Source organism: Pseudomonas sp. UBA6699, from assembly GCF_002454615.1.
Lineage (GTDB): Bacteria > Pseudomonadota > Gammaproteobacteria > Pseudomonadales > Pseudomonadaceae > Aquipseudomonas > Aquipseudomonas juntendi.
Genome location: NZ_DKJF01000083.1, coordinates 1 through 55,691, shown reverse-complemented (window position 1 = coordinate 55,691; position 55,691 = coordinate 1). Strand labels below are relative to the sequence as shown.

Sequence of the window (55,691 nt, the reverse complement as noted above, 5' to 3'; positions counted from 1 at the left end):
ATAGAATCTCCCACAGGTACAATGCTCGCTTTAGGATTTTGTGCAGCCCCTGAATCTGGCTTAGTCAGGCTTCTTGTCGACCCACTTCGGCGCCACCGGCGCGACAAAGCGGTCCATCGCGCCCAGCAGTTCATCCGGCTGCTGCCCCAGCAACAACATATCCCGGTGCTGCGGGCGCACGAAACCCTCCTCGACGATATGGTCGAGGAACCCGCCAAGCTTGTCGTAGAAGCCGTTCACATCCAGCAGCCCCAGCGGCTTGGCGTGGTAGCCCAGTTGCCCCCAGGTCCAAACCTCGAACAGCTCTTCCAGCGTACCCAGGCCACCCGGCAAGGCGATGAACGCGTCGCTCAACTCGGCCATGCGAGCCTTGCGCGCATGCATGCCATCGACCACTTCCAGCCGCGTCAGGCCTTTGTGGCCGACCTCGGCGTCCAGCAGGCTCTGCGGAATGATCCCTACCACGTCGCCACCCGCTGCCATCGCGGCGTCGGCTACCACGCCCATCAAGCCAACTGCACCACCGCCATACACCAGCGTCCAGCCTCGGCGGGCAATCGCCTCGCCCAGCGCGACCGCCGCCTCACGGTAGGCGGGGTTGCTGCCAATGCTGGCACCACAAAACACACAAACGGAACGTACAGGCATTACTCACCTCCAGTCATTCAGGGTGACAGGGTACGGTGGCTGACCGTCGCCTCCAAGGCCGTGTTCATTCCGGGCGAGAAAACTCGCAGATGGCGCCGGTAGCGCCGTGGGCGTAGGCGGCGAGCAGGCTGTTCAGAAACTGGGAGATGGGCATTTGGTATTGCTCCTAAATGAGAGGTTGTCCCATCGTCCAATAAAAGGGCATGATGTGCTCTTAGATTGGTTGTATACAATCCATTGAACAATTCAACTGACTGGCCACTTGACACCCCCTTGACCCATATCAGCAGGGTGCTGAACGGTTTCAGGCAGTCTCGCAATTGATAAAACCCTGCCAAGGAGATTCATGATGTTTGCGAAAGCTGTAGCGGTATCCCTGCTGACCCTCGCCAGCGCCTCTGTCTTCGCCGCCGAGTGCTCGGTAACTGTCGACTCCACCGACCAGATGTCCTTCAACACCAAGGAAATCACCGTCGACAAAAGCTGCAAGGAATTCACGGTCAAACTGACCCACTCCGGCAACCTGCCGAAGAACGTCATGGGCCATAACCTGGTGATCAGCAAGACTGCCGACATGCAGGGCATTGCGACCGAAGGCATGAGCCAGGGCCTGGAAAAGGACTACATCAAGGCTGACAACGCCGCGATCATTGCCCATACCAAAATGATCGGCGCGCCGGAAAAAGAAACCGAAGTGAAGTTCGACCCTTCCAAGCTGGAAGCCGGTGGTGACTACAGCTTCTTCTGCACCTTCCCGGGCCACATCTCGATGATGAAAGGCAAGGTTGTCGTCAAGTAATCAGCTGACGCCGAGCCCTGTAGGGGCGGCTTTACCCGCGAATGCGGTGCCAGTTCCACCATCGCATTCGCGGGTAAACCCGCTCCTACAGGCATTGTTACAGCCTGATCAAGGGGCGAACGGCAATTCGCGCTTGTGCTGGGTCTTGCGGTAGGTGGCCACGATGATGTCGAACGCTGCCTGGTCGACCGGCTGCCCATGCAGGAACGCGTCGATCTGCTGGTAGGTCACCCCATGCGAGGCTTCGTCCGGTTTGCCCGGTGCCAGGTCTTCCAGGTCTGCAGTCGGCACCTTCTCCACCAGTGACTCCGGCGCGCCAAAACTGCGTGCAATGGCCCGCACCTGGTTTTTTACCAGGCCGCTCAGCGGCGCCAGGTCGCAGGCACCATCACCAAACTTGGTAAAGAAGCCCATCACCGCTTCGGCGGCGTGGTCGGTACCGATCACCAGCCCTGCGCGCGCGCCGGCGATGGTGTATTGGGCCACCATGCGCGTGCGTGCCTTGACGTTGCCTACCACGAAGTCCACCAGCGCCGGCGAGCCGCTTTTCAATTCCACCACTTCAGCCGCCAAGGCGCGCACTGCCGGGGCGATGTCCACGGTGTGCACTTCGTCGGCCCTGATCACGTCCAGGCAGGCCTGGGCGTCATGTTCATCATGCTGCACCTGGTACGGCAGGCGAACGGCGATGAAGGTATAAGCCTGGTCACCGGTTTCGGCGCGCAGTTCGTTGATGGCGCGCTGGGCGAGCAGGGCGGCGGTCAGCGAGTCGACCCCGCCGCTGATGCCCAGTACCAGGGTCTTGAGCCGGGCGTTGGCCAGGCAGTCCTTGATGAACGCCACGCGCCGGGCAACTTCTGCCTCTAGCGCGGCCGCGTCGGCGAACGGCGGCTGGACCTTCAGCGCCTGGGCAATTTCTTGCTGAACCGCTTGCATGGGTTACTCCTTGCTGGGGACTTTGAATACGTGACGCATGTAGGCAACGAAGTTGGCGTCGCGGCACTGGGTCTTGGCCGCTTCGTCGGAAATCTTGGCCACCGGTGCGCCGTTGCAGTCGGTCATTTTAAGCACGATGCTCATGGGGACCACACCCGGTATGTCGCAGGTCAGGTTGGTACCGATGCCAAAGCTGACGTTGATGCGCCCGCGCAGGGCCCGGAAGATTTCCAGGGAGCGGGTGAGGTTGAGGCTGTCGGAAAACACCAGGGTCTTGGTCATCGGGTCGATACCCAGTTTCTGGTAATGGGCGATCGCTTTCTCGGCCCAGGCTACCGGCTCGCCGGAGTCGTGGCGCAAGCCATCGAACAGCTTGGCGAAGTACAGGTCGAAATCGCCGAGGAAGGCATCCATGGTGATGCAGTCGGTCAGGGCGATACCGAGCAGGCCGCGGTACTCGCGCACCCAGCAGTCCAGCGCGGCGATCTGGCTATCGATCAGCCGCGGGCCCAATTGCTGGTGCGCCATGATCCACTCGTGAGCCATGGTGCCCAGCGGCTTGATATCCAGTTTCCATGCCAGGTCGACGTTGCTGGTGCCGACGAAACGGCCAGGGAAGTCGTCGCGCAGTACCCGGACCACTTCCTCCTGCACGCGGCTGGAAAAGCGCCGGCGGGTGCCAAAGTCGGCTACCTGCAGTTCGGCCAGTTCGTCGTCGCTGGCGTGGGCGCGCAGCCAGTCGAACTTGCGGTACAGCTGGTCGCGTGCCTCGGCCAGGCGCATATGTGGGTGCAGGTGGCGGTTGCGCACCTCGCTGATGATCGCCAGCAAAGGCACTTCGAACAGGATCACATGCAGCCAAGGGCCTTTGAGGCGCAGGAACAGCTGATCGTGCTCGATGCCGAGGTGCACATAGCGCAGGTTGAAGCGAAACAGCCGCAAAAACCGCAGGAAGTCGGGCTTGAGGAAACTGATGCGCTCCAGAAACCCCAGCTGGCCATCATCGAGCGTGAGGTCGTTGAGTACCTCCAGCTGGTGGCGGATTTCGCCTAGATACGGCCGCAAGTCCTCGCCGTTGCGGCAGCGGAATTCCCATTCGACATCGGCGTCCGGGTAGTTGTGCAGCACACCCTGCATCATGGTGAGTTTGTAGAAATCGGTGTCGAGCAGGTTGTGCACGATGCGCTCGGCGAATGCGCTCTCGCTCATCAAAGGGGCTCCGGAGGCGGCGAATGGGGGACATTGTGCCAGCCTTTTCGGCCTTGTTGTGTCTGCGCTGGCCTGTTCGCCGGTGAACCCGCGCCTGCAGGGCCGCGTATCTGCCAAATCCGCGTGTTTTTCGGTGCACCCGCCAGCCTTGAAACGGTGCTGCCTGTAGCAGTCACGCACCACGGGTGTGCAGTTCGGTGACGTCTGCTGTTACAGGCCGGTTGCACGTAAACACATGGCAGGGTTGCAATGATGGCACCCATTGGTTGCTCCTTGTCTGTACGGGTGGTGGCGCCCGGCGCGTGGCAGACGGTTGCACGCTCAATAAAGAAAAGGCCGTCGGTCGCCTGTGCGCGCCGGTGGTGGTGTGATTTTCCGTAAGACAAAACCGATGGCACGGCCCTTGCTCTGAGCATTGGGCTGAGAAGTTGTAGTGCCAACCAAAAAAACTCTAGGAGCACCACCTCATGTCGCAGACGTTTTACAAGAAAGGTTTCCTGGCGCTTGCCGTAGCCACGGCACTGGGTGTTTCTTCGTATGTCCAGGCCGACGTCAAGATCGGCGTAGCGGGGCCAATGACCGGGGCCAACGCAGCGTTTGGCGAGCAATACATGAAAGGTGCGCAAGCTGCGGCCGACAAGATCAACGCCGCGGGTGGCGTGAATGGCGAGAAAATCGTACTGGTCAAAGGCGATGACGCCTGCGAACCGAAACAGGCCGTTGCCGTAGCCAACCGCCTGGTCGACCAGGACCAGGTGATCGGGGTGGTCGGCCACTTCTGTTCGTCCAATACCATCCCGGCCTCCGAGGTGTATGACGAGGCCGGCGTGATCGCCATCACGCCCGGTTCGACCAACCCACAGGTCACCGAGCGCGGCCTGAGTGCCATGTTCCGCATGTGTGGCCGTGACGACCAGCAGGGCGTGGTCGCCGGCGACTACATTGTCGACGTGCTCAAGGGCAAGAAAGTCGCGGTGCTGCACGACAAGGACACCTACGGCCAAGGCCTGGCTGATGCCACCAAGGCACAGCTGGAAAAACGCGGCGTCAAGCCTGTGTTGTACGAAGGCCTGACCCGTGGCGAGAAAGACTTCAGCGCCGTGGTTACCAAGATCCGTGCTGCCGGTGCCGATGTGGTCTACTTCGGCGGCCTGCACCCGGAAGCCGGCCCGCTGGTGCGTCAACTGCGCGAACAGGGCCTGAAGGACGTCAAGTTCATGTCGGATGATGGCATCGTCACCGATGAGCTGGTGTCTACCGCCGGCGGCGCGCAGTACGTCGATGGCGTGTACATGACCTTCGGCGCCGACCCGCGCCTGCTGCCAGACAGCAAGGCCGTGGTCGAGGAGTTCCGCAAGGCGGGCACCGAACCGGAAGGCTATACCCTGTACGCCTACGCCTCGCTGCAGGCGCTCGCCGCCGCCTTCAACGGCGCCAAGTCGAACAAGGGCGAAGACGCTGCCAAGTGGCTCAAGGCCAACCCGGTGCAGACCGTCATGGGCGAAAAGAAGTGGGACAGCAAGGGCGACCTGACCGTGTCCGACTACGTGGTCTACCAGTGGGACAAGGACGGCAAGTACCACCAGCTGGACAAACAAAAATAATAACGGCCACCCGCCCGGGTTGCGCATGCGCCCGGGCCTGAGCCCCTGCGGTACCTGTCCTTATTCGGAGACCTGCACGGTCGTGCACTGCTGGGGCCGCATTGTCCGTGGCCTTGCGTGGTCGGCATGCGTGCAGTCTCGCTCAGTGAGATTGCGTTATGGATGGTATTTTCCTGCAGCAACTGGTCAACGGCCTGACCCTCGGGTCGGTCTATGGCCTGATCGCCATCGGCTACACAATGGTCTATGGCATTATCGGCATGATCAACTTCGCGCACGGCGAGGTGTATATGATTTCCGCCTACCTGGCGGCGATCAGCCTGGCATTGCTGGCCTATTTTGGCGTCGAGTCGTTTCCCCTGCTGATGCTGGGCACGCTGTTGTTCACCATCGTCGTCACGGGGGTGTACGGCTTCACCATCGAGCGCATCGCCTACAAGCCGCTGCGTAACTCTACCCGCCTGGCACCGCTGATCAGCGCCATCGGCATTTCGCTGATCCTGCAGAACTACGCACAGATCAGCCAGGGCGCTCGCCAACAAGGCGTGCCAACCCTGCTCGAAGGCGCCATGCGCATCGATGTCGGCACCGGCTTCGTGCAACTGACCTACACCAAGATCTTCATCCTGGTGGCGGCATTCCTGGGCATGGGCCTGCTGACCTATGTGATCAAGTACACCAAGCTCGGTCGCATGTGCCGCGCTACCCAGCAAGACCGCAAGATGGCCTCGATCCTGGGCATCAACACCGACCGGGTCATTTCCTACGTATTCGTCATTGGCGCAGTGATGGCCGCCCTGGCAGGTGTGCTGATCACCATGAACTACGGCACCTTCGACTTCTATGCCGGCTTCATCATCGGTATCAAGGCATTCACCGCTGCAGTGCTCGGTGGCATTGGCTCCTTGCCGGGCGCCATGCTCGGCGGAATCATCCTGGGGATCTCCGAATCGCTGTTCTCCGGCCTGATCAACTCCGACTACAAGGACGTGTTCAGCTTCTCGCTGCTGGTGATGATCCTTATCTTCCGCCCACAAGGCCTGCTGGGTCGCCCGCTCGTGGCTAAGGTGTGAACATGTCGATTGCCAAAATTGCTTCTGCTTCTGAAACCAAAGGTTTCGATATCAAACGCAGCCTGCTCGAAACCCTCGTCGCCGGCCTGCTGGCGCTGATCGTGTTCGGCCCGATCGTCGGCGTGGTGCTCGACGGTTATACCTTCAACGCCGAACCCCGCCGCGTGGCCTGGCTGGTAGGTGGCGTGATGCTCGGGCGTTTCCTGCTCAGCCTGTATGTGCAGACCGCTGCCGGCCGGCGCATGCTCGAAGGCTTCGACAGCGGTGGCTCGGGCGTGCATGTGCGGGCGCCGAACCATGTGTCGCGGCTGCGCTACATCATCCCGGCGCTGATCGTGATTGCCATCGTCTTCCCGATCTTCGCCAACAAGTACCTGCTGACCGTGGTCATCCTCGGCCTGATCTATGTGCTGCTGGGCCTGGGCCTGAACATCGTGGTCGGCCTGGCCGGCCTGCTCGACCTGGGGTACGTGGCCTTCTACGCCATTGGCGCCTACGGCCTTGCACTGGGTTACCAGTACCTTGGCCTGGGCTTCTGGAGTGTGCTGCCGCTGGCAGCCATTGCGGCGGCCCTTGCCGGGTGCATCCTGGGCTTCCCGGTGCTGCGCATGCACGGTGACTACCTGGCAATCGTGACGCTGGGCTTTGGCGAGATCATTCGCCTGGTGCTGAACAACTGGCTGTCGTTCACCGGCGGCCCCAACGGCATGCCGGCGCCGTCGCCGACCTTCCTTGGCCTGGAGTTCGGCCGCCGGGCCAAAGACGGTGGGGTGCCCATCCATGAGTTCTTCGGCTTTGCCTACAACCCCAACCTCAAGTTCGTGTTCATTTATGCGGTGCTGTTCATGGTCGTGCTGGCCGTGCTCTACATCAAGCACCGCTTGACCCGCATGCCGGTCGGCCGGGCCTGGGAAGCGCTGCGCGAAGACGAGATCGCCTGCCGTTCGATGGGTCTGAACCACGTGCTGGTCAAGCTCTCGGCCTTCACCCTGGGTGCTTCCACCGCGGGTTTGGCCGGCGTGTTCTTTGCCACTTACCAAGGCTTCGTCAACCCCTCGTCGTTCACCTTCTTCGAGTCGGCCTTGATTCTCGCCATCGTCGTGCTGGGTGGCATGGGCTCCACCGTGGGCGTCGTCATTGCGGCATTCGTGCTGACCGTGGCGCCCGAGTTGCTGCGCAGCTTCTCCGAGTACCGGGTGCTGCTCTTCGGTGTACTGATGGTGTTGATGATGATCTGGCGACCGCGGGGGCTGATCCGCATCAGCCGTACCGGTGTGACCCCGCGTAAAGGAGTGGCGCCATGAGCGACGAAATCATTCTGTCGGTCGACAACCTGATGATGCAGTTCGGCGGCATCAAGGCGCTCAGCGACGTGAGCCTGAAGGTCAGGCGCAACCAGATCTTCGCCCTGATCGGCCCCAACGGCGCCGGCAAGACCACGGTATTCAACTGCCTGACCGGTTTCTACAAGGCCAGTGGCGGGCGCATCGAACTGAACGTGCGCGGTAGCCACACCAATGTGATCCAGCTGCTGGGCGAGCGTTTCCAGGCGGTCGACTTCGTTTCGCCGGCACGCTTTGCCAGCCGCCTGTACTACAAGATGTTCGGCGGCACCCACCTGGTCAACCGCGCGGGCCTGGCGCGCACCTTCCAGAACATCCGCCTGTTCAAGGAAATGTCGGTGGTGGAGAACCTGCTGGTGGCCCAGCACATGTGGGTCAACCGCAACCTGCTGGCAGGGGTATTCAATACCAAGGCCTACCGCAAGGCCGAAAGCGATGCGCTGGACCACGCCTTCTACTGGCTGGAGGTGGTCGACCTGGTCGACTGCGCCAACCGCCTGGCCGGTGAGTTGTCGTATGGGCAGCAGCGCCGCCTGGAAATCGCCCGCGCCATGTGCACGCGACCGAAGATCATCTGCCTGGACGAACCGGCGGCGGGCTTGAACCCGCAGGAAACCGAGGCACTTAGCCAGATGATTCGTGTACTGCGTGACGAGCACGACATCACCGTGGTGCTGATCGAACACGACATGGGCATGGTCATGAGCATTTCCGACCATATCGTGGTATTGGACCACGGCAACGTGATTGCCGAGGGTGCGCCACAGGACATCCGCAACAACCCGACGGTGATCGCTGCCTACCTGGGTGCAGACGAAGAGGAACTGGTATGAGTGCACCCATTCTCGAGCTGAAGGACCTGGACGTGTTCTATGGGCCGATCCAGGCGCTGAAAAAGGTATCGATGCACATCAACGAAGGTGAGACGGTCAGCCTTATTGGCGCCAACGGGGCCGGCAAGTCGACCCTGCTGATGTCGATCTTCGGGCAGCCGCGGGCGGCTTCCGGGCAGATCGTCTACCGTGGCACCGACATTACCCGCAAGTCATCGCACTACATTGCTTCCAACGGCATCGCCCAGTCGCCGGAAGGGCGCCGGGTATTCCCCGACATGAGCGTCGAGGAAAACCTGATGATGGGGACCATCCCCATTGGCGACAAGCATGCCGACGAAGACATGCAGCGCATGTACGAACTCTTCCCGCGCCTAAAAGAGCGGCGTAACCAGCGGGCCATGACCATGTCCGGTGGCGAGCAGCAGATGCTGGCGATTGCCCGGGCGCTGATGAGCCGGCCAAAATTACTGTTGCTGGACGAGCCCTCACTGGGGTTGGCACCCATCGTGGTCAAGCAGATCTTCTCGACCCTGCGGGAACTGGCGAAGACCGGCATGACCATTTTCCTGGTGGAGCAGAACGCCAACCACGCCCTGAAACTATCGGACCGTGCCTACGTGATGGTCAACGGGCAAATTCGCATGACCGGGACTGGGCAAGAGTTGTTGGTCAACGAAGAAGTGCGCAGCGCTTACCTGGGTGGGCATTAGTTCCCCCTAGGGGCCGCGATCCATGCCCGGTCGCGGTCCCCTGTAGGAGCGGCCTTGTGTCGCGATGGGCTGCAATGCAGCCCCCTTCCCATGTGGACAACTCAACCTAACCGGGCGCTCAACCCGTTCACCCACAGCTACCCAACCCCGCTTCCCGCAAGCCAAATCTTTTCCACCGATAATGTGGAACCGCCTGTGGAAAACATGGTGGTATCCCCCTCCAACCCAACACCATCAAGCCCTACAGCCTCTTGATCATTTTTTGATCAGTGCACCCCTGTGGATTGTTTTCCTAGGCAAATCACGTCATTCCAACCACTGCCAGCACTGCGCAAATTCTGTGGATAACTCTGTGTAAAAGCCTTGGACACCCCGCTACAGGCGGCATGCTTGAAAGCCTTGCGCCACCACCGAAAAGAATGCCGCCGACCAGGACGGGCTGAAAGGGTTCCGCCGGACAGCGAAGTTGCCCCCAATCCGTGGGGAAAGCCCTGTGGATAACATGCGCATAGCTGGCGCGGAGGCTTCTGCCACAAGGGTTTGCCGCACATGAACAAAAAATGACCAGCTGCCTTTTCGGCTTGCCGCCAGCGTTGGCCACGGGCATGCTGCAAAGCTGCCATGACCACCCACTGCGAGGAACAGAGCATGTCATCCACCGTATTCATCACTGGCGCCACGTCGGGTTTCGGCGAGGCCACAGCCCGCCGTTTCGCCGAAGCCGGCTGGAAGCTGGTGCTAACCGGTCGTCGCAAGGAGCGCCTGGACGCCTTGTGCGCCGAGCTTTCTGCCAAGACCGAAGTACATGGCCTGGTACTCGATGTGCGTGACCGCAAAGCCGTGGAGCAGGCCATTGCCAGCCTGCCAGCCGGCTTCGACAAGCTGCAGGGCCTGGTCAACAACGCCGGCCTGGCGCTGGGCGTGGATGCGGCGCAGAACTGCAGCCTGGACGACTGGGAAACCATGGTCGACACCAACATCAAGGGCTTGATGTACACCACCCGCCTGCTGCTGCCACGGTTGATTGCCCATGGCCGTGGGGCGTCGATCCTCAACGTCGGTTCGGTGGCCGGCAACTATCCGTACCCGGGCAGCAACGTGTATGGCGGCACCAAGGCCTTTGTCGGGCAGTTCTCGCTGAGCCTGCGCTGCGACCTGCGTGGCACAGGTGTGCGCGTGAGCAACATCGAGCCGGGCCTGTGCGAAAGTGAATTTTCGCTGGTACGGTTTGGTGGTGACCAGGCCAAGTATGACGCCACCTACGCCGGCGCCGAGCCTATCCAGCCGCAGGACATTGCCGAGACCATCTTCTGGATCCTCAACCAGCCCGCGCACATCAACATCAACAGCCTTGAGCTGATGCCGGTGAGCCAGGACTGGGCCGGGTTCTCGATCGACCGGTCGGTCAAGGGCTGAGCCAGGGCCGCTCGGCGGCCACAGCCGCGAAGGCTTCAGCTCAGGCGCTGCAAGCCTTCCAGGCAAGTTGCCAGGTGGTAGGGCGTAGTCGAAGGCATGTCATGCCGGCTGACGGCACCCTCGCCATCCCGGCATTCGTACCAGCCAGCCTCGCGCAGGAACCGCGCTTCCAGCACCTGCAACTGTTCAGGCAACCTGGCTTCACCGCCAGCGCGCAGCACCAGCGCACGCAGGTACTCCGCCTGTGCCCAGATGCGCTGGGTGGCGTCCAGCACCTGGCCGTCCACGCCCAGCATGGCGAGCACTGCGCCACCCTGCACCCCTTGTTGTTCGGCGTAGCTGAACGCCCGGTCGATCGAGGCATGCAGCGGCGTATCTCGCAGCAGCGGGGAGGTGTGCAACAGGTAGAACCATTCGAACTGGTGGCCAGGCTCGTACCAGTTATCCACAGCCCCGCGCGGTTTCTCCAGCATCAGCCCATGGGCCGGTTCGACGAAATGCGCCTGGAGTGCTGCACACAGTTGCAGCAGTGACTGCCGGGTATGTTCGTCGTCGCGAACAGCCAGTACCTGCAGGAAGGCCTCGGCCAGGTGCATCTGTGGATTCTGCAGGGGCCCGCTGCCCAGGTCTGCCCAATCCTCGCCCAGGCTTGCTTCGTACAGGCCATCGTCCCTGGCGAACTGCTGGTCGATGATGTCGAGGCCGGCATTGAGTGTGGATTCCACCAGGCTTTCGCCGACCTTGCCCCAGTAATGCGCGCAGGCAAAGACGATGAAGGCGTGGGTATACAGGTCCTTGCGCCGGTCCAGCGGGTTGCCCTGGGCATCGATGCTGTAGAACCAGCCCCCGTGCTCCGCGTCGTGAAAGTGCTTCTGCAACGAGCGGAACAGCGCGGCTGCACGCTCGGCGGCGCCCGGTTGTTCGATGCGGCTGCTGAACAGGTACAACTGGCGGGCGCAGGCCATGGCCCGGTAGCGCTGTACCGGTAACGGCCGGTGCTGGGCGTCGAGGGCTTCGTAGGGCAGTGCCATGTCGGCATTCCAGCCAGGGCCTTGCCACATTGGCACGATGCGCTCGGCGAAGTGCTGGTTGAAACGGGCCAGTGCGGGCAGGGTAGGGCGGGGGTCGGACATGTCGGCGCTCGTGGCTGTCGGGCAGGGCGCCATGGTAGCAGAAGTGGGGTTTTCGGTAGCCGGTGGTGCGCTTGCCCGGCTGGCCGGGCGGGGTTGAGCGAAAGGCGATCAGCCCGGGTTGCCTAACCCTTGCCAATGCCGCGCCCCGACGAAGATGAAGCGCAACTGCTGAGTGATCTTTTCCTGTGGCGACAGGGCCTGTGGATAACCCGCTTCTGGGCTGTCGATCAGCTCGGGCAGGGTGGCGAACACCGTTTTCACCACCAGGTCGGCCATCACCGTCAGCGCCGCGCTGTCCAGGTGCTGCCAGCGTTTCATGCGCGCAAGGTCGGTGGCCAGGTCGTCGCTTATGTTCTGACGCAGGCGGGCAATGGCCTGGCGCACCGGCTGTGACCCACCATACTGTTCCCGCGCCAGGAACAGAAACAGTGCGCGGTGGGCGGCGACTACATCGAGAAAGATGCGCACCGAGGCGTCGGTGATGCCGCCCAGCTCGAATTCGTTGTGGCGGACCAGGCGAATGGTCTGGCGGAAGGTGGTATTGATCTCGGCCACCAGGGCCAGGCCCAGGGCGTCCATATCCGGGAAGTGCCGGTAGAAGCCGGTTGGCACGATGCCGGCTGTTTTCGCAACTTCGCGCAGGCTGATGCTGCCAAAGCCCCGGCCACTTTCCATGAGCTGGCAGGCGGCATCGAGCAGGGCCTGGCGAGTCTGTAGCTTCTGTTCGGCGCGCGGCAGCATGGTGCGGGCTTCTGTGACGGTGAGGCTGGGCACTCTAGTTAAAAAAACGAAGCCCGGTCAATGACCGGGCTGGGAGGGGAGCAAGCGGTGTGACACAGGTTGTTCTTTTCAGCCATGGCAATCAGCTCACGTGGCTGATTGCAACCAGGCGATCCGAACCACCTTCGGCCACGCGGCCGGACTGTTCGATGAGGCGATCCGAACCACCTTCGGCCACGCGGCCGGACTGTTCGATGAGGCGATCCGAACCACCTTCGGCCACGCGGCCAGATTGTTCGATCAGGCGATCCGAGCCACCTTCGGCCACGCGGCCGGACTGTTCGATGAGGCGGTCCGAACCACCTTCGGCCACGCGGCCGGATTGTTCGATCAGGCGGTCCGAGCCACCTTCGGCGACTGTTTTCAGCGGTTGGGCAATTTCGACAGCGCTCGAACGCGATTCCGCAGTGAGGTGTTGTTCTGCCGCTGGCAGGGCAAAGGCGTTGGCGGCCAGGATGGACAGGGTCAGGGTCAGCAGTTGGCGTTTCATGATTCGGTGCTCCTTTCGGGGGCTGGAAAGTGGGTACGAAGCCAATGCTACGCCGGGTAACGCCAGAGAGAAGTTCATACGGGTAATGGTAACAATCGACCATATTGATAGAGCTCGGCGAGCGCTCTGTTAAGCGCCTTGCAGGCTCGTTGATGGCAAAATGCCGAGGCTGTTGTGGGGTAACATGAGCGCGGCCGCGCCACGATTTGCTGAGCGAATGGCCAGGAAAAACTTCGCTAAGATGACGCTCCCGATAAAACCCCACGGGTTTTCATCAGTCCCAGATACTAAGTGCCCCGCCGCGCCTGTTTCGAGCCCCGCAAGGAGAATCACGCAATGACGCGTCCCGCCAGAATCCTCGTCTGGACCCTCGCCACCCTGCTCACGCTGCTGGCAATACTGGTAGTGGTGATCGCCACCTTCGACTGGAACCGCGTCAAGCCGTTGCTCAACGAGAAGGTGTCCGAGGCCTTGCATCGGCCGTTCGCAATCAACGGCAACCTCGCCGTGCATTGGCGTACCGAGCCAGAAGAAGGCGGTTGGCGTGCCTGGGTGCCATGGCCGCACTTCACCGCCGAAGACCTGACCCTGGGCAACCCGGAGTGGTTGCAGGAGCCGAAGATGGTGGACCTGGAGCGCGTAGAGTTCCGCCTGGCGCCACTTCCGCTGTTGGTACAGAAGATCAGCATTCCGCGCATCAACCTGACCAAGCCCACGGCCAGCCTGACCCGGTTGGCAGATGGCCGGGCCAACTGGACATTCGATGTCGGGCCGAAGGACGAAAACGAGGCACCGTCCAAATGGCAGTTGGACATTGGTGCCATCGGCTTTGACCAAGGCAATGTCAGCTTCGACGACCAGACCTTGAAAACCCGCATGAAGGTGCAGGTTGACCCATTGGGCAAGCCAATCCCCTTCAGCGAAATCGTTGGCAAGGCCAGCGCTGAAAAAGCCGGCGGAGCGCAGGATTACGCCTTTGCTTTCAAGGCCCAGGGCCGCTACAAGGGGCAGCCGGTGTCTGGCACCGGCAAGATCGGTGGCCTGCTGGCGCTGCAGGACGCCACCCAGCCGTTCCCGTTGCAGGCCGACGTGCGCATTGCCGATACGCACGTGGTGCTTGCCGGCACCCTGACCGACCCACGCAACCTGGGTGCCCTTGACCTGCGCCTGCGCCTGTCGGGCGCCAGCCTGGGCAACCTCTACCCCTTGACGGGGGTGACCTTGCCCGACACCCCGGCCTATTCCACGGACGGCCGGCTCAGCGCCAACCTGCATGCAGCCGAAGGTGCGCGTTTCAAGTACGAGGGTTTCAACGGCAAGATCGGCGACAGCGACATCCACGGCGACCTGGCCTTCGTCGCCAGCCAGCCACGGCCCAAGCTGACGGGCAAGCTGGTGTCCAACCAGCTGCTGTTCAAGGACCTGGCGCCGCTGATCGGCGCTGACTCCAATGCCGAGCAGAAGGCCCGTGGTGGGGCCAGCAAGCAACCGGCCGGCAAGGTGCTGCCGGTCGAAGAGTTCCGCACCGATCGCTGGGGCGCCATGGACGCCGACGTCACCTTTGCCGGCAAGCGCATCGTGCACAGTGCGCAACTGCCGTTCAACGACCTGGCGGCGCATGTGATTCTCGATGACGGGCTGCTACGCCTGGAGCCGCTGCGGTTTGGCGTGGCCGGTGGCAACCTGGCCTCCAACATTCGCCTGGATGGGCGCAGCGTGCCGCTGCAAGGGCGGGCACAGTTGACCGCCCGTGGCTTCAAGCTCAAGCAATTGTTCCCCGGTTTCGCGCCCATGCAGACCAGTTTTGGTGAGCTCAATGGCGATGCCGATATCAGTGGCCGTGGCAATTCCGTCGCTGCCCTGCTAGGCACGGCCAATGGCGACCTGCGCATGTTGGTCAACGATGGCGCCATCAGCCGCAGCCTGATGGAGATTGCGGGTTTGAACGTGGGCAACTATGTGGTCGGCAAGCTGTTTGGCGATGAGGACGTGCAGATCAACTGCGCGGCGGCCGATGTTGGCATCAAGGACGGCTTGGCCTCGACCCGGCTGTTCATCTTCGACACCGAGAACGCGATCATCTATATCAATGGCACGGCGAATTTTGCCAGTGAGCAGTTGGACCTGAAGATCACCCCTGAATCGAAAGGGCTGCGGCTGTTCTCGCTGCGTTCGCCGCTGTATGTACGCGGGCCATTTGCCAAACCCAATGCGGGTGTACAGGCGGTGCCACTGGCGTTGCGCGGTGCGGGCATGGTGGCGTTGGGGGTTGTGGCAGGGCCTGCAGCCGGTTTGCTGGCGCTGATTGCACCCAGCAGTGGCGATGATCCGAACCAGTGCACACCGCTGTTGCAGCAGATGAAGGCGGGCAAGGCACCCGCTGCGGTGAAAGGGCGTAAATAGCAGCCAGCTATGTTGCCGGCCATTACCACCCGCGGGCGCTGTTTGAGGTGCGGGTTTACCCGCGAATGCGGTGGCGGAGGCGACGGTGAATGGCCAGGAGAGAGCCGCCGGTAGGCCCGGCCTCTTCGCGGGTGAACCCGCCCTGACAAGGGGCACTAAGCACCTAATGCCAGTCAGTTAAGTAATTTGGGGCCGCTTTGCGACCCTTCGCGGGCACGCCCGCTCCTACAGGTAATCGCGCATGTCTTGATTTCAGCGCCAAACCTGTGGGAGCGGGCGTGCCCGCGAAGGGCTGCAAAGCAGCCCCAGTAACGCTTAACTGACTGGCATTCCGCTAAGCGCCCCCTGGTCCTTACAAGCCTTGCAGCAAGTCGGACATGTCGTCTGCGTGCTCTTCTTCCTGCGCCAGGATGTCTTCGAAGATGCGGCGGGTGGTAGGGTCTTTGTCGCCGATGTACTGGATGATTTCGCGGTAGCTGTCGATTGCGATGCGCTCAGCGACCAGGTCTTCCAGCACCATCTCCTTCAGGGAGTTACCGGCCACATACTGAGCATGCGAGTTCTTGGTCAGGTTGTCGGGGTTGAAATCCGGCTCGCCGCCCAACTGCACGATGCGCTCAGCCAGCTTGTCAGCGTGCTCGGCTTCCTGGTTGGCATGCTCAAGGAATTCGCTCGCGGCAACGCTTGCCTTGATACCGCTGGCCATGAAGTAGTGGCGCTTGTAACGCAGCACACACACCAGCTCGGTCGCCAGGGACTCGTTCAGCAGGCGCAGGATCTGTTCGCGGTCGGCGTGGTAACCCTCGGTCACGGCGCCTTGCTCAACATGCTGGCGGGCACGTTCGCGCAGGGTTTTTACATCGGTCAGTTCTGTAGCACTCATATTCATCTCCGAAAGCATCAGGGTGGTCGTGGCATGCAGGGTGAGACTTACGCGCCGTGAACGGCCTCGCTGTCTTCTTCGCGTTGTTTACAGGTTTTGAAGCCCTTGGCATCAACATGGCCGGTGGCGTCGAAACGCACGTAATACGGTTGTTGCTTGCCATCGTGGTTAAGAATGTAGTCGTTGCAGGTGCCCCCGTGCGGCAGGTCGATCACATTCGATGGGCTACCGCCAATGGCGATAACCTTCTGCATGGTCATGCCGTGCTCCACCTGCTTGACCAGCGGTTCGTCACGGTAGGTGACGTAGTCGACCGGGTTTTCCGGGCGGCTGCCGCAGGCGGCCAGGGTGGCGCTTGCCAGAAGGATTGCCAGGGTCTGCTTGTACATGGTCCCGCTCCTTGCAAAGGGTCTGTGTGGTTTTGAACAACAGCGCGCGCCAGGAGTTCGATTGCGATGCCCACGAAAGCCGCTGTAGGGTTGGCCAAACCTCCACGCAAAGGGTCAGGGGCAATGCAGCAGGATTTGGCTACGCAATACCCCTTGGTACTGGTGCCAGGGATGCTCGGGTTCGTCCGGGCGGGGTTCTATCCCTACTGGTTCGGTATTGTCCCGGCCTTGCGCAAAGGGGGCGCGCGGGTGTTCCCGGTACAGGTTTCGCCGCTGCACAGCAGTGAGGTGCGCGGCGAGCAACTGCTGACCATCATCGAAGACATCTGCAGGCGCACAGGCGCCGCCAGGGTCAACCTCATCGGCCACAGCCAAGGCGCCCTGAGTGCGCGTTATGCAGCCGCCAGGCGGCCAGCCAGGGTGGCATCGGTCACCTCGGTGGCCGGGCCCAACCATGGCTCGGAGCTGGCCGACCACCTGCAACGCACAGCGCCGGGGGATTCGCCCCAGGGGCGTATGCTGAGGGCGGTGCTGCATGCCCTTGCCGTGGTGCTGGGGTGGCTGGAAACCGGTTGGCGGCGCGACCCGTTGCCGGTGGATGTGCATGCCTCGCATCAGTCGCTGACCAGCGCCGGGGTGGCACTGTTCAACCAGGCTTACCCACAGGGCTTGCCGGCCACCTGGGGCGGGGAAGGTGCCCATGAAGTCAACGGAGTGCGCTATTACTCATGGTCCGGCACCTTGCAGCCCGGGCTGACCGACCGGGGGCGCAACCGCTTCGATGGCAGCAACCGTTTCTGCCGCCTGTTCGCCCGCAGCTTCGTCAGGGAAAAGGGCCAGTGCGACGGTATGGTGGGGCGCTTCAGCTCGCACTTGGGGCAGGTGATCGGTGACGATTACCCGCTCGACCACCTGGATATCGTCAACCAGCAGTTCGGCGCCGTAGGGCGGGGTGCCGAGCCGGTGCGGCTGTTCACCGAACACGCCGCGCGGCTCAAGGCGGCAGGCCTTTAACGGCGGATGTGGGGGGGCTGGGGGCTGAAATTCTTGGCTACACTCTCACCTCGACACCCGTGCATCGGGCACGGAGCCCAGGAGACCACTCCATGAAAGTGCTGCACATTCCGTTACTGGCCCTGGCGTTGATGTTCAGCGCCCAAGGCTTCGCTGCCAACACCGCGCAGCAGGAAAAAATGAAAGCCTGCAATGCCGACGCCACCGCCAAGGCCCTCAAGGGTGATGAGCGCAAGGCCTTCATGAGCACCTGCCTGAAGAAGAGCGCCCCGCAAACCCAGCAGGAAAAGATGAAAACCTGCAACGCCGACGCCACCACCAAAGCCCTGAAGGGGGACGAGCGCAAAGCGTTCATGAGTGACTGCCTGAAGAAGAAGTGACCTGCGCCTATGCCTGCGCCGTCAAGGCTGGCAGACTGCGGGCATTCCCGCTGTCTGCCTTCGAGGCTGTATGACCTTTACCCCGCGTCAGATTACCTTGGCCAGCCTGATCATCGTCATGGCCGGCCTGCTGCTGGCTTTGCCGCTGAAGTTATTGCCCAGCCTGCTGGCCGGCTTGCTGGTGTTCGAACTGGTCAACATGCTGACCCCGCGCCTGCAACCCTTGCTGGCCGGGCAACGCGCGCGCTGGCTGGCGGTGGCGCTGCTGGGCACGCTGGTGGTGCTCAGCCTGAGCCTGCTGATTGCCGGCGCGTTCAGCTTCCTGCTGCACGAGGCGGAAAACCCCGGTGCCTCGTTGGACAAGTTCATGGCCCTGGTCGAACAGGCCCGCAGCCAGCTGCCGCCGTTCATCGAAGCCTACCTGCCCGCCAGTGCTGCCGAATTCAAGGTCGCCATCGGCGACTGGATCAAAAGCCACCTCAGCGACCTGCAACTGGTCGGCAAGGGCATGGCGCACATGTTCGTCACGCTGCTGATCGGCATGATCCTCGGCGCCATCATTGCCTTGCAGCGCATTCCCGATGTGTCCCGCCGCAAGCCGTTGGCGGCGGCACTGTTCGAGCGCCTGGCCCTGCTGGTACAGGCGTTTCGCAACATCGTCTTCGCCCAGATCAAGATTTCGCTGCTCAACACGGCCTTTACCGGCATTTTCCTGGCAGTGGTGATGCCGCTGTTCGGGGTGCACCTGCCGCTGACCAAGACGCTGATCGTACTGACCTTCCTGCTGGGGCTGCTGCCGGTGATCGGCAACCTGATGTCCAACACCCTGATCACCATCGTCGGCTTGTCGCTGTCGATCTGGGTGGCGGCGGCGGCGCTGGGCTACCTGATCGTCATCCACAAGGTCGAGTACTTCCTCAACGCCCGTATTGTGGGTGGGCAGATCAGCGCCAAGGCGTGGGAGCTGCTGCTGGCGATGTTGGTGTTCGAGGCGGCGTTCGGGCTCCCTGGGGTGGTGGCGGGGCCGATCTACTATGCCTATCTGAAAAGTGAGCTGAAGCGGGCCGAGCTGGTTTGAAGCGGCAAGCGGCTAGCGGCAAGCTACGAGCGGCAAGCTACAAGTTGCAAGTTGCAAGCTGAGCACCTATAGATGCACTAACACCTCTCAGCTTGTAGCTTGTAGCTTGTAGCTTATCCGTACCGCTTGCGCGCTTCGATCGCCAGCCCACTACCAATACTGCCAAAGATATTGCCCTCCACATGCCGCGCATTGGGCAACATCGCCGACACGCTGTTGCGCAATGCCGGAATCCCGCTGGAACCACCGGTGAAGAACACCGTGTCGACCTGGCCTTCGCTCACCCCGGCCTTGGCCAGCAGCTCGCTCACGCTGCCGCGCACACGCTCCAGCAACCCCTCAATGGCCTCTTCGAACAGCACCCGGGTCAGTTCGGCAGACAGTTCAGGCTCGACCCGGTGCAGGTCGATGCGGCGGCTGTCGCGCTCGGTCAGTTCGATCTTGCTGGCTTCCACTTCCATCGCCAGCCAGTGCCCGGCACGCTGCTCGATCAGCTTGAACAGCCGGTCGATGCCGAAGCTGTCCTCGATGTCGTAGCGCATGCTGCCCAGCGCCAGCTGCGACTTCTGCGAGTACAGCGCGTTGATGGTGTGCCAGGTGGCCAGGTTGAGGTGGTAGCTGGTCGGCATCAGGGCGCCGCTTTTCATGCGGCTGCCGTAGCCGAACAGCGGCATCACGCCCTGCAGGCTCAGCTGCTTGTCGAAGTCGGTACCGCCGATGTGCACGCCGCCCGTGGCCAGGATGTCGCCCTGGCGCTCGGCCAGCAGGTGGCGCTCTGGCGACAGGCGGATCAAGGTGAAGTCCGAGGTACCCCCGCCAATGTCGACAATCAGTACCAGCTCTTCGCGGCTGATGGTCGACTCGTAGTCGAACGCGGCGGCAATCGGTTCGTACTGGAACGACACGTCCTTGAAGCCGAGCTTGCGTGCCACCTCGGCCAGGGTGTCCTCGGCCTCCTGGTCGGCGGCCGGGTCTTCGTCGACGAAGAATACCGGGCGCCCCAGCACGACCTGGTCGAACTCGCGGCCCGCGGCCGCCTCGGCACGCTTTTTCAGCTCGCCGATGAACATGCCCAGCAGGTCCTTGAACGGCAAGGCACTGCCCAGCACGCTGGTGTCGTGCTTGATCAGCTTGGAGCCCAGCAGGCTTTTCAGCGAGCGCATCAGGCGGCCTTCGTAGCCTTCCAGGTACTCGTGCAGTGCCAGGCGGCCATAGACCGGGCGCCGCTCTTCAATGTTGAAGAACACCACCGAGGGCAAGGTGATCTTGCCATCTTCCAGGGCGATCAGCGACTCGACCCCAGGGCGGTGCCAGCCAACCGTGGAGTTGGAGGTGCCAAAGTCGATGCCCAGGGCACGGGCCGGGGTTACGTCAGACATGGGAAAAGGCTTCCGGAGGCAAAACGGCCGCGCAGTTTATGCCAGTTGGCTACAGAATCAAGACCAGTCGTCTGCGATGGAGCAAAGCCAAGGCGGTCTTGAAAGGCTATGCTTGACCCCTATCTTCAGTAGCATCTTCAGTTGCAACACGCACTTTCACATTGGTGATCCACAGATGGACTTCAAAGACTATTACAAGATACTTGGCGTAGAGCCCACGGCGGACGAGAAGGCGATCAAGGCCGCGTACCGCAAGCTGGCACGCAAGTACCACCCCGATGTCAGCAAGGAACGCGACGCCGAGGAAAAATTCAAAGAGGCCAATGAGGCCTACGAGGTGCTGGGCGACGCGCAGAAACGCGCCGAGTTCGATGAGATCCGCAAGTATGGCGGCCAGCACGGCCGGCCATTCCAGGCGCCACCGGGCTGGGAAAACCGTGGTGGCGGTGGCGGCTTCGAGGGCGGCGATTTCTCCGACTTCTTCAGCTCGATATTCGGCAACCGTGGTGGCAACCCCTTCGGTGGTGGCCGGCAGCAGCAACGCAGTGCCGGCAGGCGGGGGCAGGACGTGGAACTTGAATTGGCCGTATTCCTTGAAGAAACCCTGAGCAAGGAGTCCAAGCAGATCAGCTTCCAGGTGCCGCAAACCAATGCCATGGGCCAGCGCACCGGTTTCACCACCAAAACCCTGAACGTGAAGATTCCGGCCGGGGTCACCGATGGCGAGCGTATCCGCCTCAAGGGCCAGGGCGCGCCGGGCAGTGGCGGCGGGGCCAATGGCGACCTGTTCCTGACCATTCGCATGGCACCGCACCCACTGTTCGATGTTGAAGGCCATGACCTGATCATCACCGTGCCGCTGGCGCCATGGGAGGCTGCGCTGGGCACCAAGGTTGCGGTACCCACCCTGGACGGCAAAATCAACCTCACCATCCGCCCGGACAGCCAGAGCGGCCAGCGCCTGCGTGTACCGGGCAAAGGCCTGGCGAGCAAGAACGGTGAGCGCGGTAACCTGTATGCACAGCTGAAGGTGGTGATGCCGCCGGCATCCGACGAGTCTGCCCGCGAACTGTGGGCGAAGCTCGCCGAGAAAGCGGCGTTCAACCCGAGGACACAATGGAGTAAGTGATCATGAGCAGCACCCTGATCGTTCAACTGGACATGCGTACCCTGTGTCAGGAAGCCGATGTCACGGCGGACTGCGTGATCGAAATCGTCGAACACGGCATTGTCGAGCCTTCTGGCCGAACGCCAGAGGACTGGCTGTTTGACGATCAGGCGCCGTTGTTGGCCAAGCGCGCGGCCAAGCTGCACCGGGAACTGGAGCTGGAGTGGGAAGGGGTGGCGCTGGCGCTGGAGCTGTTGCAGGAAGTGCAGCAGCTGCGCAGCGAGAACAGCATGTTGAAGCAGCGGCTGGGCAGGTTTACCCAGATGTAGGCTTGCGCGCCGGCCTTTGTGGGAGTGGCCTTGTGTCGCGAAAGGGCCCTCCACAAGCGGCCGCATTTCAGCCTGGTTCAGCTCCCGGGTTCAGTACCCGCTGCATGAAGGTCAAATCCAGCCAGCGGCCGAACTTCACGCCAACCTGGGGCATCTGCCCGGTCACCACGAAACCCAGCCGCTCATGCAGGCGGACCGACGCCGCATTGCCACTTTCGATGGCCGCGACCATCACATGCTTGCCGCAGCCTTGTGCACGCTCGATCAGCGCCGCCATCAACACCGCCCCCAGCCCCTTGCCCCGCTGGTCGCCGCGGATGTACACCGAGTGCTCCACGGTCAGGCGGAAACCCTCGAACGGCCGCCAGTCGCCAAATGAGGCATAGCCCAGCACGCCCGTGTCATCCACAGCCACCAGGATCGGATAGCCCTGCTGCGCACGTGCTTCGAACCAGGCCTGGCGGTTGGCCAGGTCTACCGGGGTTTCGTTCCAGATCGCCGTGGTAGTGCGCACGGCGTCGTTGTAGATATCGAGGATGCCCGGCACGTCGGCGGGCAGGGCATCGCGCAGCTGGTAACTCATGACAGGGTCTCGCAAGTACGGTGCTTGCAGGTTAAATGGTTACCAGGCCGCGCACACCCTCGGCTTGCATGTTTTCGCCGCGCCCGCGCTGCACGATCTCGCCACGGGCCATGACCAGGTACTGGTCGGCCAGCTCTTCGGCAAAATCGTAGAACTGCTCCACCAGCAGGATCGCCATGTCCCCCCGTGCGGCCAGGCGACGGATGACGGCGCCGATTTCCTTGATGACCGACGGCTGGATGCCTTCGGTCGGTTCGTCGAGGATCAGCAGGCGCGGCCGGCTGGCCAGGGCGCGGCCAATGGCCAGCTGTTGCTGCTGCCCGCCAGACAGGTCGCCGCCCCGGCGCTGCTTCATTTGCTCAAGCACCGGGAACAGCTCGTAGATGAAGGCTGGCACTTCGCGGGCCTCCCGCGCGGGGAAACGCGACAGGCCCATCAGCAGGTTCTCCTCGACGGTCAGGCGCGGGAAAATCTCACGGCCCTGGGGCACGTAGGCGATGCCTGCGTGCACGCGTTGCTGGGGTTTGAGCGCGGTAATCGGTTTGCCTTCCCATTCGATGCTGCCATCCCGGGCGGGCACCAGGCCCATCAGGCAGCGCAGCAGGGTAGTCTTGCCGACCCCGTTGCGGCCCAGCAGGCAGGTCACTTCGCCGACTTTGGCTTCGAAGGAGAGGCCGCGCAGAATGTGGCTGCCGCCGTAGTACTGGTGCAAGGTGTCGATCTTGAGCATTGGGGTGTTCCTGAAAGTGTTGCTGTGCCTTGGGCGGCCTCTTCGCGGGTGAACCCGCTCCTACAGGCAGGGCACAAGTTCTGAAATCCGCGCGGTCCCTGTGGGCGCGGGTTCACCCGCGAAGAGGCCGGAACAGGTGTGAATATCTAGCGGCCCAGGTACACCTCGACCACCCGCTCATCCGCCTGCACCTGCTCCAGCGACCCTTCTGCCAGCACACTGCCCTGGTGCAGCACGGTCACGTGGTCGGCGATGCTGCCGACGAACCCCATGTCGTGCTCGACCACCATCAGCGAATGCTTGCCGGCCAAGCCCTTGAACAGCTCGGCGGTGAACTCGGTCTCGGCATCGGTCATGCCCGCCACGGGTTCATCCAGCAACAGCAACTGCGGCTCTTGTACCAGCAGCATGCCGATTTCGAGGAACTGCTTCTGCCCGTGCGACAGCAGGCCCGCCTGGCGCTGGGCCAGCGGCAGCAGGCGCAAGGTGGTCAGTACCTCTTCGATGCGCTGGCGCTGCTCGCCGCTCAGGCGCGCAGCCAGGCTGGCCCATACCGATTTGTCGGTCTTCAGCGCCAGCTCCAGGTTCTCGTACACCGTCAGCGCCTCGAACACCGTGGGTTTCTGGAACTTGCGGCCAATGCCGGCTTGGGCGATCTGGTACTCGCCCAGGCGGGTCAGGTCGAGGGTGTCGCCAAAGTAGGCCGTGCCGCTGTCTGGGCGGGTCTTGCCGGTGATCACGTCCATCAGGGTAGTCTTGCCGGCGCCATTGGGGCCGATGATGCAGCGCAACTCACCCACCCCGATGTACAGGTTGAGCGCGTTCAGCGCCTTGAAACCGTCAAAGCTGACACTGATGTCTTCCAGGCTCAGCACCGTGCCGTGGCGGGTATCCAGGCCCGCCTTGCGGGTGTGGCCCAGGCCAATGGCGTCGCGGCCGGCGCCGAGCGGGTCGAATACCGGTTCAAGCATGAATTCGGGATGCACCGGGGGCACGCCTCTCATGGCTGGCTCCTTTTTTTCAACAGGCCGACCACGCCCTTGGGCAGGTACAGGGTGACGAGAATGAACAGCGCACCGAGGAAAAACAGCCAGAACTCCGGGAAGGCCACGGTGAACCAGCTTTTCATGCCGTTGACCAAGCCGGCGCCGAGCAACGGCCCGATCAGCGTGCCACGGCCACCAAGGGCTACCCACACGGCGGCTTCGATGGAGTTGGTCGGTGACATCTCGCTGGGGTTGATGATGCCCACCTGGGGCACGTACAGCGCCCCGGCCAGGCCGCACAGCACGGCGCTGAGCACCCATACCAGCAGCTTGAAACCGCGCGGGTCGTAGCCGCAGAACATCAGCCGGTTCTCGGCGTCGCGCACTGCGGTCAACAGGCGGCCAAACTTGCTGCGGGTCAGCCGCCAGCACAGGTACAGGCTGGCCAGCAGCAGGCCGACCGTCAGCAGGAACAACACGGCGCGGGTACCTTGCGCGGTGATGTCGAAGCCCAGAATGGTGCGGAAGTTGGTGAAGCCGTTGTTGCCGCCGAAGCCGGTTTCGTTGCGGAAGAACAACAGCATGCCGGCGAAGGTCAGGGCCTGGGTCATGATCGAGAAGTACACACCCTTGATCCGCGAGCGGAAGGCGAACCAACCGAACACCAGCGCCAGCAGCCCGGGGGCCAGCACCACCAGGCACAGGGCCCAGACAAAATGCTGGGTTCCGGCCCAGTACCATGGCAGCTCGGTCCACGACAGAAAAGCCATGAACCCGGGCAGGCCGTCCCCGGCCGCCTGGCGCATCAGGTACATGCCCATGGCATACCCGCCCAGGGCGAAGAACAGGCCGTGGCCCAGTGACAGCAGGCCGGCGTAGCCCCAGACCAGGTCCAGGGCCAGGGCGACGATGGCGTAGCAGAGAATCTTGCCGACCAAGGTCAGGGTATAGGCCGACACTTGCAAGGCGTGGTCCGCCGGGAGCAGCGACAACAGCGGCAGGGCGACCAGCAGCAGGGTGACGACGGCGCCGATGGCCAGCGACAGGCGCGGCCCGGCCTTTTGCGTAGCGGTGACTAGCAGTGGCTGGTTCATCAGTCGATTACCCGTCCCTTGAGGGCGAACAGGCCTTGCGGGCGCTTCTGGATGAACAGAATGATCAACGCAAGGATGAGGATCTTGCCGAGTACGGCGCCGATCTGGGGTTCCAGCAGCTTGTTGGCAATGCCAAGGCCGAACGCCGCCCACAGGCTACCGGCCAGTTGCCCGACCCCGCCGAGCACCACCACCAGGAACGAGTCGATGATGTAGCTCTGGCCCAGGTCCGGGCCGACGTTGCCCACCTGGCTCAGGGCTACGCCGCCCAGCCCGGCAATGCCCGAGCCAAGGCCGAAGGCCAGCATGTCGACGCGCCCGGTAGACACACCGCAGCATGCCGCCATGTTGCGGTTCTGGGTCACCGCCCGCACGTTCAGGCCCAGCCGCGTGCGGTTGAGCAGCAGCCAGGTCAGCAGCACCACCGCCAGGGCGAAGCCGATGATCACCAGGCGGTTGTAGGGCAGCACCAGGTTGGGCAGCAGCTGGATGCCGCCCGACAACCATGCCGGGTTGCTGACTTCGACGTTCTGCGCGCCGAACAGCAGGCGGATGGCCTGGATCAGGATCAGGCTGATCCCCCAGGTGGCCAGCAGGGTTTCCAGTGGGCGGCCGTACAGGTGGCGGATGACCGTGCGCTCCAGCGCCATGCCGACCCCGGCGCTGATAGCGAAGGCCACCGGCAGGGCGATCAGCGGATAGAACTCGATGGCACCCGGGGCATAACGCTGCACCAGCACCTGGACCATATAGGTGCTGTAGGCGCCGAGCATCAGCATCTCGCCATGGGCCATGTTGATCACGCCCAGCAGGCCGAAGGTGATCGCCAGGCCGAGCGCCGCCAGCAGCAGGATCGACCCCAGCGACAGGCCACTGAACGCCTGGCCGAGCAGCTCGCCGAACAGCAGCTTGCGCTGCACCTGGGCCAGGCTGGTTTCGGCAGCGGTGCGCACGCCCGGGTCGCTTTCCGCGTTGGGTTGCAGCAGCGCTTCAAGGCGGGTGCGGGCCAGCGGGTCGCCGGTTTCCCCCAGCAGGCGTACGGCGGCCAGGCGTACGGCGGGGTCGCTGGCGCCCAGTTGCAAATTGGCCAGGGCCAGGCCCAGGGCTGCGTGTACGGCAGCGTCCGGCTCGCTGGCGAAGCGCCGGTCGAGGAACGCCATTTGCGCCGGTTGTGCGCTTTTTTGCAGTTGCTGGGCGGCAGCCAGGCGGGTGTCGCTGTCGTCGCTGAGCAACTGGTGGCTGGCCAGGGCATTGTCGATCAAGCCGCGCAGGCGGTTGTTCAGGCGCAGCTTGCGGGTGTCGTCGGGTGCGATGCGGCCCTGGCGCAGGTTTTCCAACAGCGGCAGGCGTGCAGCATCGGGTTGCGCTGCCCAGTTTCCGAGCAGTTGGGCCTGCTCCGCGGGCTTGGCGGTGAGGAAGAATTCGCCCTCGCTGGCGTGGGTTGCCAAGGGCATTAGCAGCAGAAGTGTGAGCAGGAGTCTGAGCATGCGGGCAATCCTGGAAATCGGTGTTGGATTCTTCGCGCGTAAACCCGCTCCTACAGGGATTTCACCGGTCCAGAGGGCAGTGGGGATCCTGTGGGAGCGGGCAAGCCCGCGAATGGGCTGCAAAGCAGCCCCCCTGCACTCAGTTACCTTTCACGGCGTAATCTGGCCGCTTGTCATTGCCTGGAATGAACGGGCTCCATGGCTGCGCCCGCAGCGGCTGCTCGGTTTCCCAGACCACGCTGAACTGCCCGTCATCCTGGATCTCGCCGATCATCACCGGCTTGTGCAGGTGGTGGTTGGTCTTGTCCATGGTCAGGGTGAAGCCTGACGGTGCCTTGAAGGTCTGGCCGGCCAGGGCCTCGCGGACCTTGTCCACGTCGGTGGACTTGGCTTTCTCGACCGCCTGGGCCCACATGTGGATGCCCACGTAGGTGGCCTCCATCGGGTCGTTGGTTACCGCCTTGTCGGCACCGGGCAGGCCTTTGGCCTTGGCGTAGGCTTTCCAGTCGGCGACGAACTTCTGGTTGACCGGGTTATCCACCGACTCGAAGTAGTTCCACGCCGCCAGGTGGCCCACCAGCGGCTTGGTATCGATACCGCGCAGCTCTTCTTCGCCCACCGAGAACGCCACCACCGGCACGTCGGTGGCTTTCAGGCCCTGGTTGGCCAGTTCTTTGTAGAACGGCACGTTGGAGTCGCCGTTGACCGTGGAGATGACCGCCGTCTTGCCGCCTGCGGAGAACTTCTTGATGTTGGCGACGATGGTCTGGTAGTCGGCGTGGCCGAACGGCGTGTACACCTCTTCGATGTCCTTGTCGGCCACGCCCTTGCTGTGCAGGAAGGCCCGCAGGATCTTGTTGGTGGTGCGAGGGTAGACGTAGTCGGTGCCCAGCAGGAAGAAGCGCTTGGCGCTGCCGCCGTCTTCGCTCATCAGGTATTGCACCGCAGGGATGGCTTGCTGGTTGGGGGCGGCGCCGGTGTAGAACACGTTTGGCGACATCTCTTCACCCTCGTACTGCACGGGGTAGAACAGCAGGCCGTTGAGTTCCTCGAACACGGGCAGCACCGACTTGCGCGACACCGAGGTCCAGCAGCCGAACACCACCGCGACCTTGTCCTGGGTCAGCAGCTGGCGGCTCTTCTCGGCGAACAGCGGCCAGTTGGAGGCCGGGTCGACCACCACCGGTTCGAGCATCTTGCCGTTGACCCCGCCTTTGGCGTTGATTTGCTCGATGGTCATCAGCGCCATGTCCTTGAGCGACGTCTCGGAAATGGCCATGGTCCCCGACAGCGAATGCAGGATGCCGACCTTGATGGTCTCGGCGGCCTGGATACTCCAGCTCAGGCCCATTGCCGCAATCGATGCGCTGAGGGTAAAGGCCTTGATCAGACTGCGACGCTTCATGTGCTCTCTCCGCTGGTTTTTATGTGTTGGGCAAGCGGGAGGAGCTTTGCAAGGGGTGTGCCTAACGGCGAAACGGGCGGGATAGAGCAGTGGTGCGAGGTGTTGGGGCGTTGGCGCGGGCCAGCATGGTGCTTGTGGGGGTTGCGTGCACAGGATTGGGGCTGCAACGCAGCCCCCAAGCTCATTAACCGTTGCGCACTGTGGAACGCGGCTGACGGCGGCTGCGCACGCCCTGGTAAGTGGATGCCAGCAACAGGAACCAGATCGGCGTTACCACCAGCGCCGAGCGGGTGTCGGCCTCCAGGCTCAGCAACACCAGGATGAAGGCAAAGAACACCAGGCACACGTAGCACATGAAGCGCCCGCCCGGCATCTTGTACTTCGACGCCTGGTGCAGCGCCGCCCGTTGCTTGCGGTACTTCAGGTACGACAGCAGGATCAGCGTCCAGACGAACATGAACAGCACCGCCGATACCGTGGTCACCAGGGTGAATGCCTCGACCACGTTCGGCACCAGGTAAATCAGCACCGCCCCCAGCAGCAGGCAGGTGCAGGAAAAGTACAGGCCGTTGGCAGGTACCGAGCGGCTGGACAGTTTCTCGAACGCCCTGGGCGCATCACCTTCCTGCGACAGGCCGTACAGCATGCGGCTGGTGGAGAACACGCCGCTGTTGGCCGACGAGGCGGCCGACGTCAGCACCACGAAATTGATGATGCTCGCCGCGGCCGGCAGGCCGGCCAGCACGAACAGCTCGACGAACGGGCTCTTGCCCGGTACCACGTCGCGCCACGGGGTCACCGCCATGATCGCGATCAGTGCCAGCACATAGAACACGATGATGCGTACCGGGATCGAGTTGATCGCCCGCGGCAGGGTGCGCTCGGGGTTTTTCGCTTCGGCAGCGGTGGTGCCGACCAGCTCGATGCCGACGAAGGCGAACACGGCGATCTGGAAGCCGGCGAAGAAGCCCATCACCCCGTTGGGGAACATGCCGCCGTCATTCCACAGGTTGGCCAGCTGCGCCGTGCGCCCGCTGGGCGAGGTGAAGCCGGTGATGACCATGTACAGGCCGGTGGCGACCAGGCCGAGGATGGCGACGATCTTGACCAGGGCGAACCAGAACTCCAGCTCACCGAACATTTTCACCGTTACCAGGTTCAGCGACAGCAACAGCGCCACGCAAGTCAGCGCGGGTATCCACTGCGGCAGGTCGGGGAACCAGAACTGTGTATAGGCGGCGATGGCGACCACATCGGCGATGCCGGTGACCACCCAGCAGAACCAGTAGGTCCACCCGGTGAAGTAGCCAGCCCAGGGCCCGAGCAGGTCGGCGGAAAAATCGATGAAAGACTTGTAGTTGAGGTTCGACAGCAGCAGCTCGCCCATGGCGCGCATGACGAAGAACAGCATGAAGCCGATGATCATGTAGACGAAGATGATCGATGGGCCGGCCAGGCTGATGGTCTTGCCCGAGCCCATGAACAGGCCGGTGCCGATCGCGCCGCCGATGGCGATGAGCTGGATATGGCGGTTGGTCAGGTTGCGCTGCAGATGCGGTTCATCTGGCGCTGTGGGTGAGGTTTGCGTCATAGGCAGCATTCCCTTGTAAAGGTCAGTCTTCTTGTCAGAGGTAGCCGGCTAGGCTAACACGGGCGTCCCAATTCGGGGCGTGACAGATCGACTCTGCATTTGGGTAGCAGTGTGATGCCTGTGCCGCCCTCTCTACAAAGCCAACGCAGTTCGTTGTAGGAGCAACGGTCTTTCCCAAAATTTGACAAGCCTGCGCGATTCATTGTGGGAGCGGGCAAGCCCGCGAAGCAGGCGACGCGGTGTCTGGCACCGGCTGCGCCCGTGTTCGCGGGCACGCCCGCTCCCACAAGTGGAGCGGTGAATGGCAGCTTCTGCTCCTACTCGTGCTCTAGGCACCTACGGCATTCAGCTTGTCATTCACCGCTCATGCACAATTAGGCGCTGGCCAACACCCGGCGGCGCCTCACCACCAGGCTGTCCACCGCCCACATCACTACCATCGACACCCCCACCAGCGGGAACATCACCCCCAGCACCAGCATCACCGCCACCGCTGCCTTCCAGCGCGGCAGGTCATGGCGCAGCGGCGGTACGCCCAGGCCGCCCTCGGGCCGGCGTTTCCACCACATCACCAGCCCGCTCACCGAGCCCAGCAGGATCATCAGGCACACCAGCAGGATGATGACCTGGTTGACCACGCCAAACATCCTGCCTTCATGCAGCATCACCCCCAGTTCGGTGGCGCGGGCGACCGGGCTGTAGTCCTGCCAGCGCACGTCGGCCAACACCTTGCCGGTGTACTGGTCGACATGCAGGGTGGCGTCATTGCGCGGGTCATCGGCGAACACGGCGACGGTGAACACCCCATCGGCGGTGGTGGGCAGGGTAATGCTGTAGCCCGGCTCGACCTGCCGCGCGGTGGCGATGTCTTCGACCTGCTGCAGGCTTACCTGCGGCGCTGCCGGTTTGGCCGACATCATGTGGTGCCCGGCGTGTTCGGCATGCGCGCCAGACTGCGGCATGGGCGTATTTTCCATGGCCCACGGCACGGTCTGGCGGTGCGCGTCGTTCAGTTCGCCTGCCTGCTGGTCCGACTTGGGCACGTTGGTCCACATGGCCGCCGGGAAGCGGTTCCACAGCTCGGCGTACTGCTTGCCCCACAGGCCGGTCCAGGTCATGCCGCTGAGCAGCATCAACAGCAGCAAGGCCGAACCCCAGAACCCGGTTACCGCATGCAGGTCGCGCCACAGCAGGCGGCCACGTGCCGACAGCCGGGGCCACACTACCCCTGCGCCGGTGCGCCCGCGCGGCCACCACAGGTACAGGCCCGAGACCACCAGCACGATGCCCCAGCCGGCAGCCAGTTCCACCAGACGGTCACCGACGGTGCCGACCATCAGTTCGCCATGCAGGGCACGGGCGATGGCCTGCAGGTTCAGCTTGCCGTCCTGTTCGCCGAGGACCTTGCCGCTGTAAGGGTCAACGAAGACGTTCAATTCCCGCCCGCCGTCATGCACCACGAACTGCGCGCTGCGCTCGGCATTCAACGGTGGCAGGTATTGGCCCACGTGGCCCTTGGGGTAGGCCTGGTGCACCTCGGCCAGCAGCGTATCGGCGGCCTGGCGATGATGGCCGGCTTCGACCACCATCAGATCGCGGTACAGCACTGGGTCGAGTTGCGGCTTGAACAGGTAGATGATCCCGGTGATGGCCAGCAGGATCATGAAGGGGGCCACGAACAGCCCCGCATAAAAGTGCCAACGCCAGGCCAGGTTATAGAAACTGATGCGTGTTCCTCTCATGGGAACCTCCTTTTGACCCGCAGATGGGCGCAACCGAAGCTGCGCCCGTGGTTAGTGTCAGAAGCTGAAATCGACCTTGGTCCAGAAGGTCCTGCCTGGCTCGTTGACCGGCTGTGGGTCGCTTGCCGGGTAGCCGAACCCGGCGTTGCCGGCCAGGTTCAGGTGCTCGGCGTATGCCTTGCCGAACAGGTTGTCGACCCCGGCGCTGAGCTTGAGGTTGGTGTTGACCTTGTAGGCGCCGTTGAGCGAGAACACGCCGAAGCCGGCGCTTTTTTCGTAGTCCTTGCCGACCACGTTGCCCTGGTTCTCGGCGATGCGGTTCTGCGCCGCCACCAGCCGCCACAGCGCACCGACGCTCCACACATCACGGCTGTAGGTCAGGCCCAGGCGGCTTTCCAGCGGGGGCATCTGTGGCAGCGCCTTGCCGTCACTGCTGTTCTTGCCCCACGCGTACGCCAGGCTGGCATCGGCCTTCCAGTGCTCGGTCAGCTGGTAGGCCGCGCCCAGTTCGCCACCCATGATACGCGCATCGACATTCTGGGCCTGCGAGGTGCTCATGCCCATCATGCCGGGGCGGTAGTCGAACAGGATGTAGTCACGGATCTGCCCAACATAACCCGAGGCCCAGGCTTCCAGGCGTTCGCTACGGTACTGGATGCCGAAGTCCAGCTGGGTGGTCTTCTCGGGCTTGATGCCGTCGAAAGCGTTGGCCGCACCGGGTGGTGCCAGCTTGGGCGAAAACAGCTCCCAGTAGTCGGGGAAGCGCTGGGCATGGCCCAGGCCAATGTAGGTGGTGGCTGGCAGGCCTGCCAGGTCATGTTCGTAGCGCACGAAGCCGCTGGGCAGGGTGGCCGCGCGGGTGTCGCCCTGGGTGGCGCTGCCTTGGCGGAAGTCGCGGGCCGAGGCGCGGTCCAGGCGGGCACCGCTGACCAGGCGGTCCTCACCCGTGGCGTACCAGGTCAGTTCGCTGAAGGCACCGTAGTTGTGGAAGTCGGCGTCCTTGGTCCAGGCCTGGCCCTTGTGCGCGTCCACGCCCATCCCGCCACGCTGGCGGTGCTCGTTGGTTTGCGCGTCGAGGCCGCTGATCAGTTGCACGTCGGCCCAGCGCCAGGTGGCCTTGATGCGTGCGCCCAGGGTTCGGCGGTCTACGTTGCTGACCATGGGCATGCCCATCATGCCGCTGCCCGAGGGCGTGCGCAGGCTGTAGTTGTCCATCACGTGGTCGGCGTAGTTGTAGTAGACCTGCGCTTCAAGCGTGTCCAGCACCTCGCCGAGGTTGGACTTTTCAAAGCGCAGGCCCAGGCTTTCGCGCTTGAACTGCGAGCCGTCCATGCCACGCCCGGCGTAGCGGGCTTCGCCATCGCCCTTGCCGGCAGTCAGCTCCAGCAGGGTGTCCTGGTCGGGCGTCCAGCCCAGGGCGACATCGCCGTTCCACTTGTCCCAGCGTGACGACACGGTGTCGTTGTTACCGTCGTGATAGTCGTCCGAGCGCGACTGGTTGCCGACGAACCGTGCATAGGCCTGGCTGTTCCCGGCAGCGGCATCCAGCACTTTGTCGAAACGGCCGTTGGAGCCGGCCAGCAGGCTGGCATTGACCCGGCTGCCGAGGCTGCCGAACTGCTCGGGTTCGCGTTCGAACAGTATCGTGCCCGCCGAACCGCCTGGCCCCCAGATCACGCTCTGCGGGCCCTTGATAACGGTCAGCCGGTCATAGGTTTCGGGGGAAATGTAGGAGGTCGGCGCGTCCATGCGGTTGGGGCAGGCGCCGAGCATCAGCCCGCCATTGGTGAGGATGTTCAGGCGCGAGCCGAACATGCCGCGCAGGACCGGGTCGCCGTTGGTACCGCCGGCGCGGATCGCCGAGAAACCGGGAATGGTTTTCAGGTAGTCGGCGCCATCGCTGGCCGGCACCGGCTGGCGTGGGTCTTTCGGGTTGGTGACCACGGTCAACGGCGAACTCGGTGCCACGGCGGTGACGACCGTCGGGCTCAGCTCGGCGGCCAGGGCTACCGGCGCAAGCAGCGAGCCGCACAGTGCGGCGATGGTCCCACGCAGGGACAAGGCAAAAACAGGGGTGCAGCCAGACATAATGATTCCAGTCGATCAGTCATGAGGTAGCACGAAGCCCGCTGGCTTCGTGCACAAAATGTCGGTTCAGGTGCTGATCGAGGAAGGCGGTGCACGGCTGCGCGCACCGGGGAATACAGCCTGCCGGGCATGGCCCTGGTGCGTGGGTGCAATCAGGTGGCTGGTGGGGACGACGCTGCCGGCGCTGAGTGGGCTGAGGGCCTGCGGCAGGGCCGGGCAGTTGAACAACAGGCTGCAGTAGCCGCACTTTTCCCACATCACATGCAGCTGGCCGTCGCTGCCGTGGCCGTGATGGCTGTCGCCAGCGTGCTGATGGGCAGCCGGCATGGGCATGTCCATCGGCATGGCCATGCCGGCGTGGTGGTTCATCGGCATCGCCTGGGAAATCAGCGGGCCGATGAAGATCATCCACATGGCGAACAGGCTCAGCCATCCGCCACCGGCGCGCCTGCGGTCAGGGCGGGTGGTACGGCGCATGCGGGGGGAGGGCAGGCTCATGGCCAGCGCCTGTCAGCTGCGGTCAGTGTGCGTGTTCGTGCGCTTGCGGCTGGTTCGCTGGCGCTTGCTTCTGCACGGCCACTTCGACGGTGACATCGCCGGCCTTCTCGAAGTGCAAGGTCAACGGGAAGCGCTTGCCGTCGACCAGCAGGCTGCGATCCTTGGGCTGCATCAGCATCACGTGGTAGGCACTGGGGGCGAAGGTCAGGTCCTTGCCGGCGGGCACCACCACGCTGGGTACCTGTTGCATTTTCATGGCGCCGTTGGCGCTCATGGCATGTTCGTGCAGTTGCGCATCATCGCTGATCGGGCTGTTGACGCTGAGCAGGCGGTCGTCGGCCTGGCCGTTGTTGTGCACCACGAAATACGCCGCCACGTTGGGCGCATTGGGTGGCAACTGCAGCGACCAGGGGTGGGCAATGTGCAGGTCACCCACGCTGTATTCGTGGGCATTGGCGAAAGCGCCAGGCAGCATCAGGGCGGCCAGGACGAGGGCGTGCTTGAGCATGGTGAATCTCCGTTCTGTTTCAGGTTCAGGCAGACAACGACGGAACTCAGGCCAGCGGAGAGGCACGGGGGTTTAACGCAGGCCAGAGCTGGCGCGGCGTGGGTTGGTAGTCAGCCGGTGGCGGCAACAGCCCGGCGAACAGTGTCGGCGGGTTGTGCAATTGCGGCGGGTATGCGGGCAGGGCCAACAGCGGCGCGGCGCCAGAGCAGCACCAGCAGTTCATCAAGGCGGCGCTGTCGTCGCTTTGCGGGCCCAGGTCGATCTTGGCCAGTGCCTGGACATCGACCTTGGCCTTGTTGGCCATGCTGGAACAGAAGGCCCCCCACAGCAGCTGCTCGGCCGGGCCCTTGGGCGCGGCAGAGGACAGCGGCATGGCCAGCAGGTTGAACAGCACTGCAAGGCAGGCTATCCAGGCGATGTGCCGACGTGGGGGCATGGAGAGATCCGGTCAGGAATCGTGGTGGGTATTGTAAGGCGGAGTATAGGTAAATACGCGGGGTGCGGTGAAGTGACGCAGCGCGTGGTGCTATCAAGCCTTGCCACGCCCCATCAGCCCACGCACGGTTTCCTGCAGGTCCGCCGGCAACACCACCACCTTGGCATTGTTGCTTCCGGCCAGGTTTTCCATCGCCCCGACATAGCGCTCACCCAGCAGGTACATGGCCGGCACGGTTTCGTTGCCCACGGCTTCCTTGACCAACGAAATAGCCCGGGCCGAAGCCTCGGCCAGGCTGATTTGCGCCTCGGCGTCCAGCCTGGCGGCTTGCAGGCGCGCTTCGGCTTCCAGGATGGCCGCCTGCTTGGCGCCTTCGGCACGGGTCACATCGGCCTTGCGCTCCCGTTCGGCGGCAGCCTGGCGCTCCATGGCCAGTTGCATGTTTTCCGAGGGCTTGATGTCCTGGATTTCCACCGAGCGCACGGTCACGCCCCAGTCTTCGGTCTGCTCGGACATCGCCTCGCGCAGGCGAGCCTTGATCTGCTCGCGGCTGGACAGCGCTTCGTCCAGGTCCATCGCACCGACGATCGCGCGCAGCGAGGTCATGGTCAGGCTGGTGACGGCGAAGGAGAAGTTCTGTACGCCATACGAGGCTTTCTGCGGGTCCACCACCTTGGCGAAGCACAGGGCATTGGCGACGATCACCGCGTTGTCCTTGGTGATGATTTCCTGCTCCTGCACATCGAGGATGATGTCTTTGGTGGGCAGGCGGTAGGCGACCACGTCCATGTACGGGATGACGATGTTAAGGCCGGGCTTGAGGGTGCTGTGGTAGCGGCCCAGGCGCTCGACGATCCATTCCTCGCCCTGGGGCACGATGCGAACCCCCTTGAACACGGTGATCAGAACGAACAGCGCGATGGCGCCAACGACGATGAGGCTGGTCATGATGCAAAATTCCTTTTTTGTGCGGTTTCAGGCCCGGATGACGCGGGCAGTATTGCCCTCGATGGCGGTCAGGCGCACCCGCTCGCCGGCGGCGATTTCGCTGTCGGCGATGCAGGTCCATTCTTCATTGCCGAGGATCGGCTTCTGGAAGCGCACGCGGCCCTTGTGGAACTCCGACACCGCGGCGGTCAGCAGGCCCACTTCGCCGATCACGCTGTCGGCGGTCCAGCGCACATCCGGCTGCTTGCGCCGGAACAGCTTGAACCACAGCGCGGTGGTGGCCGATGACAGCACTACCCACAGCAGTACCTGCATGTCCAGGGCCAGGGTGGGCGCGGCCAGGGCAACCAGCGCGACCAGCACGGCACCGATGCCGAACCAGAGGATGAAGAATGTCGGCAGGACCAGTTCCAGCAGGATCAGCCCGATGCCGAACAGCAGCCAGATCCACCATTGCATTTCCATATGGGTTGCGCCTTCCAGGGGGAGGTGCTGAGTGTAAGGCAGCGGGGCGCTACTGGGCCACTTGCAGGGCGTACGGAAAAATCTGAAAAAGCTGTCAGTGCAGGCCCAGCGCGGCCAGCAGCGCCAACGGCGTGTCGAATGCACGATCCACCGCTGGCAACGCCGGGCGTTTCAGGACCAGCACCGGCACCCCCAGCTCACGCGCCACTTCCAGTTTGGGTTCGGTCGCCACGCTGCCGCTGTTCTTGCTGATCAACACGTCGATGCTGCGCCGCTGGAACAATGCCCGTTCATCCTCGAGAACAAACGGCCCGCGCGCACCGATCACCTCGCAGCGCTCATTGCCGGGGCAGGCCTCCAATGCCCGCAAGGTCCAGAACTGCTGTGGCGGAATTGCGTCCAGGTGCTGTAGCGGCTCACGCCCCAGCGTGAACAGCGGCCGGCGAAACGGCTGCAGTGCTGCGATCAAGTGCGCCCAGTCTGCCACTTCGCGCCAGTCATCCCCCTTTTGCGCCTGCCAGGCCGGGCGGCGCAGGGCCCAACAGGGGATGCCGGCGCTGCGTGCGGCCTGGGCGGCATTGCCGCTGATCTGTGCTGCATAGGGGTGGGTGGCGTCGATCAGCAGGGTAATGCCCGACTCGCGCAAGTAGCGCGCCAGGCCTTCGGCGCCACCGAAGCCACCGACCCGCACCTGGCATTGCAGGTCCTGCGGCACACGGCCGATACCGGCCAGGCTGTAGACATGCTGCGGGCCGAGGCGGCGGGCGATGGCCAGGGCCTCGGTGATGCCACCCAGCAGCAGGATACGAGCGGTCATGCCACGCCAGCCTTGCCGACAATGCCGCCCTGGCGGTCGATGGCGAACACTTCCACCTGCACTGCCGCCGGCACCACGCTGCGGGCAAAGGCCAGGGCATGGGCGCACACCGCATCACCCAGCGCGATACCGGCCGCATGCGCCAGTGCGAGAGCCTGCTGGCTGGTATTGGCGCCGATGATCGCGGCTTGCAGGGCTGTGTCAGCACCGATCGCGGCTGCCCAGCCGGCCAGCTGCGGCAGGTCGATGCTGGAATGGCGGCTGTGCAGGTCCATGTGCCCGGCAGCCAGCTTGCTGATCTTGCCAAAGCCGCCGCACAAGGTCAGGCGCGGCACCGGCACCTTGCGCAGGTGCTTGAGTACCGCGCCGACGAAGTCGCCCATTTCGATCAGGGCGATTTCCGGCAGGCCGTAGACACGGCGCATGGTGTCTTCACTGGCGTTGCCGGTGCAGGCGGCGATGTGGGTGTAGCCGTTGGTGTGAGCCACGTCGATGCCCTGGTGGATCGACGCTATATAGGCGGCGCAGGAGAATGGCCGCACGATACCGCTGGTGCCGAGGATCGACAGGCCGCCGAGGATGCCCAGGCGCGGATTCATGGTCTTCAGCGCCAACTGTTCACCACCCTGCACGTTGACCGTAACCTCGAAGCCGCCAGGGTGGCCACACTCATCGGCCAGGCGCTGCAGGTGCTCGCTGATCATGCGCCGGGGCACCGGGTTGATGGCAGGTTCACCGACAGCCAGCACCAGCCCCGGGCGGGTCACGGTGCCGACGCCGCTGCCAGCGACAAAACGCACCCCCGGTTCGCCCAGCAGGCGCACCCGGGTGTACAGCAGCGCACCATGAGTCACGTCGGGATCATCGCCGGCATCCTTGACGGTCCCGGCTTCGGCGTATTCGCCCACCAGGCGACAGAATTCCAGGCGCATCTGCACCATCTTGCCTTTGGGCAGGGTGATAGCCACGGCGTCGTCACGCTGCCCGGTGAGCAACAGCTTCGCTGCCGCCAGGCTGGTGGCGGTGGCGCAACTGCCGGTGGTCAGGCCGCTGCGCAGTGGGGCGGGCTGTTCGCGGGTTTCTTCACGCATCGACGGGTTTCTGCACTTCCAGCAGGGTGATCGGCAGCGCCTGGCGCCAGGTGTCGAACGCGCCCAGTGGCTGGGCATGGGCGACATGCACGCGGGTCAGTTCGCCGCCGTGCTGTTGGCGAAAATGCGCCAAGGCCAGTTCGCTTTGCAGGGTCACCGCATTGGCCACCAGGCGCCCGCCAGGGCGCAGGCTGGCCCAGCACAGGTCGAGCACCCCTTCGCGGGTGACGCCGCCGCCGATGAAAATGGCATCGGGCGGCTCCAGCCCATGCAACGCTGCCGGCGCCTTGCCGCGAACCAGCTGCAGGCCGGGAACACCCAGCGCATCGCGGTTATGTTCGATGAAGCCCTGGCGGCCTTCGTCGGCCTCGATGGCCAGGGCGCGGCAGGCCGGGTGGGCGCGCATCCATTCGATACCGATCGAGCCGCAGCCAGCACCCACGTCCCACAGCAGTTCGCCTGGCTGCGGTGCCAGGCGCGCCAGGGTCATGGCGCGGACATCGCGCTTGGTCAGCTGGCCGTCGTGGCGAAAGGCGCTGTCGGGCAGCCCGGCCAGGCGATGGTGACGGGGGGCGTGGGGCGTGGCCTGGCAATCGATGGCCACCAGGTTGAGCGCAGCGATATCGGTGTGCGGCCAGTCCTGGGCAGTGCCGACCAGCGTGCGTTCGGCTTCGCCACCGAGGTGCTCGAACACCTGCAGGCGGCTGGGCCCGAAGCCACGTTCGCAGAGCAGTGCAGCGATGGCCGCCGGGCTGTCGCCATCGTTGCTCAGCACCAGCAGGCGCAGGCCGCTGTACAGGTGGGCGTTGAGGGCAGCCAGCGGCCGCGCCACCAGTGACACCACGTGCAGGTCCTGCAGTGGCCAGCCCAGGCGGGCCGCTGCCAGGGCGCAGGAGGAGGGCATCGACAGCACGCGCATTTCGGCCGCGGGCACCAGGCGCGCCAGGCTGGCCCCGACGCCGTAGAACATGGGGTCGCCGCTGGCCAGCACGCACACCGGCTCGCCACGCAGGGCCAGTACCGGGTTCAGCGAGAATGGGCTGGGCCAGGGCAGTTGTTCAGCGCGCGTGCAGTGCGGCAGCAGGGCCAGCTGGCGGGGGCTGCCGACAATCTTCGTGGCACCCAGCAGGGCGCGCCGGGCTTGTTTGCCCAAGCCAGGGAAGCCGTCTTCGCCGATGCCTACTACTGTCAGCCAGGGTGTCATTCATACCTCTTAAAGATTCTGGGGCGCACAGCGCAACAGAATTTCTGCTCAAACCCGAATGATGCTCGACCACCGGCTTTTCATGCCGCCGGCCAAAGCAGGCATAATACCGCGCCTTCTACACTCAAGCGCACTTTCACAGATTGCCGGATACTCCATTGACCCAGGCCGATGCCCCCGCTGTTACCCCACGTCCCTCGGCTTGCCCGGGGTTGTGGCGCATCTTCAGTGCCCGCGATGGCGGTATCTGCCGGATCAAACTACCGGGCGGCCTGCTGCTGGCCGACCAGGCTGATGCGGTAGCCGCCGCTGCCGAGCGTTTCGCCGGCGGCGTGATCGAGGCCACCAACCGTGGCAACCTGCAGATCCGCGGCATTGGCAATGCACACCACGCCCTGGTCGAAACCTTGCTCGCGGCAGGCCTGGGCCCGCGCGATGCGGCCGGCGACGATGTACGCAACCTGATGCTCAGCCCGCTGGCCGGGCATGATCCGGCCATGCTGCTGGATGCACGGCCCCTGGCCGGGCAGATTCTCGACCTGCTCGAAAGCACCCCGCGCTTCCACCAGTTGTCGGCCAAGTTCGCCGTGCAGCTCGATGCCGGCGAAGCCCTGGCCATGCTCGAACACCCTCACGACCTGTGGTTGTCGGCCTTGCGCCTGGGCCAGCAAACCTGGCTGGCGTTCGGCCTGGCGGGTTGCCCGGCAGATGGCCAAGTGCTGGGTGCGGTGCCGCTGGCCGATGGCCTGGCCTTGGTGCGTGCCGTGCTCGACCGTTTCCTCGACCTGGCCAGCCCCGCGCATTCGCGCATGCGCCAGCTGCTGGAAGCTTGCCCGGCCGGCGAGTTTGTCGAAGGCCTGCCTCTGGATATCCGCCGCGACGCTGCCGTGCTCGGCTGGCGCCGGCACCAGCCTGCTCCCGTGTGGTTGGGCAAGCTGCCCCAGGCCCGCGGCCTGGCCCTTGGCGTTGCCCCGGCGCAGGGCCGCCTGACCCCGGCCATGCTGCGCGGCGTCGCCCAGGTCTGCCGTGAGCTGGGCGACGGCAGCCTGCGCCTGAGCCCATGGCAAAGCCTGGTGCTGACCAACCTGCCGGCGCAGCACATCGAGCAGGCCCAGGCCGGGTTGTCTGCCCTGGGCCTGCTTTGCCACGTGGATGAGCCGCTGGCACGTATCAGCGCCTGCACCGGCAGCAGCGGCTGCGCCAAGGCCCTGGGCGAGACCAAGGGCGATGCCGTGGCCCTGGCCGCGCTGCTCGGCCCTGGCGCCCCGGGCAGCGTGCACTTGTCTGGCTGCCCCCGTTCCTGCGCCGTGGCCCACGTTGCCCCGGCCACCCTGTTGGCCCGTTCACCGGGCCGTTATGACCTGTACCTGCGTGACGCGTGCCAGCCAGGCTTTGGCGCCCTGCGCGGCACCGACCTTACCTTGAATGAAGCAGGCGCCATGCTCGACCTGCCGACGGAGCACCTTGATGATTGACTACATCCGCGATGGTCAGGAGATCTATCGCAATTCCTTCCGGATCATCCGCGAGGAAGCCCGGCTCGAGCGGATCCCCGCAGACCTCGAAAAGCTCGCCGTGCGGGTGATCCACGCCTGTGGCATGGTCGAAGCCATCGATGGCCTGCAGTTCTCTGCAGGCGCTGGCCATGCCGGGCGCGAAGCGCTGCGCAACGGCGCACCGATCCTGTGCGATGCGCACATGGTCGCCGAGGGCATCACCCGGGCCCGCCTGCCAGCCGACAACCAGGTCATCTGCACCCTGCGTGACCCCAGCGTGCCTGGCCTGGCCAAAGAGGCCGGCAACACCCGCTCGGCCGTGGCCCTGGAGTTGTGGCGCCCGCACCTGGAGGGCAGCGTGGTGGTCATCGGCAACGCCCCCACCGCCCTGTTCTACCTGCTGGAAATGCTCGACGCCGGTGCGCCCAAGCCGGCGCTGGTCCTCGGCTTCCCGGTCGGCTTCGTCGGTGCTGCCGAGTCCAAGGCGATGCTCGCTGCCGACAGCCGCGGCGTGCCGTTCGTGATCATGCAAGGCCGCCTGGGCGGCAGCGCAATGGCCGCTGCCGCGGTCAACGCCCTGGCCACGGAGGTGGAATGATGGCGCCGCGTGGACGACTGCTGGGCCTGGGCGTAGGCCCCGGCGACCCCGAGCTGATCACCGTCAAGGCCCTGCGCCTGCTGCGCGAGGCCCCGGTGGTCGGCTACTTCGTGGCCAAGGGCAAGCGTGGCAATGCCTTCGGCATCATCGAGGCACACCTGCAGCCTGCCCAGACCCTGCTGCCGCTGGTCTACCCGGTGACCACCGAGGCCCTGCCGGCACCTTTGTCCTATGAACAGGTCATCAGCGACTTCTACGACGAAGCCAGCGTGCAAGTGGCCGCGCACCTGGATGCCGGTCGGGACGTGGCGGTGATCTGCGAAGGCGACCCGTTTTTCTACGGCTCGTACATGTACCTGCACGACCGCCTGGCACAGCGTTATGAGGCCGAGGTGATTCCTGGCGTGTGCTCCATGCTGGGGGGCGCTTCGGTGCTGGGCGCGCCCTTGGTGTACCGCAACCAGAGTTTGTCCGTGCTGTCGGGGGTGCTGCCGGCCGATGAGCTGAAGCGCCGGCTGGCCGACGCCGATGCGGCGGTGATCATGAAGCTTGGCCGCAACTTCCCCAAGGTCCGCGACGTTCTGGCCGAGCTTGGCCTGGACGGGCGCGCGCTGTACGTGGAACGGGCGACCATGGCCAATCAGAAAATCGTGCCGCTGGACCAGGTCGACCCGCTGTCGTCGCCGTACTTTTCGCTGATCATCGTGCCGGGGGAAAAATGGCAGGGCTGACCTTGAACCCGGCACCGGCCATCGTCATTCTCGGGCCGGGCAGCCTGTTGACGGCACAGCGCATCCAGCAGTGTTATCCACAGGCTTTGATCCATGGCCTGCAGGGCCGGGTGGAGGGCGCCGACTGCTACTACAGTGCCTTTGGCGACACCCTGCGGGCGCTGTACCAGCAAGCCACCCCGATCATTGCGCTGTGCGCAGCCGGTATCGTCATTCGCAGCCTGGCGCCCCTGCTCAGCGAGAAGGGCAGCGAACCGCCGGTGCTGGCCGTGGCTGAAGATGGCAGTGCGGTGGTGCCATTGCTCGGTGGCCTGGGCGGGGTGAACGTGATGGCACGGGAAATCGGCGCGGCGCTGGGTGTTGCCGCCGCCATCACGACCAGCGGCGAACTGCGTTTCGGCACCTGCCTGCTGAACCCGCCGCAAGGCTATGCCCTGGCCGATGTCGAGCAAGGCAAGCGCTTTGTTTCCGACCTGCTGGCTGGCGAGTCGGTGCGGGTCGAGGGGCATGCGCCCTGGCTGCAGCAGGCGCAATTGCCCGCCAGCGAGGTGGCCCGGCGCACCATTCATGTCGGGCACCTGGCGCGCCCGGTCAGCCGCGACGAGTTGCTGATCCACCCGCGCTCGGTGGTCGTGGGGGTTGCAGGCGGCGCGCTGCACACTATCCGTACTGCCTTGCAGCAGGCCGGCATCGCCGAGCCAGCTGTGGCCTGTGTGTTGGCGGGCGAGCACGCCATGGCCGACACCACCCTGCACGAAGCGGCGCAGGCTTTGGGGGTTGCCCTGCGCTTCGCGGCCCAGCCAGGCGATGTTGCCAGCATGCTGGCGGCGGCATTGCCCGGTGCCCAACTGATCGGGCAGGGCGACGTGGTCATCGCGGTGGCACCCGCCCCGGTCGAGGTGGAGCGGCTGGGCCGCCGCCGCGGCCGTTTGGCCGTTATCGGCCTGGGGCCGGGCGCTGCCGAGCTGATGGTGCCAGCGGTCAAGGCGGAATTGGCCCGGGCGCAGGACGTGCTTGGCTATGAAACCTATGTGCGCATGGCCGGGCCGTTCCGTAGCGACCAGGTGCTGCACTGCACCGACAACCGCGAAGAGATGCAACGCGCCAGGCATGCTTTCGACCTGGCGGCCCAAGGCCGTTCGGTGGTGGTGGTGTCGTCGGGCGACCCGGGGGTGTTCGCCATGGCGGCGGCAGTGCTCGAAGCGCTGCACGCGTCGACCGACCCGGCGTGGCACCGGGTCGACCTGGAGATCCTGCCGGGGGTATCCGCCTCGCTGGCGACCGCTGCCCAGGCAGGTGCACCGCTGGGCCATGACTTCTGCGTGATGTCGCTGTCGGACAACCTCAAACCCTGGTCCATCATCGAGAAGCGCCTGGACCTGGCCGCCCAGGCTGACCTGGTGTTGGCATTCTACAACCCGATTTCCCGCTCGAGGCCGCATCAGCTCGGCGTGGCGCTCGAGGTGGTTCGGCGGCACCGTGCTGGCAACACGCCTGTAGTCCTGGGGCGTGATATCGGTAGGCCAGGGCAGACGCTCAAGGTAGTCACATTGGCCGAGCTGCTGCCAGAAATGGTCGACATGCGCACCATGGTGCTGGTGGGCTCCTCCACAACCTGCGTGTTTCCTCGCCTCACGGGTGGGGTGTGGGCCTACACGCCACGTTGGTACCCTTCGGCCAGCTAGCTGCCGCGGAAACCCTTCAGCGCGCTGTCTTGCGAGCACGCTGGCTAAGGTGGCTGCCCCTGATTCAGGGGTAACCACCAAGGAGTTTCCCGATGTCTGAAACACAAGCCACTACCCGCGACGCCGCCGTCCTGGTCGAAGGCAACCTGCTTGCCTGTGGCGCGGGTATGTCCGTGCAAAGCCGCCATGACTGCAAGAATGCATACCACTTTGCCACCTTGGTGGCAGACAAAGCCTTCGATGCCGAAAAGCAGAGCAGGGAGTGGTATGACAAGCTCATCGATGTGATGCGTGACCTGGGCTTCACCATCCCCAAGCGCAGCTTCGAGCAGGAAACATCGGCTGAGCTGTCGGTCACCGTCGGCGCCATTGCTGTACGTGCTATAGCCGTTGCCGGCAACGCAATGTTGGGCGGCACCCCACTGGGCAGCCTGGCCAAAAAGGCCTTCGACAAGATGGCCACCGTCGAGAGCGACGCCAAAGTGCTCGACCACAAGCACAAGAACAAGACCCGGGGCATGGTCGGCCTGGCTGCGTGCATCGAGACCGAACAAGGTGATGTGGTCATGGTGATCAGTTGCATCCAGGCGTCTGCCCCGCAGCTGGACGACGACGTGCTGGGCATCCAGTGGAAGCTGAACAAGAGCCGCTACTACGCCGGTACGGCGGTGCTCACCCTCAACAACTTCGTCTACGACAAAGTGCGCGAAACCGTGGAAAACAAACTGGGCGTGCGCAGCGTCGAGAACGTTCTGCAGTACGACATCTGATTGCCTGGCGGCATTTCGCCGATGCCGCCTTTTCGACTCTCCTTGAAATGAGGCAACACACATGGATAAAGCATCCGAGCAACTGATGCTGATCGGTGGCACGGCGTTGGTTTACCCGCAGAGGGCGGGCGAAATACTGCGCCAGGCCGCTTTCGACTCGATACTGTACGCCCAGCTGGTGGCCAACAAGCACGCCGGGTCGCGTTTCGAGCAGTATGACGCCTGGTACGCGGCCAACCGCGAGGCATTTCGCCAATTGGGCTGGATCAAGCTGGCCAGCACCCACGACCTCAAACAGCTGGGGCAACCCGTTCGCAGCACCCAGCCCCAGCCGCTGGAAGCCTGGTTGAAAATGCGCGCGATCAGCCCCGAAGCCCTGCTGAGCACGGTGAGGGCAGGCCTGCGCCGCTCTGCCCAGGGTGTTGGCCATTTGCTGAAATTCAGCGCCCAGGAGCAGGGCCAGCGCTCCAGGCTGGTCGTGGAGGTGGGGCTGCTGAAGGCCGGGCCGACCCTCGATCTTTGCAGCATCACGCTGCAGGTCGACGAGCGTATTTCTGCCGTGCCCTTGGATGTGCTGCTGAGCGAGCAGGTACTCAGGGGCGAAGCCGAGTTCGATGGTATTTCCCTGGCACTGGATAACGGGCGCTTCGAGCACCAGCGCACTGCACTGCAGGCGCTGATGGAGGACAGGAATGCCCGGGGTGACTACCGCTTTGACCCTTATGCGCCAGTAGTGGGGGCAACACCATGACGAACGTTGCCCCTGCGGTAATCGGTGCCGGTATCGTGTCGTTCTTGCCAGGAATGGACGCAGCCCGGGCGAGCAAGGTGAAGCTGGCCCTGGCGATGGCCGAGCGGGCCACGCAAACAGCCTACAGGGAGGGCTTGATCGAGAACTGGTTCGACTACTACCGCAACCAGCTCAAGTTCATGGGCTGGGACTCGGTGTCTCCCGAGCAGGCGCATTGCCCCGACCCGCGCCGTGCCAAACAGACCGATCAGGTTCTGGAAACCATCGCTGACAAGGCGGGGGAGCGCTATGCAACGGCGACCGGGCTCTCCATCCGGAAACTGTTGAGGCAGCCCTCGGTGCTGCGTGAGCTGGAACGGTGTGCATACGAGCGCCAGCATTTCCAGCTACTGCCATGTGCGCCCGCCGGTGCCGGCCGGGTCGACATGGTGCTTTACCATGAGGTCGACCGCCACGCGGCATTCAAGGCTGGCTTCCTCAGCCACAAGCGTAGCCACCGGGTGGTGCGGGCGGAACTGGTGCGGTTCAATGTGCTGGCCTTCGAGAACAGCTTCTTGGGCAAAGTGCAGGAGCGGGTGGTGCAAGCCTCGTTGAACCGTATTCTCGAATACGGCCTTTAAGGTGCCAGGTAGCCCTTGATGCCGGTGAAGATGATCTGTGCAGCCAGAGCGCAGACGAACAGGCCCATCAGCCGGCTGACGATCTGCAGGCCCTGATCACCGAGCAGGCGCTCGATGCGGTGCGACAGGTACAGCACCACACCCACGGTGAAGCTGGCCAAGGCTATGCCGATGATTGCCAGCAACTTGTCGCCCCAGTGCGGTTGGCTGACGCCCATTACCAGCAGGGCGCCGATGGTACCGGGCCCGACGGTCAACGGGATGGTCAGCGGCACGATGGTGACGTCCTGTTGCACGTTGTCGGCCTGTACCGCGGACTTGCCTTGGGCCATGCCCAGCGCAGAAATGAACAGCACACTGCCCGCGCCGATCCGGAAGGCGTCGGCGGTGATGCCGAAAATACCGAAGATCGCCCGGCCGAACAGGTACAGCAGCACGCTGGCGATGAGCGCGGCAAAGGCTACCTTCCAGGCCAGTTGCTTGCGTTCTTTGCTGGAGTGGCCACGGGTCAGGCTGATGAAGCACGACAGCACGAAGAACGGGCTGTAGAGCACGAGCATTTTCAGGTAGACGCTGAACAACTCATGGAGCATGAGCGCGGGTCCTTGGCAAAGTTGGTTGGCGTGGGCTGGGGCTGTGGTGGGCCTGCGCCGGCAGGTCAGGAAATGTGCGCCGGGTCTGTCGCGGCTTCGCGCTGGCTGGCCCAGTACTGAATCAGTTCGCGCAGTTGCGACAACTCCACCGGCTTGGCCATGTGCCCGTCCATGCCGGCCAGCCGCGCGCGTTCCTTGTGCTCGGCAAGAATATGCGCCGTCAGCGCCACCACCGGGGTGCGCTGGCGCTTGTTGGCGGCTTCCCAGGCGCGCAGCTGCCGGGTGGCCGAGAAACCGTCCAGCACAGGCATTTCACAGTCCATCAAGACCAGGTCGTAATGCCTTTCTTTCATGGCCTGCAGGGCTTCCTCACCATTGCTGGCGGTGTCTGGTTGCAGGTTCAGCTTGCCGAGCATGCCGCGTATCACCTTGGTCGAAATGCTGTTGTCCTCGGCCACCAGTACGCGGAAATCTGCTGGCAAGTCCAATGCCTGCGGGACCCCAGGCGGGCTGGCGGGTAGCGCCTGCTCGCGGCCGCGCTGGGCCAGCTCCTCGGCCAGGGTGGTTTTCAGGGTATAACCGGCCACCGGCTTGGCGAGTATCCGTTTGACCCCGGCGTTACGCGCGATGACTTTGCTGGGCGCGTTGCTGATACCGGTGAGCATGACCACCAGAATGTCGTGGTTCAGGCTGGGGTCTTCCTTGATCTTGGCGGCCAGCTGCATGCCGGTCATGCCGGGCATGTTCTGGTCCAGCAGCACGGCGTCGAAGTAGTCGCGCAGGTGCGCCTTGGTGCGCAACAGGGCCAGGGCCTCCTTGCCTGACGGCACCGCGCTGACATTCATGCCCCAGGCACTGCACTGCTGCACCAGCACTTTGCGGCAGGTATCGTTGTCGTCCACTACCAGCACCCGGGCATCGCGCAGCGGGCCTTCGAGGTCGGCCAGGGGCTGTTCCAGGCGCGAAGGGTCCAGCGGCAGGGTCAGCCAGAGGGTATTGCCCATGCCGGTGCTGCTCTTGATGCCGAATTCACCTTGCATCAGGCCGATCAGTTGCTTGGCGATGACCAGCCCCAGGTGGCCGCCCAGCTTGCTGCTGGAGAGGAAATGGTGGCTGTGCAGTTCGGCCTGCAGCAGGGCCTCGCGGTCTGCGGCCGGCAGCGGCTCGCCACTGTCCTGCACGGCAATGCGCAGGCGTGGCACCTCACCACGCTGATCCAGGGCCACCACCAGCAGGATCTCGCCCTGGTCGGTGTTTTTCAGTGCGTTTTCCAGCAAGCTGGACAACGCCTGGCGCAGCCGCGTGGGGTCACCGCTGATGACCCGCGGCACCTGCGGCTGGGTAAAGCTGATCAGCTCGATGTTCTGCTGTTCGGCCTTGGCGCGGAATATGTTCAGGCAGTCCTCGATCAGCGCGTTGAGGTCGAACTGCACATCATCCAGCTCGATCTGCCGGGACTCGAGCTTGGAAATGTCGAGTATCTCGTTGATCAGGGTCAGCAGTTCGTTGCCCGCGCTGTGGATGGTCTGCACGTAGTCGCGCTGCTTGACCGACAACGGCGTGCCCAGCAACAGCTCGGTCATGCCCAGCACCCCGTTCATCGGGGTGCGGATTTCGTGGCTGATCTTGGCCAGGAACTCGGCTTTGGCGTTGATTTCTGCATCGCTGGCAGCCAGTGCCCGGCTGACGCTGAAGCGCTCTTCACTCATGCGCCGCAGGCGCTCGCTGACCGCCAGGTTGAGCAGCAGGCCGCTGGCCACGGCCAGGCCCAGCAAAATGCTCAGTAGCCATGGCGTGGAAGTGCGGGTAAAGCCGAGCAGGGCCGGCAACAGCACCAGGCCACCCAGGTTGAACAGGACCATTGCCAGGCAGAACAGCCGGGCGGGGGCATAGCCCTTGTACCACTGGTAGCTGCTGACCAGCAGCATGCTCACGGTGCCCAGCGCCATCAGGGCGTAGGTCATCAGGTTGAGGGGCAGGGTATCGACGAACAGCAGCACCAGGCCGCTGAGCCCGACCAGCAGCATTTCACCTTGCAGCAAACGGTTCAGCCGGGGGGAATTGCACGGCGAGAAGAAGTGCTGGGTGAAATACAGCCCGGCCAGCCCCGCCAGTACCAAGGTCAGGTAGGCCGCGGGCGTTTGTGCGCTGTGCCAGACATGCCACCACGGGCCGCTGAGGTTCAGCAAGATAAGGCCGCTGAGCAGCATCAGGCCGTGATACAGCGCCAGCACCAGGGAAGTGCTGGAGCGGCTGTAGAGGAAGCGGATCAGGTTGTGCAGGATCAGCATCACCAAACCGCCGAACAGCATGCCGAACAGCAGCGGCTGGCGCTGGTCGGCGGCGGCCTGGGCGGCGGGCTCCAGGCTGATGGCCGGGCGCAGCTGGTGTTCGGACACCAGGCGCAGGTAGATGTCCACCGGTTGCTTGCTGTTGGGCAGGGGGAGTACATGGTCGCTGCCGCGCAGGGTGGGGCTGGCATTGCCGGCCTGGCGCCCGTGGTGCAGCTGACGCAGAAGTTGGTCGCCTTCGAGGGCGTAGAGGTCCAGGCCAGACAGGTCCGGGGCGAAAACCCGCAGCAATTGTTCCTGGTCGCCCGGTTCCAGGCGGTAATGCAGCCACAGGGCTTGTTCTGCCGGTGCGGCATCCAGTTCGGCAAGGATCAGCGGGCTGAACTGGTTACGGTAGCGCTCGGAACGCACGTCGCTCAGTTGCAGGTTGGCCTGTTCATCGAGCAGCACCGACCAGCCCCCGCCATGATCGGCCGCAGCCGGGAACATGCAGAGCAAGGTCAGCAAGCTGACGATAAGAGCTGAGGCAATCCGAAGCCGACGCACTACGAAATCCCTTCTTGGCCGATGTGCCGGGTATCAACTATGCGCGGCGCACCAAGCCGAAGGCAAGGCCCATGGCGGGCCTTGTCGACGAGCCGGGCGCCGGGCGCACAGGGCACCGCGGCGTGCCGGTAGTGGTTACTGCTGGTGTTCACCGCGCTCACGGGCAATGGCCCGGTAGCCGATGTCGGTGCGGTAGAAGCTGCCGTTCCAGCTGACTTCCTTGGCCAGGCGGTAAGCCTGCTGCTGCGCGTCGGCAACGGTGCTGCCCATGGCGGTGGCACACAGCACGCGGCCGCCGTTGGTGACCACCTGGCCATCCTTGAGCGACGTACCGGCATGGAACACCTTGCCTTCGATCTGCGCTGCAGCGTCCAGGCCGTTGATCACGTCGCCCTTGGCGTAGTCGCCCGGGTAACCGCCAGCGGCCAGTACCACGCCCAGGCTCGGGCGTGGATCCCACTGGGCTTCGACCTTGTCCAGCGCCTTGGCGAAGGCCGCTTCTACCAGCAGCACCAGGCTCGACTCCAGGCGCAGCATGACTGGCTGGGTTTCCGGGTCACCGAAGCGGCAGTTGAATTCGATGACCTTGGGGTTGCCCGCCTTGTCGATCATCAGGCCGGCATACAGGAAGCCGGTGTAGACGTTGCCTTCCTCTGCCATGCCGCGCACGGTGGGCCAGATCACCTGGTCCATCACGCGCTGGTGCACGTCGGCGGTAACCACCGGGGCAGGGGAGTAGGCACCCATGCCGCCGGTGTTGGGGCCCGTGTCCTGGTCACCGACGCGTTTGTGATCCTGGCTGGTTGCCATTGGCAGTACGTTGTGGCCATCGACCATGACGATGAAGCTGGCTTCTTCGCCGTCGAGGAACTCCTCGATCACCACACGCGAACCGGCGTCACCGAAGGCGTTGCCAGCCAGCATGTCACGCACGGCGGCTTCGGCTTCTTCCAGGGTCATGGCGACGATCACGCCTTTGCCCGCGGCCAGGCCGTCGGCCTTGATCACGATCGGCGCGCCTTTTTCCTGCAGGTAGGCCAGCGCCGGCTCGATCTCGGTGAAGTTCTGGTAGTCGGCGGTCGGGATCTTGTGGCGTGCCAGGAAGTCCTTGGTGAAGGCCTTGGAGCCTTCCAGCTGGGCCGCGCCCTTGGTTGGGCCGAAGCAGTCCAGGCCGCGGCTGCGGAACAGGTCGACCACACCGATGACCAGCGGCGCTTCCGGGCCGACGATGGTCAGGTCGACGTTCTTCTCGGCGAAGTCGGCCAGTTGCTCCAGGGCGCACACATCGATGGCGACGTTTTCGCACTTGGCTTCGATGGCGGTGCCGGCGTTGCCTGGGGCAACGAAGACTTTTTCTACGCGTGGGTCCTGCGCGACTTTCCAGGCCAGGGCGTGCTCACGGCCGCCGCTGCCGATGATCAAAACTTTCATGTCAAAACCTCGATTCAGGTGACCCCGAGGCGGGCGGGGAACGCTGTGGGAGCGGGCGTGCCCGCGAATGCGGCGGTGAATTCACCATCGTATTCGCGGGCGCGCCCGCTCCCACAGGATCGCCGCTTGCCCGGGGGCCGCGTAATTAGTGGCGGAAGTGACGCATACCGGTGAATACCATCGCGATGCCCGCTTCGTCAGCCGCGGCGATGACTTCTGCATCACGCATCGAACCACCCGGCTGGATCACGGCGCTGATACCCACTTTGGCGGCATTGTCGATGCCGTCACGGAACGGGAAGAACGCATCCGAGGCCATGACCGCGCCCTGTACCTGCAGGCCGGCATGCTCGGCCTTGATGGCGGCGATGCGGGCAGAGTTGACGCGGCTCATCTGGCCGGCGCCCACGCCGATGGTCTGGCGCTGCTTGGCGTAGACAATGGCGTTGGACTTGACGAACTTGGCCACTTTCCAGGCGAATACCAGGTCGTGGATTTCCTGCTCGGTTGGCGCACGTTTGGTAACGATCTTCAGGTCATCGGCAGTGATCATGCCGATATCACGGCTTTGCACCAGCAGTCCGCCGTTGACACGCTTGAAGTCCCAGCCCGTAGCGCGCTCGGCTGGCCACTCGCCGCATTCCAGCAGGCGCACGTTCTGCTTGGCAGCCACTACGTCGCGCGCCGCCTGGGAAATTTTCGGGGCGATGATCACTTCGACGAACTGGCGCTCGACGATGGCCTTGGCGGTTTCGCCGTCCAGTTCACGGTTGAAGGCGATGATGCCGCCGAATGCCGACTCGGTGTCGGTGGCATAGGCCAGGTCGTAGGCCTTGCGGATGCCGCCTTCGTCTTCCGGCACCACGGCCACGCCACACGGGTTGGCGTGCTTGACGATGACGCAGGCCGGCTTGACGAAGCTCTTCACGCACTCCAGCGCGGCGTCGGTGTCGGCCACGTTGTTGAACGACAGTTCCTTGCCTTGCAGCTGCACGGCGGTGGAGATGCTGGCTTCGCCCTTCTTGGCTTCTACGTAGAACGCCGCGCTCTGGTGCGGGTTCTCGCCGTAGCGCATTTCCTGGGCCTTGACGAACTGGCTGTTGAAGGTGCGCGGGAATTCGCTGCGTGCAGCCGTCGACAAGGTCTGCTGGGCCTGGTCGATGGTGCCCATGTAGTTGGCGATCATGCCATCGTAGGCGGCGGTGTGCTCGAACGCCTTGAGCATCAGGTCGAAGCGCTGGGCGTAGGTCAGGCCACCGGCCTTGAGGCCTTCGACGATGCCGGCGTAGTCGCTGGCGTTGACCACGATGGCCACGTCCTTGTGGTTCTTGGCTGCCGAACGGACCATGGTCGGGCCGCCGATATCGATGTTTTCGATGGCGGTCGGCAGGTCACAGCCAGGCTTGGAAATGGTGGCTTCGAACGGGTACAGGTTGACTGCAACCAGATCGATCGGCTTGATGCCGTGCTCGCTCATGATGGCGTCGTCGGTACCGCGACGACCGAGGATGCCGCCGTGGATTTTCGGGTGCAGGGTCTTGACCCGGCCGTCCATCATTTCGGCAAAGCCGGTGTAGTCAGCCACTTCCACCGCGTCAACGCCGTTGTCCTTGAGCAGCTTGTAGGTGCCGCCGGTGGACAGGATCTCGACACCGAGCTGTTGCAGCTCACGGGCGAATTCGAGGATACCGGTCTTGTCGGAGACGCTGATCAGGGCGCGGCGGACTGGCAGGCGGGTAGTCTGGTCGGTCATTTCGGGTTCCAATAACGCGGTGGAGTCAGCAAAAAAGGCGCCTCTGTTCAGGGAGCCGCCTTTTCTGGTTGGGATTCTGTGTTACAGCAAGTCGTACTGCTTGAGCTTCTTGCGCAGCGTGCCTCGGTTCAGCCCGAGCATCTCGCTGGCCTTGGTCTGGTTGCCCTTCACGTAGTTCATGACGCTTTCGAGCAGGGGGGCCTCCACTTCGGAGAGCACCAGGTTGTAGACGTCCGTGACGGTCGCGCCTTCCAGATGGGCGAAGTAATTGTGCAGCGCCTTCTCGACGCTGTCGCGAAGGGTCTGGCCCTCTTCGCTCGGCGTGTTCAGGTGCTGTTTCAGGTTGGCGTTGTCGCTCACGGGCGTTGTTCCACTCACAAAATTCTCGGTCATCATCGTCATGCGGCCACCCCTTGTCCGTCCTCTGTCTCAAGGCTCTGTCGACGCTCGCTGAAAAACGCGCGAACGTTGGCGCACTGCGCTTGTGTGTCTTCCAAAGCGTTGAACCGGGAGCGAAACTCCTTGCCGCCGGGTCGTGTTGCCAGGTACCAGCCAACGTGCTTGCGGGCGATACGTACGCCCATCACATCGCCATAGAAGGCATGCAGCGCGGCCAGGTGTTGCAGCAGAATGTGTTCCACTTCGTCCAGCTGCGGCGCCGGCAGGTGTTCGCCGGTGCGCAGGTAATGCTCGATCTCGCGAAAGATCCATGGCCGCCCCTGGGCAGCCCGGCCAATCAGCAGGCCATCGACCCCGGTGGCATCCAGCACCGCCCGGGCCTTTTCGGGCGACGTGATGTCGCCGTTGGCAAAAACCGGGATCGACACCGCCTGCTTGATGGCAGCGATGGTGTCGTATTCGGCTTCGCCGGTGTACAGGTCGGCGCGTGTGCGGCCATGTACCGCCAGCGCCTGGATGCCGGCCTGCTCGGCAATTTTCGCCACGTTCAGGCCGTTTTTGTTCGCCCGGTCCCAGCCGGTGCGGATCTTCAGGGTCACCGGAACGTCCACGGCGCCGACCACGGCGTGGAGAATTTCGTGGACCAAGGCTTCATCCTTCAATAAAGCAGAGCCTGCAGCTTTGTTGCAGACTTTTTTTGCCGGGCAGCCCATGTTGATATCGATGATCTGGGCGCCTGCCTCGACATTGGCCCGTGCTGCCGCTGCCATCATCTGCGCATCACCGCCGGCGATCTGCACCGAGCGCGGCTCGGGATCACCCTCATGGATGCGGCGCAGGCTCGACTTGCGGCTGTTCCACAGGTTCATGTCGCTGCTGACCATTTCCGACACGACCATGCCTGCGCCCAAGCGCTGGCAAAGTGTACGGAAAGGCTGGTCCGTGACCCCGGCCATGGGCGCGAGGATCAGGTTGTTGCGTAGCGTGTATTGGCCGATGCGTACCGCCGACATAGGTGATCCCTGTTGTGGGGCCGAATCTTGGAGTTCGAAAAAGGGTTGGCATGATACCCGCTCTCGGTGACCGGATAAAGATGGAACTGGATAAAATCTGAACAACCGGGACTGGCGACAAGCGGCAAGTTGCAAGCCACAAGACAAGCAAGCCGACAGCCGGCCTGCTCCGTCTTGTAGCTTGTAGCTTGTAGCTTGTAGCTTGTGGCTTGTAGCTTGAAGCTTGCCGCTTATTCCGGCGAGCGGAAGCTCAGGCTGTAATTGACCGCCTTCGGGCCGGGGTCGAGAATGTCCAGAGCTATGTGGATCGGCGTCTGGCTGGGCATCTCGCCACGCCCCGCCAACTCACCCGACAGGTATTCGCTGGGCTTGAAGCGGCGGCTGGCGATCAACTGGCCATTGAGGTCGGCGAAGCGCAGTTCGAGTAACGGGAATGGCTGGGCAAATGGCGCACGGTTGTAGATGATCGCATCAACGATGAGCGCGCCTTTGAAATCCGGGTGGCTGCGTACCACCAGGTTGCTGCTCTTGATCCGGCCAATGTCGACACGGGTGGGCACCTGGCAGCCGACCAGCGGGCACAGCTGCAGGAACATGGGCCGGTACTGGTCCTGGCGGGCCATTTCGTCGAAGTGGAACCACACGTACTGGAAGGCCAGCAGGCCGGCGGCCAGCAAAGACAGCACGCCCCACAGGATCCGCTTGCCCCAGTTGGGCGCAGGCTTTTCCCAGCCCAGTTGCAGGGGGTCGTCGACCACGTCGACCAGCGGCTCCTTGCGCGGTGTGCGCTCGGGCTTGCCGGCAAGGCCGGGTTCCAGGCGTTCACCGGGCAGCGGTTCGCCAAGCTCGTCGTCACGCGCCGACAGCTGCAGTGGCAGCGGTTCATCGTCGCGCGCGCTCAGGCCTTTTTCCGGGATGTCGTCATCGTCAGTGTGCAGCGGTTCGCCGAGTGTTTCAGGCTCACCGGTTTCGCCAGTGCGCTGCACGGGCGGCTGGTCGTCGAAGTCCAGGTCGAAATTGCTGCCCAGTACGGGCTCGGTGCGCTCGCCAGGGGCAGGCTGCAGGTCTGGCGCCTGTGGCTCTGGCGTCAGCAGCACTGGCGCAGGCTGTGCCTGCAGTGGCGGCTCGAGGGGGTCATCGGTTGCCGTGCCGAACAGGTCGTCCACAGGCTCATCGGCATGCCCCTCATCGCGCCGCGCTTGCAACCCGTCATCCTGCCGGGCGGCGCGTGCCTGCGCCGGCCCCCCACGCCGCTCAAGGCGCTCCAGCTCTTTGTCGAGGTCAAGGGCATCGAGCGCCTCGGCGGTGACGGCCCAGTCATCCCCCGGCGCAGGGCTGTGCGCACTGCTGGCCGCCTCGGGCGGAGCAGGCGTTGCCGCCTCGGCGTCGGGCAGCGCTGGC

General features: G+C 63.9%; 53 protein-coding genes. 20 read left to right on the top strand and 33 right to left on the bottom strand.

What is annotated here, in order from left to right:
* Positions 1 to 60 precede the first annotated feature (60 nt).
* Positions 61 to 648 carry a TIGR00730 family Rossman fold protein gene (locus B3361_RS16615; RefSeq protein ID WP_054904953.1) on the bottom strand — a complete coding sequence of 196 codons (588 nt, stop codon included), beginning with the start codon at positions 646 to 648 and terminating at the stop codon, positions 61 to 63.
* 349 nt (positions 649 to 997) lie between these two features.
* Between B3361_RS16615 and azu the strand changes: the two genes are divergently transcribed.
* Positions 998 to 1,447 carry an azurin gene (gene azu, locus B3361_RS16610; RefSeq protein ID WP_029885725.1) on the top strand — a complete coding sequence of 150 codons (450 nt, stop codon included), beginning with the start codon at positions 998 to 1,000 and terminating at the stop codon, positions 1,445 to 1,447.
* A gap of 108 nt (positions 1,448 to 1,555) precedes the next feature.
* Here the strand turns inward: azu and nadE are convergent, their stop codons facing one another.
* Positions 1,556 to 2,383 carry an ammonia-dependent NAD(+) synthetase gene (gene nadE, locus B3361_RS16605; RefSeq protein WP_009683309.1) on the bottom strand — a complete coding sequence of 276 codons (828 nt, stop codon included), beginning with the start codon at positions 2,381 to 2,383 and terminating at the stop codon, positions 1,556 to 1,558.
* A gap of 3 nt (positions 2,384 to 2,386) precedes the next feature.
* On the bottom strand, positions 2,387 to 3,592 hold the full coding sequence (gene pncB, locus B3361_RS16600; protein ID WP_009683308.1) for a nicotinate phosphoribosyltransferase: 1,206 nt from the start codon (positions 3,590 to 3,592) through the stop codon (positions 2,387 to 2,389).
* A 467-nt stretch (positions 3,593 to 4,059) separates the two neighbouring features.
* Between pncB and B3361_RS16595 the strand changes: the two genes are divergently transcribed.
* The 6 genes from B3361_RS16595 (at position 4,060) to B3361_RS16570 (ending at position 10,574) form a co-directional block, all read left to right on the top strand.
* Positions 4,060 to 5,196 (top strand): branched-chain amino acid ABC transporter substrate-binding protein, encoded by a 1,137-nt coding sequence (locus B3361_RS16595; RefSeq protein WP_054904952.1) that lies wholly within the window; start codon positions 4,060 to 4,062, stop codon positions 5,194 to 5,196.
* A 158-nt stretch (positions 5,197 to 5,354) separates the two neighbouring features.
* On the top strand, positions 5,355 to 6,269 hold the full coding sequence (locus B3361_RS16590) for an ABC transporter permease subunit (RefSeq protein ID WP_009683306.1): 915 nt from the start codon (positions 5,355 to 5,357) through the stop codon (positions 6,267 to 6,269).
* Between the two features lie 2 nt (positions 6,270 to 6,271).
* The gene (gene livM / locus B3361_RS16585; RefSeq protein ID WP_054904951.1) at positions 6,272 to 7,573 is read left to right on the top strand and encodes a high-affinity branched-chain amino acid ABC transporter permease LivM; all 1,302 of its coding nucleotides are present in this window, start codon (positions 6,272 to 6,274) and stop codon (positions 7,571 to 7,573) included.
* Positions 7,570 to 8,445 carry an ATP-binding cassette domain-containing protein gene (locus B3361_RS16580; protein WP_054904950.1) on the top strand — a complete coding sequence of 292 codons (876 nt, stop codon included), beginning with the start codon at positions 7,570 to 7,572 and terminating at the stop codon, positions 8,443 to 8,445. Before livM ends, B3361_RS16580 begins: the two co-directional genes overlap by 4 nt.
* On the top strand, positions 8,442 to 9,158 hold the full coding sequence (locus B3361_RS16575) for an ABC transporter ATP-binding protein (protein WP_009683302.1): 717 nt from the start codon (positions 8,442 to 8,444) through the stop codon (positions 9,156 to 9,158). Before B3361_RS16580 ends, B3361_RS16575 begins: the two co-directional genes overlap by 4 nt.
* A gap of 648 nt (positions 9,159 to 9,806) precedes the next feature.
* Positions 9,807 to 10,574 (top strand): SDR family oxidoreductase, encoded by a 768-nt coding sequence (locus B3361_RS16570; RefSeq protein WP_054904949.1) that lies wholly within the window; start codon positions 9,807 to 9,809, stop codon positions 10,572 to 10,574.
* A gap of 35 nt (positions 10,575 to 10,609) precedes the next feature.
* On the opposite strand, the gene B3361_RS16565 is transcribed toward B3361_RS16570, so the two are convergent.
* From B3361_RS16565 to B3361_RS16555, 3 genes are all read right to left on the bottom strand, one after another.
* On the bottom strand, positions 10,610 to 11,707 hold the full coding sequence (locus tag B3361_RS16565; protein ID WP_029885719.1) for an AGE family epimerase/isomerase: 1,098 nt from the start codon (positions 11,705 to 11,707) through the stop codon (positions 10,610 to 10,612).
* Positions 11,708 to 11,815: 108 nt separating this feature from the next.
* A complete protein-coding gene (locus tag B3361_RS16560) occupies positions 11,816 to 12,448 on the bottom strand; it encodes a TetR family transcriptional regulator (protein ID WP_054904948.1) in 633 nt (210 codons plus the stop codon).
* A gap of 121 nt (positions 12,449 to 12,569) precedes the next feature.
* Positions 12,570 to 12,977, bottom strand: coding sequence for a hypothetical protein (locus tag B3361_RS16555; protein WP_054904947.1), 408 nt, complete (start codon positions 12,975 to 12,977; stop codon positions 12,570 to 12,572).
* Positions 12,978 to 13,313: 336 nt separating this feature from the next.
* Between B3361_RS16555 and B3361_RS16550 the strand changes: the two genes are divergently transcribed.
* Positions 13,314 to 15,380 (top strand): AsmA family protein, encoded by a 2,067-nt coding sequence (locus B3361_RS16550; RefSeq protein ID WP_154211063.1) that lies wholly within the window; start codon positions 13,314 to 13,316, stop codon positions 15,378 to 15,380.
* A gap of 352 nt (positions 15,381 to 15,732) precedes the next feature.
* On the opposite strand, the gene B3361_RS16545 is transcribed toward B3361_RS16550, so the two are convergent.
* Positions 15,733 to 16,263, bottom strand: a complete 531-nt coding sequence (locus B3361_RS16545; RefSeq protein WP_009683295.1) for a ferritin-like domain-containing protein — start codon at positions 16,261 to 16,263, stop codon at positions 15,733 to 15,735.
* A 47-nt stretch (positions 16,264 to 16,310) separates the two neighbouring features.
* Entirely contained in the window at positions 16,311 to 16,652 is a 342-nt protein-coding gene (gene osmE / locus B3361_RS16540; protein WP_009683294.1) for an osmotically-inducible lipoprotein OsmE, read from the bottom strand.
* A gap of 123 nt (positions 16,653 to 16,775) precedes the next feature.
* On the opposite strand from osmE, the gene B3361_RS16535 reads away from it, so the two are divergent.
* The 3 genes from B3361_RS16535 to B3361_RS16525 all read left to right on the top strand — a co-directional run bounded on the left by B3361_RS16535 (position 16,776) and on the right by B3361_RS16525 (position 19,124).
* Positions 16,776 to 17,666 carry an esterase/lipase family protein gene (locus tag B3361_RS16535; RefSeq protein ID WP_009683293.1) on the top strand — a complete coding sequence of 297 codons (891 nt, stop codon included), beginning with the start codon at positions 16,776 to 16,778 and terminating at the stop codon, positions 17,664 to 17,666.
* 92 nt (positions 17,667 to 17,758) lie between these two features.
* Positions 17,759 to 18,046 carry a PsiF family protein gene (locus B3361_RS16530; protein WP_054904945.1) on the top strand — a complete coding sequence of 96 codons (288 nt, stop codon included), beginning with the start codon at positions 17,759 to 17,761 and terminating at the stop codon, positions 18,044 to 18,046.
* Between the two features lie 70 nt (positions 18,047 to 18,116).
* Complete coding sequence (locus B3361_RS16525) at positions 18,117 to 19,124, top strand: AI-2E family transporter (protein WP_009683291.1); 1,008 nt, start codon at positions 18,117 to 18,119, stop codon at positions 19,122 to 19,124.
* 113 nt (positions 19,125 to 19,237) lie between these two features.
* Here B3361_RS16525 and B3361_RS16520 read toward each other — a convergent pair whose 3' ends face one another.
* Complete coding sequence (locus B3361_RS16520; protein ID WP_029885714.1) at positions 19,238 to 20,503, bottom strand: Hsp70 family protein; 1,266 nt, start codon at positions 20,501 to 20,503, stop codon at positions 19,238 to 19,240.
* Positions 20,504 to 20,678: 175 nt separating this feature from the next.
* Here B3361_RS16520 and cbpA point away from each other — a divergent pair, with 175 nt between their 5' ends.
* Positions 20,679 to 21,632 (top strand): curved DNA-binding protein, encoded by a 954-nt coding sequence (gene cbpA / locus B3361_RS16515; protein ID WP_054904944.1) that lies wholly within the window; start codon positions 20,679 to 20,681, stop codon positions 21,630 to 21,632.
* Between the two features lie 2 nt (positions 21,633 to 21,634).
* The gene (locus B3361_RS16510; RefSeq protein WP_009683288.1) at positions 21,635 to 21,940 is read left to right on the top strand and encodes a chaperone modulator CbpM; all 306 of its coding nucleotides are present in this window, start codon (positions 21,635 to 21,637) and stop codon (positions 21,938 to 21,940) included.
* 67 nt (positions 21,941 to 22,007) lie between these two features.
* Here the strand turns inward: B3361_RS16510 and B3361_RS16505 are convergent, their stop codons facing one another.
* From B3361_RS16505 to B3361_RS16425, 17 genes are all read right to left on the bottom strand, one after another.
* Positions 22,008 to 22,523 (bottom strand): GNAT family N-acetyltransferase, encoded by a 516-nt coding sequence (locus B3361_RS16505; protein ID WP_029885713.1) that lies wholly within the window; start codon positions 22,521 to 22,523, stop codon positions 22,008 to 22,010.
* A 31-nt stretch (positions 22,524 to 22,554) separates the two neighbouring features.
* A complete protein-coding gene (urtE, locus tag B3361_RS16500; protein ID WP_054904943.1) occupies positions 22,555 to 23,253 on the bottom strand; it encodes an urea ABC transporter ATP-binding subunit UrtE in 699 nt (232 codons plus the stop codon).
* A gap of 146 nt (positions 23,254 to 23,399) precedes the next feature.
* On the bottom strand, positions 23,400 to 24,257 hold the full coding sequence (urtD, locus tag B3361_RS16495; protein ID WP_029885711.1) for an urea ABC transporter ATP-binding protein UrtD: 858 nt from the start codon (positions 24,255 to 24,257) through the stop codon (positions 23,400 to 23,402).
* Positions 24,254 to 25,333 carry an urea ABC transporter permease subunit UrtC gene (urtC, locus tag B3361_RS16490; protein WP_054904942.1) on the bottom strand — a complete coding sequence of 360 codons (1,080 nt, stop codon included), beginning with the start codon at positions 25,331 to 25,333 and terminating at the stop codon, positions 24,254 to 24,256. Before urtC ends, urtD begins: the two co-directional genes overlap by 4 nt.
* Entirely contained in the window at positions 25,333 to 26,820 is a 1,488-nt protein-coding gene (gene urtB, locus B3361_RS16485; RefSeq protein WP_029885709.1) for an urea ABC transporter permease subunit UrtB, read from the bottom strand. The genes urtC and urtB overlap by 1 nt, the downstream gene beginning before the upstream one ends.
* Positions 26,821 to 26,959: 139 nt before the next feature.
* Positions 26,960 to 28,225: an urea ABC transporter substrate-binding protein gene (gene urtA / locus B3361_RS16480; protein ID WP_029885708.1), complete on the bottom strand. Its 1,266-nt coding sequence runs from the start codon at positions 28,223 to 28,225 to the stop codon at positions 26,960 to 26,962.
* 184 nt (positions 28,226 to 28,409) lie between these two features.
* Positions 28,410 to 29,816: a D-serine/D-alanine/glycine transporter gene (cycA, locus tag B3361_RS16475; protein WP_009683281.1), complete on the bottom strand. Its 1,407-nt coding sequence runs from the start codon at positions 29,814 to 29,816 to the stop codon at positions 28,410 to 28,412.
* Between the two features lie 374 nt (positions 29,817 to 30,190).
* On the bottom strand, positions 30,191 to 31,558 hold the full coding sequence (locus tag B3361_RS16470; RefSeq protein ID WP_054904941.1) for a PepSY-associated TM helix domain-containing protein: 1,368 nt from the start codon (positions 31,556 to 31,558) through the stop codon (positions 30,191 to 30,193).
* 57 nt (positions 31,559 to 31,615) lie between these two features.
* A complete protein-coding gene (locus B3361_RS16465; protein WP_154211066.1) occupies positions 31,616 to 33,646 on the bottom strand; it encodes a TonB-dependent copper receptor in 2,031 nt (676 codons plus the stop codon).
* 66 nt (positions 33,647 to 33,712) lie between these two features.
* On the bottom strand, positions 33,713 to 34,144 hold the full coding sequence (locus B3361_RS16460; protein WP_054904939.1) for a DUF2946 domain-containing protein: 432 nt from the start codon (positions 34,142 to 34,144) through the stop codon (positions 33,713 to 33,715).
* Positions 34,145 to 34,166: 22 nt separating this feature from the next.
* The gene (locus tag B3361_RS16455; RefSeq protein WP_029885705.1) at positions 34,167 to 34,652 is read right to left on the bottom strand and encodes a copper chaperone PCu(A)C; all 486 of its coding nucleotides are present in this window, start codon (positions 34,650 to 34,652) and stop codon (positions 34,167 to 34,169) included.
* A 46-nt stretch (positions 34,653 to 34,698) separates the two neighbouring features.
* Entirely contained in the window at positions 34,699 to 35,088 is a 390-nt protein-coding gene (locus B3361_RS16450) for a DUF2946 domain-containing protein (protein ID WP_054904938.1), read from the bottom strand.
* Positions 35,089 to 35,181: 93 nt separating this feature from the next.
* Complete coding sequence (locus B3361_RS16445) at positions 35,182 to 36,036, bottom strand: SPFH domain-containing protein (protein WP_009683275.1); 855 nt, start codon at positions 36,034 to 36,036, stop codon at positions 35,182 to 35,184.
* A 27-nt stretch (positions 36,037 to 36,063) separates the two neighbouring features.
* Complete coding sequence (locus B3361_RS16440; RefSeq protein WP_009683274.1) at positions 36,064 to 36,501, bottom strand: NfeD family protein; 438 nt, start codon at positions 36,499 to 36,501, stop codon at positions 36,064 to 36,066.
* 94 nt (positions 36,502 to 36,595) lie between these two features.
* Positions 36,596 to 37,318: a cobalt-precorrin-6A reductase gene (locus B3361_RS16435; RefSeq protein ID WP_054904937.1), complete on the bottom strand. Its 723-nt coding sequence runs from the start codon at positions 37,316 to 37,318 to the stop codon at positions 36,596 to 36,598.
* The gene (locus B3361_RS16430) at positions 37,315 to 38,409 is read right to left on the bottom strand and encodes a cobalt-precorrin-5B (C(1))-methyltransferase (RefSeq protein ID WP_054904936.1); all 1,095 of its coding nucleotides are present in this window, start codon (positions 38,407 to 38,409) and stop codon (positions 37,315 to 37,317) included. The genes B3361_RS16435 and B3361_RS16430 overlap by 4 nt, the downstream gene beginning before the upstream one ends.
* The gene (locus B3361_RS16425; RefSeq protein WP_054904935.1) at positions 38,402 to 39,613 is read right to left on the bottom strand and encodes a bifunctional cobalt-precorrin-7 (C(5))-methyltransferase/cobalt-precorrin-6B (C(15))-methyltransferase; all 1,212 of its coding nucleotides are present in this window, start codon (positions 39,611 to 39,613) and stop codon (positions 38,402 to 38,404) included. Before B3361_RS16425 ends, B3361_RS16430 begins: the two co-directional genes overlap by 8 nt.
* 143 nt (positions 39,614 to 39,756) lie before the next feature.
* On the opposite strand from B3361_RS16425, the gene cobG reads away from it, so the two are divergent.
* From cobG to B3361_RS16390, 7 genes are all read left to right on the top strand, one after another.
* A complete protein-coding gene (cobG, locus tag B3361_RS16420) occupies positions 39,757 to 41,088 on the top strand; it encodes a precorrin-3B synthase (protein WP_082414638.1) in 1,332 nt (443 codons plus the stop codon).
* Entirely contained in the window at positions 41,081 to 41,707 is a 627-nt protein-coding gene (locus B3361_RS16415; protein WP_054904933.1) for a precorrin-8X methylmutase, read from the top strand. The genes cobG and B3361_RS16415 overlap by 8 nt, the downstream gene beginning before the upstream one ends.
* A complete protein-coding gene (locus B3361_RS16410; RefSeq protein WP_054904932.1) occupies positions 41,704 to 42,438 on the top strand; it encodes a precorrin-2 C(20)-methyltransferase in 735 nt (244 codons plus the stop codon). The genes B3361_RS16415 and B3361_RS16410 overlap by 4 nt, the downstream gene beginning before the upstream one ends.
* Positions 42,426 to 44,123, top strand: coding sequence for a precorrin-3B C(17)-methyltransferase (gene cobJ / locus B3361_RS16405; protein ID WP_054904931.1), 1,698 nt, complete (start codon positions 42,426 to 42,428; stop codon positions 44,121 to 44,123). The genes B3361_RS16410 and cobJ overlap by 13 nt, the downstream gene beginning before the upstream one ends.
* A 92-nt stretch (positions 44,124 to 44,215) precedes the next feature.
* Positions 44,216 to 44,893, top strand: coding sequence for a hypothetical protein (locus tag B3361_RS16400; RefSeq protein WP_054904930.1), 678 nt, complete (start codon positions 44,216 to 44,218; stop codon positions 44,891 to 44,893).
* Positions 44,894 to 44,954: 61 nt separating this feature from the next.
* Positions 44,955 to 45,644: a hypothetical protein gene (locus tag B3361_RS16395; protein ID WP_082414636.1), complete on the top strand. Its 690-nt coding sequence runs from the start codon at positions 44,955 to 44,957 to the stop codon at positions 45,642 to 45,644.
* Positions 45,641 to 46,264: a hypothetical protein gene (locus tag B3361_RS16390; protein WP_054904929.1), complete on the top strand. Its 624-nt coding sequence runs from the start codon at positions 45,641 to 45,643 to the stop codon at positions 46,262 to 46,264. The genes B3361_RS16395 and B3361_RS16390 overlap by 4 nt, the downstream gene beginning before the upstream one ends.
* Here B3361_RS16390 and B3361_RS16385 read toward each other — a convergent pair.
* From B3361_RS16385 to B3361_RS16355, 7 genes are all read right to left on the bottom strand, one after another.
* The gene (locus B3361_RS16385) at positions 46,261 to 46,857 is read right to left on the bottom strand and encodes a MarC family protein (RefSeq protein ID WP_009683262.1); all 597 of its coding nucleotides are present in this window, start codon (positions 46,855 to 46,857) and stop codon (positions 46,261 to 46,263) included. The genes B3361_RS16390 and B3361_RS16385 overlap by 4 nt on opposite strands.
* A gap of 65 nt (positions 46,858 to 46,922) precedes the next feature.
* Entirely contained in the window at positions 46,923 to 49,694 is a 2,772-nt protein-coding gene (locus B3361_RS16380) for a hybrid sensor histidine kinase/response regulator (protein ID WP_054904928.1), read from the bottom strand.
* Positions 49,695 to 49,829: 135 nt separating this feature from the next.
* Positions 49,830 to 51,125: a phosphoribosylamine--glycine ligase gene (gene purD / locus B3361_RS16375; RefSeq protein ID WP_054913305.1), complete on the bottom strand. Its 1,296-nt coding sequence runs from the start codon at positions 51,123 to 51,125 to the stop codon at positions 49,830 to 49,832.
* Between the two features lie 145 nt (positions 51,126 to 51,270).
* Positions 51,271 to 52,878, bottom strand: coding sequence for a bifunctional phosphoribosylaminoimidazolecarboxamide formyltransferase/IMP cyclohydrolase (gene purH / locus B3361_RS16370; protein WP_054904926.1), 1,608 nt, complete (start codon positions 52,876 to 52,878; stop codon positions 51,271 to 51,273).
* 81 nt (positions 52,879 to 52,959) lie between these two features.
* A complete protein-coding gene (gene fis / locus B3361_RS16365; protein ID WP_003249693.1) occupies positions 52,960 to 53,280 on the bottom strand; it encodes a DNA-binding transcriptional regulator Fis in 321 nt (106 codons plus the stop codon).
* Complete coding sequence (gene dusB / locus B3361_RS16360) at positions 53,277 to 54,290, bottom strand: tRNA dihydrouridine synthase DusB (RefSeq protein ID WP_009683257.1); 1,014 nt, start codon at positions 54,288 to 54,290, stop codon at positions 53,277 to 53,279. The genes fis and dusB overlap by 4 nt, the downstream gene beginning before the upstream one ends.
* Before the next feature lie 230 nt (positions 54,291 to 54,520).
* The coding region (locus tag B3361_RS16355; protein WP_286920281.1) for a DUF3426 domain-containing protein at positions 54,521 to 55,691 on the bottom strand (1,171 nt) is incomplete at its 5' end.

What these genes read in the sequence shown, in the direction of transcription:
- B3361_RS16615 (WP_054904953.1), bottom strand. Translation starts at nt 648, where the DNA reads ATGCCTGTACGTTCCGTTTGTGTGTTTTGTGGTGCCAGCATTGGCAGC.
- azu (WP_029885725.1), top strand. Translation starts at nt 998, where the DNA reads ATGTTTGCGAAAGCTGTAGCGGTATCCCTGCTGACCCTCGCCAGCGCC.
- nadE (WP_009683309.1), bottom strand. Translation starts at nt 2,383, where the DNA reads ATGCAAGCGGTTCAGCAAGAAATTGCCCAGGCGCTGAAGGTCCAGCCG.
- pncB (WP_009683308.1), bottom strand. Translation starts at nt 3,592, where the DNA reads ATGAGCGAGAGCGCATTCGCCGAGCGCATCGTGCACAACCTGCTCGAC.
- B3361_RS16595 (WP_054904952.1), top strand. Translation starts at nt 4,060, where the DNA reads ATGTCGCAGACGTTTTACAAGAAAGGTTTCCTGGCGCTTGCCGTAGCC.
- B3361_RS16590 (WP_009683306.1), top strand. Translation starts at nt 5,355, where the DNA reads ATGGATGGTATTTTCCTGCAGCAACTGGTCAACGGCCTGACCCTCGGG.
- livM (WP_054904951.1), top strand. Translation starts at nt 6,272, where the DNA reads ATGTCGATTGCCAAAATTGCTTCTGCTTCTGAAACCAAAGGTTTCGAT.
- B3361_RS16580 (WP_054904950.1), top strand. Translation starts at nt 7,570, where the DNA reads ATGAGCGACGAAATCATTCTGTCGGTCGACAACCTGATGATGCAGTTC.
- B3361_RS16575 (WP_009683302.1), top strand. Translation starts at nt 8,442, where the DNA reads ATGAGTGCACCCATTCTCGAGCTGAAGGACCTGGACGTGTTCTATGGG.
- B3361_RS16570 (WP_054904949.1), top strand. Translation starts at nt 9,807, where the DNA reads ATGTCATCCACCGTATTCATCACTGGCGCCACGTCGGGTTTCGGCGAG.
- B3361_RS16565 (WP_029885719.1), bottom strand. Translation starts at nt 11,707, where the DNA reads ATGTCCGACCCCCGCCCTACCCTGCCCGCACTGGCCCGTTTCAACCAG.
- B3361_RS16560 (WP_054904948.1), bottom strand. Translation starts at nt 12,448, where the DNA reads ATGCTGCCGCGCGCCGAACAGAAGCTACAGACTCGCCAGGCCCTGCTC.
- B3361_RS16555 (WP_054904947.1), bottom strand. Translation starts at nt 12,977, where the DNA reads ATGAAACGCCAACTGCTGACCCTGACCCTGTCCATCCTGGCCGCCAAC.
- B3361_RS16550 (WP_154211063.1), top strand. Translation starts at nt 13,314, where the DNA reads ATGACGCGTCCCGCCAGAATCCTCGTCTGGACCCTCGCCACCCTGCTC.
- B3361_RS16545 (WP_009683295.1), bottom strand. Translation starts at nt 16,263, where the DNA reads ATGAGTGCTACAGAACTGACCGATGTAAAAACCCTGCGCGAACGTGCC.
- osmE (WP_009683294.1), bottom strand. Translation starts at nt 16,652, where the DNA reads ATGTACAAGCAGACCCTGGCAATCCTTCTGGCAAGCGCCACCCTGGCC.
- B3361_RS16535 (WP_009683293.1), top strand. Translation starts at nt 16,776, where the DNA reads ATGCAGCAGGATTTGGCTACGCAATACCCCTTGGTACTGGTGCCAGGG.
- B3361_RS16530 (WP_054904945.1), top strand. Translation starts at nt 17,759, where the DNA reads ATGAAAGTGCTGCACATTCCGTTACTGGCCCTGGCGTTGATGTTCAGC.
- B3361_RS16525 (WP_009683291.1), top strand. Translation starts at nt 18,117, where the DNA reads ATGACCTTTACCCCGCGTCAGATTACCTTGGCCAGCCTGATCATCGTC.
- B3361_RS16520 (WP_029885714.1), bottom strand. Translation starts at nt 20,503, where the DNA reads ATGTCTGACGTAACCCCGGCCCGTGCCCTGGGCATCGACTTTGGCACC.
- cbpA (WP_054904944.1), top strand. Translation starts at nt 20,679, where the DNA reads ATGGACTTCAAAGACTATTACAAGATACTTGGCGTAGAGCCCACGGCG.
- B3361_RS16510 (WP_009683288.1), top strand. Translation starts at nt 21,635, where the DNA reads ATGAGCAGCACCCTGATCGTTCAACTGGACATGCGTACCCTGTGTCAG.
- B3361_RS16505 (WP_029885713.1), bottom strand. Translation starts at nt 22,523, where the DNA reads ATGAGTTACCAGCTGCGCGATGCCCTGCCCGCCGACGTGCCGGGCATC.
- urtE (WP_054904943.1), bottom strand. Translation starts at nt 23,253, where the DNA reads ATGCTCAAGATCGACACCTTGCACCAGTACTACGGCGGCAGCCACATT.
- urtD (WP_029885711.1), bottom strand. Translation starts at nt 24,257, where the DNA reads ATGAGAGGCGTGCCCCCGGTGCATCCCGAATTCATGCTTGAACCGGTA.
- urtC (WP_054904942.1), bottom strand. Translation starts at nt 25,333, where the DNA reads ATGAACCAGCCACTGCTAGTCACCGCTACGCAAAAGGCCGGGCCGCGC.
- urtB (WP_029885709.1), bottom strand. Translation starts at nt 26,820, where the DNA reads ATGCTCAGACTCCTGCTCACACTTCTGCTGCTAATGCCCTTGGCAACC.
- urtA (WP_029885708.1), bottom strand. Translation starts at nt 28,225, where the DNA reads ATGAAGCGTCGCAGTCTGATCAAGGCCTTTACCCTCAGCGCATCGATT.
- cycA (WP_009683281.1), bottom strand. Translation starts at nt 29,816, where the DNA reads ATGACGCAAACCTCACCCACAGCGCCAGATGAACCGCATCTGCAGCGC.
- B3361_RS16470 (WP_054904941.1), bottom strand. Translation starts at nt 31,558, where the DNA reads ATGAGAGGAACACGCATCAGTTTCTATAACCTGGCCTGGCGTTGGCAC.
- B3361_RS16465 (WP_154211066.1), bottom strand. Translation starts at nt 33,646, where the DNA reads ATGTCTGGCTGCACCCCTGTTTTTGCCTTGTCCCTGCGTGGGACCATC.
- B3361_RS16460 (WP_054904939.1), bottom strand. Translation starts at nt 34,144, where the DNA reads ATGAGCCTGCCCTCCCCCCGCATGCGCCGTACCACCCGCCCTGACCGC.
- B3361_RS16455 (WP_029885705.1), bottom strand. Translation starts at nt 34,652, where the DNA reads ATGCTCAAGCACGCCCTCGTCCTGGCCGCCCTGATGCTGCCTGGCGCT.
- B3361_RS16450 (WP_054904938.1), bottom strand. Translation starts at nt 35,088, where the DNA reads ATGCCCCCACGTCGGCACATCGCCTGGATAGCCTGCCTTGCAGTGCTG.
- B3361_RS16445 (WP_009683275.1), bottom strand. Translation starts at nt 36,036, where the DNA reads ATGACCAGCCTCATCGTCGTTGGCGCCATCGCGCTGTTCGTTCTGATC.
- B3361_RS16440 (WP_009683274.1), bottom strand. Translation starts at nt 36,501, where the DNA reads ATGGAAATGCAATGGTGGATCTGGCTGCTGTTCGGCATCGGGCTGATC.
- B3361_RS16435 (WP_054904937.1), bottom strand. Translation starts at nt 37,318, where the DNA reads ATGACCGCTCGTATCCTGCTGCTGGGTGGCATCACCGAGGCCCTGGCC.
- B3361_RS16430 (WP_054904936.1), bottom strand. Translation starts at nt 38,409, where the DNA reads ATGCGTGAAGAAACCCGCGAACAGCCCGCCCCACTGCGCAGCGGCCTG.
- B3361_RS16425 (WP_054904935.1), bottom strand. Translation starts at nt 39,613, where the DNA reads ATGACACCCTGGCTGACAGTAGTAGGCATCGGCGAAGACGGCTTCCCT.
- B3361_RS16415 (WP_054904933.1), top strand. Translation starts at nt 41,081, where the DNA reads ATGATTGACTACATCCGCGATGGTCAGGAGATCTATCGCAATTCCTTC.
- B3361_RS16410 (WP_054904932.1), top strand. Translation starts at nt 41,704, where the DNA reads ATGATGGCGCCGCGTGGACGACTGCTGGGCCTGGGCGTAGGCCCCGGC.
- cobJ (WP_054904931.1), top strand. Translation starts at nt 42,426, where the DNA reads ATGGCAGGGCTGACCTTGAACCCGGCACCGGCCATCGTCATTCTCGGG.
- B3361_RS16400 (WP_054904930.1), top strand. Translation starts at nt 44,216, where the DNA reads ATGTCTGAAACACAAGCCACTACCCGCGACGCCGCCGTCCTGGTCGAA.
- B3361_RS16395 (WP_082414636.1), top strand. Translation starts at nt 44,955, where the DNA reads ATGGATAAAGCATCCGAGCAACTGATGCTGATCGGTGGCACGGCGTTG.
- B3361_RS16390 (WP_054904929.1), top strand. Translation starts at nt 45,641, where the DNA reads ATGACGAACGTTGCCCCTGCGGTAATCGGTGCCGGTATCGTGTCGTTC.
- B3361_RS16385 (WP_009683262.1), bottom strand. Translation starts at nt 46,857, where the DNA reads ATGCTCCATGAGTTGTTCAGCGTCTACCTGAAAATGCTCGTGCTCTAC.
- purD (WP_054913305.1), bottom strand. Translation starts at nt 51,125, where the DNA reads ATGAAAGTTTTGATCATCGGCAGCGGCGGCCGTGAGCACGCCCTGGCC.
- purH (WP_054904926.1), bottom strand. Translation starts at nt 52,878, where the DNA reads ATGACCGACCAGACTACCCGCCTGCCAGTCCGCCGCGCCCTGATCAGC.
- fis (WP_003249693.1), bottom strand. Translation starts at nt 53,280, where the DNA reads ATGACGATGATGACCGAGAATTTTGTGAGTGGAACAACGCCCGTGAGC.
- dusB (WP_009683257.1), bottom strand. Translation starts at nt 54,290, where the DNA reads ATGTCGGCGGTACGCATCGGCCAATACACGCTACGCAACAACCTGATC.